45 protein-coding genes (2 of these 45 cut by a window edge) are annotated in these 57,671 nt (G+C 72.1%); 14 read left to right on the top strand and 31 right to left on the bottom strand.

Translation table 11 applies throughout. The annotated features are described in order from the left end of the window. Both ACFYM6_RS23190 and ACFYM6_RS23185 read right to left on the bottom strand, forming a co-directional pair. A protein-coding gene (locus ACFYM6_RS23190) for a bifunctional 3-(3-hydroxy-phenyl)propionate/3-hydroxycinnamic acid hydroxylase (protein WP_387278585.1) crosses the window boundary here: on the bottom strand, positions 1-801 show its 5' end (the start). The gene continues 855 nt to the left of window position 1, outside the view; 801 of the gene's 1,656 nt are visible here — the first part of the coding sequence; the start codon lies at positions 799-801; the stop codon falls past the left edge of the window. Positions 802-962: 161 nt separating this feature from the next. Further along, a complete protein-coding gene (locus ACFYM6_RS23185) occupies positions 963-4,106 on the bottom strand; it encodes a BTAD domain-containing putative transcriptional regulator (RefSeq protein ID WP_387278583.1) in 3,144 nt (1,047 codons plus the stop codon). A gap of 56 nt (positions 4,107-4,162) precedes the next feature. On the opposite strand from ACFYM6_RS23185, the gene ACFYM6_RS23180 reads away from it, so the two are divergent. Both ACFYM6_RS23180 and ACFYM6_RS23175 read left to right on the top strand, forming a co-directional pair. Beyond that, positions 4,163-4,501 carry a hypothetical protein gene (locus ACFYM6_RS23180; RefSeq protein ID WP_387278581.1) on the top strand — a complete coding sequence of 113 codons (339 nt, stop codon included), beginning with the start codon at positions 4,163-4,165 and terminating at the stop codon, positions 4,499-4,501. Between the two features lie 141 nt (positions 4,502-4,642). Then, complete coding sequence (locus tag ACFYM6_RS23175; RefSeq protein ID WP_387278579.1) at positions 4,643-7,729, top strand: alpha-mannosidase; 3,087 nt, start codon at positions 4,643-4,645, stop codon at positions 7,727-7,729. Between the two features lie 216 nt (positions 7,730-7,945). Here the strand turns inward: ACFYM6_RS23175 and ACFYM6_RS23170 are convergent, their stop codons facing one another. The 4 genes from ACFYM6_RS23170 to ACFYM6_RS23155 form a co-directional block, all read right to left on the bottom strand. Further along, on the bottom strand, positions 7,946-13,972 hold the full coding sequence (locus ACFYM6_RS23170; protein ID WP_387278577.1) for a DNRLRE domain-containing protein: 6,027 nt from the start codon (positions 13,970-13,972) through the stop codon (positions 7,946-7,948). A 232-nt stretch (positions 13,973-14,204) separates the two neighbouring features. Next, a complete protein-coding gene (locus ACFYM6_RS23165) occupies positions 14,205-17,426 on the bottom strand; it encodes a BTAD domain-containing putative transcriptional regulator (protein ID WP_387278575.1) in 3,222 nt (1,073 codons plus the stop codon). Positions 17,427-17,625: 199 nt separating this feature from the next. Continuing rightward, complete coding sequence (locus tag ACFYM6_RS23160) at positions 17,626-18,333, bottom strand: helix-turn-helix transcriptional regulator (RefSeq protein WP_387278573.1); 708 nt, start codon at positions 18,331-18,333, stop codon at positions 17,626-17,628. A 306-nt stretch (positions 18,334-18,639) separates the two neighbouring features. Beyond that, the gene (locus ACFYM6_RS23155; RefSeq protein WP_387278571.1) at positions 18,640-19,026 is read right to left on the bottom strand and encodes a phospholipase D-like domain-containing protein; all 387 of its coding nucleotides are present in this window, start codon (positions 19,024-19,026) and stop codon (positions 18,640-18,642) included. A gap of 29 nt (positions 19,027-19,055) precedes the next feature. On the opposite strand from ACFYM6_RS23155, the gene ACFYM6_RS23150 reads away from it, so the two are divergent. Together ACFYM6_RS23150 and ACFYM6_RS23145 are read left to right on the top strand one after the other, a co-directional pair. Continuing rightward, positions 19,056-19,205 carry a hypothetical protein gene (locus tag ACFYM6_RS23150; RefSeq protein WP_387278569.1) on the top strand — a complete coding sequence of 50 codons (150 nt, stop codon included), beginning with the start codon at positions 19,056-19,058 and terminating at the stop codon, positions 19,203-19,205. Positions 19,206-19,277: 72 nt separating this feature from the next. Continuing rightward, positions 19,278-19,430 carry a hypothetical protein gene (locus ACFYM6_RS23145; RefSeq protein ID WP_387278568.1) on the top strand — a complete coding sequence of 51 codons (153 nt, stop codon included), beginning with the start codon at positions 19,278-19,280 and terminating at the stop codon, positions 19,428-19,430. A gap of 20 nt (positions 19,431-19,450) precedes the next feature. Here ACFYM6_RS23145 and ACFYM6_RS23140 read toward each other — a convergent pair whose 3' ends face one another. From ACFYM6_RS23140 to ACFYM6_RS23130, 3 genes are all read right to left on the bottom strand, one after another. Next, positions 19,451-19,831 (bottom strand): hypothetical protein, encoded by a 381-nt coding sequence (locus tag ACFYM6_RS23140; protein ID WP_387278566.1) that lies wholly within the window; start codon positions 19,829-19,831, stop codon positions 19,451-19,453. 222 nt (positions 19,832-20,053) lie between these two features. Then, positions 20,054-21,337, bottom strand: coding sequence for a hypothetical protein (locus tag ACFYM6_RS23135; protein WP_387278564.1), 1,284 nt, complete (start codon positions 21,335-21,337; stop codon positions 20,054-20,056). 248 nt (positions 21,338-21,585) lie between these two features. Continuing rightward, positions 21,586-22,263: a Crp/Fnr family transcriptional regulator gene (locus ACFYM6_RS23130; protein WP_387278562.1), complete on the bottom strand. Its 678-nt coding sequence runs from the start codon at positions 22,261-22,263 to the stop codon at positions 21,586-21,588. Between the two features lie 225 nt (positions 22,264-22,488). On the opposite strand from ACFYM6_RS23130, the gene ACFYM6_RS23125 reads away from it, so the two are divergent. Next, on the top strand, positions 22,489-23,556 hold the full coding sequence (locus ACFYM6_RS23125) for an LLM class F420-dependent oxidoreductase (RefSeq protein WP_387278561.1): 1,068 nt from the start codon (positions 22,489-22,491) through the stop codon (positions 23,554-23,556). Between the two features lie 176 nt (positions 23,557-23,732). Here ACFYM6_RS23125 and ACFYM6_RS23120 read toward each other — a convergent pair whose 3' ends face one another. The 19 genes from ACFYM6_RS23120 to ACFYM6_RS23030 all read right to left on the bottom strand — a co-directional run bounded on the left by ACFYM6_RS23120 (position 23,733) and on the right by ACFYM6_RS23030 (position 41,041). Then, a complete protein-coding gene (locus ACFYM6_RS23120) occupies positions 23,733-25,061 on the bottom strand; it encodes an LLM class flavin-dependent oxidoreductase (protein WP_387278559.1) in 1,329 nt (442 codons plus the stop codon). A gap of 66 nt (positions 25,062-25,127) precedes the next feature. Next, a complete protein-coding gene (locus ACFYM6_RS23115; protein ID WP_387278557.1) occupies positions 25,128-25,808 on the bottom strand; it encodes a peroxiredoxin-like family protein in 681 nt (226 codons plus the stop codon). 34 nt (positions 25,809-25,842) lie between these two features. Continuing rightward, positions 25,843-27,123: a cytochrome P450 gene (locus ACFYM6_RS23110; RefSeq protein ID WP_387278555.1), complete on the bottom strand. Its 1,281-nt coding sequence runs from the start codon at positions 27,121-27,123 to the stop codon at positions 25,843-25,845. Next, positions 27,111-28,673 carry an AMP-binding protein gene (locus tag ACFYM6_RS23105; protein WP_387278553.1) on the bottom strand — a complete coding sequence of 521 codons (1,563 nt, stop codon included), beginning with the start codon at positions 28,671-28,673 and terminating at the stop codon, positions 27,111-27,113. The genes ACFYM6_RS23110 and ACFYM6_RS23105 overlap by 13 nt, the downstream gene beginning before the upstream one ends. 2 nt (positions 28,674-28,675) lie before the next feature. Next, complete coding sequence (locus ACFYM6_RS23100) at positions 28,676-29,410, bottom strand: class II aldolase/adducin family protein (protein ID WP_387278551.1); 735 nt, start codon at positions 29,408-29,410, stop codon at positions 28,676-28,678. Next, positions 29,410-30,147, bottom strand: a complete 738-nt coding sequence (locus tag ACFYM6_RS23095) for a DsbA family protein (RefSeq protein WP_357441739.1) — start codon at positions 30,145-30,147, stop codon at positions 29,410-29,412. Before ACFYM6_RS23095 ends, ACFYM6_RS23100 begins: the two co-directional genes overlap by 1 nt. Further along, entirely contained in the window at positions 30,144-31,082 is a 939-nt protein-coding gene (locus ACFYM6_RS23090; RefSeq protein ID WP_387278549.1) for a thioesterase family protein, read from the bottom strand. The genes ACFYM6_RS23095 and ACFYM6_RS23090 overlap by 4 nt, the downstream gene beginning before the upstream one ends. Next, entirely contained in the window at positions 31,079-31,876 is a 798-nt protein-coding gene (locus ACFYM6_RS23085; protein ID WP_387278547.1) for an alpha/beta fold hydrolase, read from the bottom strand. The genes ACFYM6_RS23090 and ACFYM6_RS23085 overlap by 4 nt, the downstream gene beginning before the upstream one ends. Beyond that, positions 31,873-32,928, bottom strand: coding sequence for a beta-ketoacyl synthase N-terminal-like domain-containing protein (locus tag ACFYM6_RS23080; RefSeq protein ID WP_387278545.1), 1,056 nt, complete (start codon positions 32,926-32,928; stop codon positions 31,873-31,875). Before ACFYM6_RS23080 ends, ACFYM6_RS23085 begins: the two co-directional genes overlap by 4 nt. Then, positions 32,925-34,043, bottom strand: coding sequence for a beta-ketoacyl synthase N-terminal-like domain-containing protein (locus ACFYM6_RS23075; RefSeq protein WP_387278544.1), 1,119 nt, complete (start codon positions 34,041-34,043; stop codon positions 32,925-32,927). Before ACFYM6_RS23075 ends, ACFYM6_RS23080 begins: the two co-directional genes overlap by 4 nt. Before the next feature lie 3 nt (positions 34,044-34,046). Beyond that, complete coding sequence (locus ACFYM6_RS23070; protein WP_387278542.1) at positions 34,047-35,120, bottom strand: beta-ketoacyl synthase N-terminal-like domain-containing protein; 1,074 nt, start codon at positions 35,118-35,120, stop codon at positions 34,047-34,049. Then, positions 35,117-36,322, bottom strand: coding sequence for a beta-ketoacyl-[acyl-carrier-protein] synthase family protein (locus tag ACFYM6_RS23065; RefSeq protein WP_387278540.1), 1,206 nt, complete (start codon positions 36,320-36,322; stop codon positions 35,117-35,119). Before ACFYM6_RS23065 ends, ACFYM6_RS23070 begins: the two co-directional genes overlap by 4 nt. A gap of 3 nt (positions 36,323-36,325) precedes the next feature. Continuing rightward, positions 36,326-36,580: an acyl carrier protein gene (locus ACFYM6_RS23060; RefSeq protein WP_073834329.1), complete on the bottom strand. Its 255-nt coding sequence runs from the start codon at positions 36,578-36,580 to the stop codon at positions 36,326-36,328. Then, a complete protein-coding gene (locus tag ACFYM6_RS23055) occupies positions 36,570-37,121 on the bottom strand; it encodes a 3-hydroxyacyl-ACP dehydratase FabZ family protein (RefSeq protein ID WP_387278538.1) in 552 nt (183 codons plus the stop codon). The genes ACFYM6_RS23060 and ACFYM6_RS23055 overlap by 11 nt, the downstream gene beginning before the upstream one ends. Then, positions 37,118-37,579, bottom strand: coding sequence for a hypothetical protein (locus ACFYM6_RS23050; RefSeq protein ID WP_387278536.1), 462 nt, complete (start codon positions 37,577-37,579; stop codon positions 37,118-37,120). The genes ACFYM6_RS23055 and ACFYM6_RS23050 overlap by 4 nt, the downstream gene beginning before the upstream one ends. Continuing rightward, positions 37,576-38,316 (bottom strand): 3-oxoacyl-ACP reductase FabG, encoded by a 741-nt coding sequence (fabG, locus tag ACFYM6_RS23045; protein WP_387278534.1) that lies wholly within the window; start codon positions 38,314-38,316, stop codon positions 37,576-37,578. The genes ACFYM6_RS23050 and fabG overlap by 4 nt, the downstream gene beginning before the upstream one ends. Positions 38,317-38,479: 163 nt before the next feature. Continuing rightward, the gene (locus ACFYM6_RS23040) at positions 38,480-39,673 is read right to left on the bottom strand and encodes a CaiB/BaiF CoA transferase family protein (RefSeq protein WP_387278532.1); all 1,194 of its coding nucleotides are present in this window, start codon (positions 39,671-39,673) and stop codon (positions 38,480-38,482) included. A gap of 1 nt (position 39,674) precedes the next feature. After that, positions 39,675-40,850: a steroid 3-ketoacyl-CoA thiolase gene (locus tag ACFYM6_RS23035; protein ID WP_387278530.1), complete on the bottom strand. Its 1,176-nt coding sequence runs from the start codon at positions 40,848-40,850 to the stop codon at positions 39,675-39,677. Beyond that, positions 40,847-41,041, bottom strand: coding sequence for a ferredoxin (locus ACFYM6_RS23030; RefSeq protein ID WP_387278529.1), 195 nt, complete (start codon positions 41,039-41,041; stop codon positions 40,847-40,849). Before ACFYM6_RS23030 ends, ACFYM6_RS23035 begins: the two co-directional genes overlap by 4 nt. A gap of 176 nt (positions 41,042-41,217) precedes the next feature. Here ACFYM6_RS23030 and ACFYM6_RS23025 point away from each other — a divergent pair, with 176 nt between their 5' ends. From ACFYM6_RS23025 to ACFYM6_RS23005, 5 genes are all read left to right on the top strand, one after another. Then, on the top strand, positions 41,218-42,849 hold the full coding sequence (locus ACFYM6_RS23025; RefSeq protein ID WP_387278527.1) for a (2,3-dihydroxybenzoyl)adenylate synthase: 1,632 nt from the start codon (positions 41,218-41,220) through the stop codon (positions 42,847-42,849). 12 nt (positions 42,850-42,861) lie between these two features. Further along, a complete protein-coding gene (locus ACFYM6_RS23020) occupies positions 42,862-44,247 on the top strand; it encodes an NAD(P)/FAD-dependent oxidoreductase (RefSeq protein WP_387278525.1) in 1,386 nt (461 codons plus the stop codon). Positions 44,248-44,270: 23 nt separating this feature from the next. Continuing rightward, the gene (locus tag ACFYM6_RS23015) at positions 44,271-44,762 is read left to right on the top strand and encodes a VOC family protein (protein WP_357441769.1); all 492 of its coding nucleotides are present in this window, start codon (positions 44,271-44,273) and stop codon (positions 44,760-44,762) included. Next, positions 44,759-45,967 (top strand): cytochrome P450, encoded by a 1,209-nt coding sequence (locus tag ACFYM6_RS23010; RefSeq protein ID WP_387278523.1) that lies wholly within the window; start codon positions 44,759-44,761, stop codon positions 45,965-45,967. Before ACFYM6_RS23015 ends, ACFYM6_RS23010 begins: the two co-directional genes overlap by 4 nt. A gap of 65 nt (positions 45,968-46,032) precedes the next feature. Next, on the top strand, positions 46,033-47,442 hold the full coding sequence (locus ACFYM6_RS23005) for an NAD(P)/FAD-dependent oxidoreductase (RefSeq protein ID WP_387278522.1): 1,410 nt from the start codon (positions 46,033-46,035) through the stop codon (positions 47,440-47,442). A gap of 96 nt (positions 47,443-47,538) precedes the next feature. Here the strand turns inward: ACFYM6_RS23005 and ACFYM6_RS23000 are convergent, their stop codons facing one another. Further along, positions 47,539-48,597: an MBL fold metallo-hydrolase gene (locus ACFYM6_RS23000; RefSeq protein WP_387278520.1), complete on the bottom strand. Its 1,059-nt coding sequence runs from the start codon at positions 48,595-48,597 to the stop codon at positions 47,539-47,541. A gap of 150 nt (positions 48,598-48,747) precedes the next feature. Here ACFYM6_RS23000 and ACFYM6_RS22995 point away from each other — a divergent pair, with 150 nt between their 5' ends. The 3 genes from ACFYM6_RS22995 (at position 48,748) to ACFYM6_RS22985 (ending at position 54,722) form a co-directional block, all read left to right on the top strand. Next, positions 48,748-50,274: an aldehyde dehydrogenase family protein gene (locus tag ACFYM6_RS22995; RefSeq protein WP_387278518.1), complete on the top strand. Its 1,527-nt coding sequence runs from the start codon at positions 48,748-48,750 to the stop codon at positions 50,272-50,274. 44 nt (positions 50,275-50,318) lie between these two features. Further along, positions 50,319-50,555 (top strand): acyl carrier protein, encoded by a 237-nt coding sequence (locus tag ACFYM6_RS22990; RefSeq protein ID WP_073834367.1) that lies wholly within the window; start codon positions 50,319-50,321, stop codon positions 50,553-50,555. Positions 50,556-50,804: 249 nt separating this feature from the next. Continuing rightward, positions 50,805-54,722: an amino acid adenylation domain-containing protein gene (locus ACFYM6_RS22985; RefSeq protein ID WP_387278516.1), complete on the top strand. Its 3,918-nt coding sequence runs from the start codon at positions 50,805-50,807 to the stop codon at positions 54,720-54,722. Positions 54,723-54,810: 88 nt separating this feature from the next. On the opposite strand, the gene ACFYM6_RS22980 is transcribed toward ACFYM6_RS22985, so the two are convergent. Next, positions 54,811-55,836 carry an acyl-CoA dehydrogenase family protein gene (locus tag ACFYM6_RS22980; RefSeq protein ID WP_387278514.1) on the bottom strand — a complete coding sequence of 342 codons (1,026 nt, stop codon included), beginning with the start codon at positions 55,834-55,836 and terminating at the stop codon, positions 54,811-54,813. Positions 55,837-56,039: 203 nt separating this feature from the next. On the opposite strand from ACFYM6_RS22980, the gene ACFYM6_RS22975 reads away from it, so the two are divergent. After that, a complete protein-coding gene (locus ACFYM6_RS22975; protein WP_387278512.1) occupies positions 56,040-56,393 on the top strand; it encodes a VOC family protein in 354 nt (117 codons plus the stop codon). An 89-nt stretch (positions 56,394-56,482) separates the two neighbouring features. On the opposite strand, the gene ACFYM6_RS22970 is transcribed toward ACFYM6_RS22975, so the two are convergent. Continuing rightward, positions 56,483-57,671, bottom strand: the 3' portion of a protein-coding gene (locus ACFYM6_RS22970) for a condensation domain-containing protein (RefSeq protein WP_387278510.1). The gene runs 86 nt beyond the window's last position; 1,189 of the gene's 1,275 nt are visible here — the last part of the coding sequence; the start codon falls outside the window, past its right edge — the gene reads right to left on this strand; the stop codon is at positions 56,483-56,485.

Genomic DNA, 57,671 nt, shown 5'->3' with positions numbered 1-57,671 from the left:
CGTGGTGAAGCGTGCCGGGTCGACGTACGGCTCCATCAGTGCGTCCACGTGCTGCGGCTGGCGTACTTCGTCGGCGGTCTCACCGGGGCGCAGCATGAACTCCATGCGATAGCTTCCCTTCGCCCCCGGTGACACGAAGGCTGGGCGCCACCAGTCGCAGACGAAGGTCGTCCGCTCGACGCGGATTCCGCCGGGTGACACTTTCCCCGAAATGGCGAGCCAGGGCTCGGCGTAGCTGGACCCCGTCAAGGCGATGCCGGCGGCGGCCCGGGTGGTGCTGCGGGCGCCGTCGCAGCCGAGCACGTAGCGGGCTCGCACCGTCCAGGTGTGGCGGGTGGCCACGTCCCGCAGGGTCAGCGTCACGTCCTCGGTGTCCTGCCTCAACGCCACCAGCTCGGTGCCGAGGCCGAGGTCGACGTGATCGAAGCGGTCCAGGCCGGCGCGCAGCGTCTGTTCCAGCGACGGCTGGTCGAAGAAGCTCAACGGCGGGTGGCCGAGGCCGAAGTCCACCTCCGACAGCGCGATGCTCGCGAAGGTCTTTCCCTTGCGGTTGACGTACTCGGCGTCCGGTACCGGGTACATGTCGCGGCCCACCTGCTCGAGGAGGCCGGCCTGCTGGTAGATGCGCAATGCCTCGTCGTCGCACGAGAACGCGCGCGGTTGGCCGTGCGGCAGCCGGCTCCGCTCGACGACCAGGGTGCGGACCCCGTGGATGCCGAGCAGGTTGGCGGTCAGCGCACCGACGGGTCCGCAGCCGATCACCGCCACGTCGACGGTGTGGACCGCATCAGTCGGGGACATGGGGTGGTCCTTCCGGGAGAGCTCCGCGACGACTGTCGTCGCTCCTGCCCGTAGACGACACCAGGCGGGTGCGGAGGTCGTGTGGAGGCCATGTGGAGGCCAGGTGGAGGTCGGCGCGCGGTCGGTACCGACCCGCGTGGTCCGTCCCCGTCAGGTGCAGGTCAGCGCGAGTGTGCCGGCAGCATGTCGTCCGGAAAGCGGGTCAGCAGCAGCCGCGCGTCCTGCTCGACGGCGAGCCGGGCCCCGGCACGCAACTCCCCGGCGTCGTGCAGGGCGACGCCGCGGATCCGGCGCAGATCGGCCTCGCAGACCCGCTCTCCCAGCTGCTCCGCCACGGCCAACGCCTGCTCGGCCAGCTCCGCGGCGGTGGTTTGCTCTCCCGCCACCAGATATGCGTCGGCGACGGCACAGAGCGTGATGGTGCGGGTGGAGCGCAGCCCGGGATGGTAGATCGCCTCGCCGGCAGCCCGCGCCGCCGCCAGCCGGCCCCGATCCCCGCCGTAGGCGGCGGCCCACTGCGCGAGGAATTCGCCCGTCGTCACCACGTGCGGCAGCCCGTTCGCCGCTCCGAGTTCCCGGCACCGCTGCGCCGCGAGTCGTACCGCGATGACGTCGCGTTCCTGCAGCGCCCGCCAGCCGTCGAAGAGTGCGGCGTTGGCGCGGCCGTACGGATCGTCGATCTGGTCGGCGAGAACCTCGGCGGCGAGGATGTCCTCCCGAGCCGGTGCGCCCTCGCCGTGCAGCGAGCGGACCAGCGCCCGAAAGTTGTGGACGGCCAGGACCGGCCGACGGCCGACCTGCCGGCCAAGCAGCCGCAGATCGACCTCGCGCAGCCGGTCGACTGCGGCGGTGAGATGCCGCTCCGCGTCCAGCAGTTGCCCGGTGAAGTAGCCGACCACGCCCAACAGATACTCGCCCGCCGCACCGATCAGGCCGGTGCCGTCATCCTCGGCGGTGACCAGCCGCCGGGCGAGGTCACCGCAGACCGCGAAGTCGGCGCGGTTGGCGGCAAGCTCGCCCAGCGCCCACAGCGCCGGCCGCAGGTCCACCTCCGGTCCCACCATCCCCAGCAGCTGCCTCGCCCGGGAACCGACCTCGTCGACCGCGTCGCTGCCGACTCCCACTGTCATCTGGAGCAGGGACGCCCGGTGCAGCTGGACCGCCAGCTCGGTACGCGCCGCGTCCGGCGAGATCCCCGAGTTCAGGGCGAGGCGCCGCGCGACGCGGCCGAGGTGCCCGAGCGCGTCCTCGTACGCCACGCGCCGGGTCGCGTCGTCGGCGGCGACCAGCGACCAGCGCAGATGGTTTTCGCGGTGACCGAGTCCGATCGCCTGGCCGTAGTGGTAGGCCAGCTCGGCGGGAGTGAGGCCGCCGGTCCGCTCGCCCGCGGCGGCGAGCCGGCCGTGCAGCGCGGCCCGGCGGGGAGGGGGCAGCTCGGCGTAGGCGACCTCGGCGAAGAGCGGATGCCGGAACCGCGTCTGGCCCGGCCCCGCCTCGACGACGAGCGCAGCCGCGTACGCGGGAACGAGGCGCTCGCCCACCTCCCCCGCCGGCGCGCCGAGAACCGCCGCCATCACGAGCAGCTCGAGATCGTGCCCGGCGACGCTGAGCAGGTCCAGGCACTCCCGCGCCGGCTGCGGCAGCTCGGCGAGCCGCAGCCGGACGGCGTCCCGAACGGTTGGCGGCAGCTCTCCGGTCACCGGATCGGCTCCCGACCGGAGCAGCTCGGTGATGAAGAACGGGTTCCCGCCGGTCCGGGTCACCAGGCTCGCCACCGCTTCGTTCCGCGGACGCACCCCGGTACCGGACGCCACCAGGCTCGCCACCGACGACGCGTCCAGGCCGGTGAGCTGAAGCCGGATGAAGTTCCGCCCACGGGCCAGTTCGGCAACGGTCGACAGGAGCTCGACACTCCGGTCATACGGCCGCATCGTGACCACGACGAGAGCGCGGGTGGCCGCCAGAAGCGGGGAGAGAAACCGCAGCAGCAGCAACGAATCCGGGTCCGCGGCGTGCAGGTCGTCCAGCACGACGAGCAGCCCCCGCTGCCCGGCCACGGCGCGGATCAGGTCGGCCACCGCCTCATACACCCGGAACCGCGCCATCGGGTCGACGTCGGCGTCGCCCGGCGCGGTGAGCGGCCCGGCGGCGAAACCGTCCAGCGGCAGCGCCGACGCGGCATCACCCGCCTGCGGCATCGCCCGTAGGCTCCGGATCACCTGGGTCCACAGCCAGAACGGAGGCGTCTGCCCCAGATCCGGACACCGCCCCCACACCACTGGAGTTCCGGACGTCGTGGCCTGAGCGCTGAGCGCGGCAGCGAGGCTGGTCTTGCCGATCCCCGCCTCACCCATGACGGTCACCACCCGACCGTCCCCGCCTGTCGCCGCGGCCAGCGCCGCGCCGAGCCGCGCCAGCTCCGTGTCACGCCCCGCGAGAGCTTGCGGCGCCTCGACCGGTGTCGCCCTGCCACCCGCGAGTGCTGGCCCGGTCGCAGCAGCGGGTTCCCGCACGACCGTTGGCGGGTCGGGCACGACCGCCGCCGGTACGGGCACGTTATGTCCCAGGATTAGCCGGTGCGCCTCGCGTAGCTGCTCGCCCGGGTCGAGCCCGTACTCGTGGGCCAGCAGCCGCCGGCCCTCCTCGTAGACGGCGAGTGCGTCGGTCTGCCGCCCGGATCGGTAGAGGGCCAGCATGAGCCGGGCCCGGGCGGCCTCCCGCAGCGGATGGGCACCCACGAATCTGCGCAGCGCGGGCAGGACCGCCTCGTGCCGGTTGGCGGCAAGGCCGGCGGTGAGGCATCCCTCCTCGGCGTCGAGACGCAGCTCGGCCAGCCGCGCCGCCTCCGGGCGTACCGCGTCCAGATCTGCCGCGGCGGCCAACGGCTCGCCTCGCCACAGCGCCAACCCGGCGCGGTAGCACTGCTCGGACGCTGCGGCGTCACCCGCCGCGAGCAGTGCCGCCGCACGCTCCACCAGACGCTCGAACCGGACCGCGTCGACGGCGTCGGGCGCGGCTCGCAGCTCGTACCCCCTGGTGTGGCCGACGACGACCACCCCCTGCCCGCGAGGGGCGCGCTCCGGCTCCAGGGCCCGGCGCAACCCGGCGACGTACGTGCGCAGCGTCATCTGCCCGCTGGCCGGCGGCCGGCCGGCCCACAACGCGTCGACCAGCCAGTCGGAGGCGACGAACCGGTTCAGCCGTAACAGCAGCAGGACCAGCAACGCTTGCTGCTTGGGTCCGCCGGCCGGCACCCGTTGTCCGTTCCGGACTACCTCGAGCTGGCCCAGGACATGAAACTGCACACCAACACCACAACGCCCGCGCACATCCCGGTCAAGACACCGGGTGTGCCGGATTAGTGTCACCGCGTCGGCGACCGGCGTTCGTCACCTACACCGAGGCCGTCTACGCCGCCCGGACGCTCGCGGTGTCGTCAGGGGCCACGACCGTCCGCTCCCGGCACGGGCTGACGTTCGTGCCCCGCGCGACGCTTGCGGACGCACCACAGCTGGACCGGCTGCTGGTGCCCGGCGCGGCGGCCGCCGCCCGGCATGACGCGTCCACGACGCACGACCTCCGGCCGGCGGATCTGCACGCGGCGCCCGGTTTCGCCTTCGACGGGCCGCTACGCGACAGTAGTTCGAACCGTCGGGGATGCGCCGCGGACCGAAGCCTACGCCGACGCGACGGCGGCTGAGATTCGCCCGCTGGGATTCGCCCTATGGGATCGATACCAGAAATAGGGGCCGCAAAGGTCACCGGGATTGGCGAGCGACGCGGCGAGGCACTCACACCAGGGCGCAGCGGCGTGGCCACGAAGCGTGATGTGCGGATACGGTTGCGACCCACCCCAGCGGGCTCCCGCCCCACCCCCACCCCGGAGTTCCGGATGCACCGGTCGCTGTCCAACCTGACGGAGCGGATCGAACGCACTCTCCACGAACGGCTCATCCCGGCGCTATACCGGGACGCCGAACCCGTACACGTCGAGGCGGCACACCTGCCCGGCGAGCCGGTGCCGGCGAGTGAGGGACTGGCGATGGCGTACGCGCCCTTCGCGGTGGGCCAGCCGTGGGGGCGCGCCTGGAGCACCACGTGGTTCCGCTTCACCGGAGAGGTGCCGGCGCGGATGCGCGGCGGCCGGGTCGAACTCCTCGTCGATCTCGGCTTCGAGCGGGCCGGGCCGGGATTCCGGTCCGAGGGCCTCGCGTACACGGCCGACGGAACGCCGATCAAGGGCATCGAGCCACGGACGGCGTATGTACCGATCGCCCGGCCCGCCGCCGGTGGCGAGCGGGTCGAGGTGTACGTCGAGTCGGCTGCCAACCCCCGGTTCGACGGCAGCGTCTCCCCGCTCGGTGACCCGGAGACGGTGCCCGACCGCCCGCTCTATCGGCTGGACCGGGCGGAACTCGCGGTGCTGGACGAGGAGGTGCACGCGCTCGTCCTGGACGTACAGGTGTTGCACCAGTTGGCGCTGCAACTGGCCGAGACGGACCCCCGGCACCACGAGATCCGCCGGGCCCTGGAACTGATGCTCGACGAGCTCGACCTCGCCGATGTCTCCGGCGGGGCCGCCGCCGCCCGCGCCCGCCTGACCGGCGCGCTCGCGTCCCCCGCCGTGCCGAGCGCCCACCGGGTCACCGCCGTCGGGCATGCCCACATCGACTCGGCCTGGCTCTGGCCGGTACGCGAGACCATCCGCAAGTGTTCCCGGACCTTCTCCAACGTCGTGGCGCTCGCCGACGAGTACCCGGAACTGGTCTTCGCCTGCTCCTCCGCGCAGCAGTACGCGTGGCTGCGGGAGCACCACCCGAAGGTGTACCGCCGCGTCGCGGAGAAGGTGGTCACCGGACAATTCCTCCCCGTCGGCGGCATGTGGGTGGAGTCCGACACCAACATGCCGGGCGGCGAGGCGATGGTGCGCCAGTTCACCCAGGGCAAGCGCTTCTTCGCCGCCGAGTTCGGCGTCGAGCCGCGGGAGGTCTGGCTCCCCGACTCGTTCGGCTACTCGGCGGCGCTGCCGCAGCTCGCCCGGCTGGCCGGGTTCCGCTGGTTCCTCAGCCAGAAGATGTCCTGGAACCAGACCAACCGCTTCCCGCACCACACCTTCTGGTGGGAGGGCATAGACGGAAGCCGGGTCTTCACCCACTTCCCGCCCGCCGACACGTACAGCTCGGAGCTGTCCGGAAAGGATCTGGCGTACGGGGTGAGCAACTTCGCCGAACACGGGCGCTCCACCGTGTCGCTGCTGCCGTTCGGCTACGGGGACGGCGGGGGCGGCCCGACCAGGGAGATGCTCGAAACGGCCCGGCGGGTGGCCGACCTGGAAGGCTCGCCCAGGGTCGCCATCCGCACCCCCGCGGAGTTCTTCGCCGAGGCGGAGCGGGGATACCCGGACGCCCCGGTGTGGAGTGGCGAGATGTACCTCGAACACCACCGGGGCACGTACACCAGCCAGTCGGCGATGAAACGCGGCAACCGGCGCACCGAGCACCTGCTACGGGAGGCCGAGTTGTGGTCGGCCGCCGCGGCGCTGCGGACCGGCCGTCCGTACCCGTACGCCGAACTCGACGCCATCTGGCAGGAAACGCTGCTGCTGCAGTTCCACGACATCCTGCCCGGCAGCTCGATCGCCTGGGTGCACCGCGAGGCGCGGCAGACGTACGCGAAGCTGGCGGACCGGCTGGAAGGGATGATCGACGCGGCGCTGACCACCCTGACCGGCCCCGGGTCGGTGCCGTTGATCGCGAACGCCGCGCCACAGGAGCGGGGCGGCGTACCGGCGCTCGGGGTCTCAGCGGGCCGCGACGGCGGCGCCCCGGAGGTGTCGGTGCGGTCCGGACCGGACGGCACGGTGCTGGACAACGGCCTGCTCCGGGTGCGCCTCGACCCCGACGGGACGGTGTCCGCGATCCGCGACCTGGTCGCCGACCGCGACGTGCTTCGGCCCGGCGCCGCAGCCAACGTCCTGCAACTGCACCCGGACACACCCAACAAGTTCGACGCCTGGGACATCGAGGACTTCTATCGCAACCGACGCCGCGACCTGACCGAGGTCACGAAGATCGTGGTCGAGGCGGACGATCCCCGGCAGGCCCGGGTCCGGGTGACCCGCGACGACCGGAACTCCGCGTACGTCCAGACCGTGTCGCTCGGGGCCGGCGAGCGCGTGCTGCGGTTCACCACCGACGTGGACTGGCACGAGCGGGACGCGCTGCTCAAGGTCGCATTCCCGATCGACGTCCAGGCCGCGCAGTCCAGTTCGGAGATCCAGTTCGGCCACGTACAGCGACCAACCCACACCAACACATCGTGGGACGCGGCGAGGTTCGAGATCTGCGCACATCGGTGGCTGCACGTCGGGGAGCCCGGCTACGGCGTGGCGCTGGTCAACGACGGCACGTACGGCCACGACGTGACCCGCCAACCACCCGGTGACGTATTGGGGGCGCAGCCGACCACGGTGCGGCTCTCCCTGCTGCGCGGTCCCCGCTACCCCGACCCGAACACCGACCAGGGCTCGCACCGTTTCGGGTACGCGCTGGTCTGCGGCGCAGAGATCGCCGACGCCGTGCGCGAGGGCTACCGGGCGAACCTGCCGATCCGCCGGCACCTGGGCGCGCGACCGGCCGCTCCGCTGATCGAGGTGACCAACCCCGCTGTCGTGGTGGAGGCCGTGAAGCTGGCCGACGACCGGTCCGGTGACGTGATCATCCGGCTCTACGAGGCGCACGGCGGCCGGGCCCGTACCCGGCTCACCGCATCGTTCGATCTCGCCGAGGTGCGGGTCTGTGACCTGCTCGAACGGGACGACGCCGAGGTCAGCGCGCTCGCCCCGGTCTCGGTCGAGGGCAACGTGGTGGATCTCGCCCTGGGACCGTTCCAGGTCGTCACCCTCCGGCTTCGCCCGGCACCGCATTAGCGCCGGCTGGGCCCGGCCGACGAAGTCCTCACGCACGGACGGACCGGTCAGCGCCCGTAACGCGTCGTTGCGCGCGAGGACCGCCGGGGGCCACTGCACGACCAACCCCAGCTGGTGGGATCGGTGGACGGGCATGCTCGGGACCGGTACGGCGGCGGCCGCCAAGCCTGGTTGGCTTGGCGGCCACCGCTAGGCCGAACTCCGCGACAGCGGAAACTAACGGCGGACTCGGATCGGACGGTAGTAGAGGTAGGTCTGGATCCAGGTCAGGTATCCGCCGAACTTCGGGACCGGTATGGGGATCCAGGGCGTCGTCTTGCAGCGCCACACACAGTGCTTGGTCTTGAAGGAGAACGACCGCTTGGTGAGGATCTGGTAACCGACGATCCAGGTGCGACGCTTGCTGGTGTATATCCAGCGGAACAGGCGCATGTCGCGCTGCCGGAACTTGATATACACGCGGTAGATGCCACGTCTGATCTGTTTCCAGCCGCTCTGCCACACCTTGTTGGGGAGCCACTGCCACTTCCCCGTGGCGTACTGCCCGTTGAGGTCGGTGCAGTTGACCGGGTCGCCGACGCAGTACTCGTAGTTGTTCGCACTGCCACCCGGCACCGGATCGACCTGCAGGAACCGGCCGGTGGTGGGGTTGTAGAGGCGGACACCCATCAGCAGGATCCCGCCCGGCGTGTCGGCGGCGCGCTGCTCGGCGCCGAGCCAGCCGTACCGCTGGTTGCCCACGTTCGTCGAGTCGAGCGGGGTGCCGTACTCGGTGGCCTCGCTGGTCCTGCTCAGGCCGGCGTCGTTGCCGCTGATAGTGGCGACGATGTCACCGTGCAGGTTGGCGATCTGCCAGTCGACCACGCCGGTGCCGCTGTTCCAGGTCCCGGCCACGCCGGCCAGCCCGCTGACCGCGCGGGTGTAGGTGCTCGACGTCTCCTGCGTCCAGACCGGGCTGTCCTCGTCGTCCGCGTAGTGGTGGATTGAGGTGGCGGCCGCACCCGAGACGTTGTCGGTCCACGACCGGACCCGCTCGCCCTCGACGTCGATCAGGTAGTCGGTCGTGCGTCCGCCCTGGGTGATGGTGTCGACCAGGTTGGTGGCGTGGTAGGTGACGGTCACGTTGCCGCCGGCCGGGTTCGCGGAGTCGGCCGCCGGGACGGTGGTGGTGCGGGCGAGCGTGTCGTAGGTGTACCCGGCGGTGTTGACCCGGTCCGCGGTGTCGTAGGTCCAGGTCCGGGTGGCCGCCGCCGTCGTGCTCTGGCATGACCCGTCCGAGGCCGGGGCGTACTCCGTCGACGACTTGCGGTTGGTGGCCGCGTCGAAGGCGTACGCCCGGGTGGTGCAGCGGTCTCCCAGGATGTTGCGGACCTGAGTCAGCCGACCGGCCGGGTCGTAGGCGTACTCCTGGTTGGAGAGGGTGGAGCTGTGCACCCGTACCTGGTTGTGGGTCGAGGTCTGGACGGACTCGCGGTAGAGGGTGCAGTCCGCCACGCCGCAGCCGGTCCTGATGTACGACCGTCCGACCTCGGCGCCGGTCGCGTCGATGTCACGGCTGACCACGACGCCGTTGGGCCAGCTCTCCGACTTCAGTCGGCCGTCCCCGTCGTAGCTGCCGGCGAACACGCCGGCTTGGCTGTCGTTGACGGAGGTGAGCAGGCCGCGTCGTTCGCTGCCGCCGTCGTAGGTGTAGGTGCGGGTGGCCTTGCCGTCGGTGCTGGTGGCGACCCGGCCGAGCAGGTCGTACGTGGTGGTCGACACGTTCCCGTCGGCGTCGGTGTACGACGTCAGCCGGCCCAGGCTGTCGTAGCCGCGGATGATCTGGGCGGTTACCGTGCCACCGCTGATCGACTGGGTACGCAAGAGCTGGCCGCTGGCCTGGTCGTAGATCCTACGCACGACCGGCACGACCGTGCCGGGGCCGGTGACCGCGGTCTCGTAGGCCCGCCCCGCGCCGTCGTACGTCGTGGTGGTGGTGCGCAGCGTGGCGGCACTGGTCTTCTCGGTGACCACTCGGGGCTGGTTGAACATGTCGTAGGTGGTCACGGTGGCGGGCAGCTCCGGTCCGCTGGCCGCCTGGCCGCCCGGCTGCACCCGGCAGGGCAGGTTCGCCCATTCGGGCCGGAGGTCGCACTCGCTGTAGCCGGAGCCGGAGGTGGCCCGGTAGTTGATCGCGCGGGTGGTGGCCGGGGTGTTCGTGCTGGTGCCGCCCGCCGGGGTGGTGTTCAGCACCTCCAGCCCGGTCCCCGGGTCGTAGGTGCTGCGGGTCGTCTGGCCAAGGCCGCCGGGGTCCACGATGGTCACCGTCGGCTCGCGCAGGGACCAGTCGTACTTCGTCGTGGTGGTACGCAGCTCGGCGTCGGTCTCGGTGCCGGTCGGTCCCCAGTAACGCACCAGCTCTTCCTGCTTGGTGACCAGGTTGTACGGCCCACCCGTGAGCGGCGCACCCTCGTCGTAGGTGCTCCGGGTCATCGGTCGGCCGCGTACCGTGCTGCCGTCGGCCAGCATCACGTCCCGCTCGGGATTGAGGGTGTAAAGCAGCCGCTGCCCGTCGCCGCTGAAGACATTGCGGGTGGAGTAGCTCTGCGCCAGCATCGTCTCCCGTGCCGCATCGTCGGTGGACGAGTCGGCCAGTGCCCGGGCCCGGTTGGCCGCCGTCAACGAACGCACGGTGTTGCCGAACTCGTCGTACCAGGTGGCGGCGAGGTACCCGCCCGGCGCGGCGGCGTTGACCTCGCGGGCGTTGGCGTCCAGGTACGTCACCGATGCGCGCTCCCAGGACGAGGGCATGGTGCCGGTGGCCGGGTTGCCGTTCGGTATCTGGTTGGCCGGGAAGATGGCCGTCGCGTCGGTCGGCGCTTCCGGCTGACCCCACCGGGCGGTCTGCCCGGGCGACAGGTCGTACGGCGCACCGGCGCCCGAAAGCGGCACCTGGTAGACCATGGTGCTCGTCGCAGTACCTGCGGCGAGCGCCGTGCGGGTCACCTTGTGCAGCCGTCCCGCGCCCGGGTCTCCCGGGACCGTGGTGTAGCTGAACTGCCACGACTCCTCGCCCACCGGCTTGGTCGCGGTGAGCCCACCGGTGGCGTCGTAGTCGTACGTCTTCCACAGGTGCCGCGTCGTGCCGGCGTCGGTCCAGTCCAGCCGCGGATCCCAGGCGGCACGGAGCCGGCCGGTGTTGTCGTACGTGTACCGGGCCAGTGGCACGGTACGCATGGCCGGGGTGGGCAGATCCGGGTCCCAGGCGGTGAAGGAGATCTCCTTGACCCGGCCCGGGTGGTCACCCCAGGTGGCCTCGGTGGTGCCGGTCGCGGTGGCGGTGGTGGCGTAGGTGAAGGTCAGCGCCCGGCAGCCCCGGGTCAGGGTGGCGCAGTTGACCCCGTCCGGCACCGGTGCCAGCATCCGGGTCGGCCGGACCACTTCCGCCCCGGCAACGGTCACCCGCTCCCAGCTGTACGTGGTGGTCTGGTTGCTGGCTGACTCGGCCACCAGGGTCGGGAAGTACTTGCCGGTCGCGGTGCCCGCGACGCGGGTGAACGTCACGGTGTCGCCGTCCTCGTCGGTCAGGGCGTAGGAGTCGGTCGCGCTGTCGTACGTCAGCGTCATCGACTCCAGCCCGATCTCCGGGTCGAAGGCGGTGCTGGTGCGTTTGGTGAAGCCGATGGTGTCGCCGTCCGGCAGACCCACCTGCACCAGCGACCCGAACACGGTCAGCGACGTGTAGTTGGCCTCAGCCCCGTCCACCGTCGCACCGGACACCCAACCCGGGCCAAACATGTTCGCCGAGTCGGTCTCCGTCGCCCGCCGGCTGTGGTACGAACGCTCCACGGTCAGTTCGGTGCCGTACGAGGCCACCGACACATCGCTGTCCGACAAGGTGTAGTCGCCGGTGATCAGGTTCACCTCACCCGGACCGATCTTCTCGGCCGCCGCCGACGCCTGGTTCCGGTCAAAGGTGATCTTCACTGCGCCCGAGGACGCGGCCGTACCGCCGGTGAAGCTACCCCGTACCTGCAGGGGGCCGTCCCGGGGCACCTGCTGGGCGTCCACCGCGGCGAGGGTGGCCTCGACGTCCCAGTTCAGCTTCGGGAACTGGCCCCCGCCGCTGGTCGGCAGCGGCCAGATCACCGCCCCGCCCCCGGCCGCGACCGTCACGTGCCCGGCCGGGATGTTGGTCCACGTGTCGCTGTCGCCGCGCCGCCACTGGTAGGTCACCCCGGTCGCGTCCGGCCGTCCCACCCCGCTGATCGCGGTCTTCGCCGCAGTGATGTCACCGGTCTTCGGTGCGGTCACCGCGCCGCCGCCAACCGAGAACGCGTAGGAGCGGATCGGCGACAGGTTGCCCGCCCGGTCGCGGGTGCGTACGTACAGCGTGTGTGGGCCGTCCGAGGTCGGCGTGATCGAAATGGTGGTGGCGGCACCGAGGCTGGGCGCGTTCACGGTCTGGTTCGGCGGGTTGACGTCCACGCCGTACTCATAGGCCGACACGTCGGCGATGCCGCCGGCGCCGAACGTGAAACCACCGGCAGTGCCCGCCGCGCCGGACCACACACCCGAGGGGTAAGCCGTCGATGACACCGACGGCGCCACCCCGGGCGCCTCCGTGTCCACGGTGAACTCACACCACTGCGACCACGAACCCGCTTTCGTGCCGTCACTGCCCTGTACCCGCCACGCGTACGAGCCGTCCTCCACGAACGCGCCAGGCGGCACATTCGTCGCCAACCACGACCCGGACGCGCCCGGCCCCTCCGTGGCCGAGCCGATCAGCGACCCGCCCGCGACGGACCACTCGAACGTGGCGTAGACCGACGCCGCCGCGGAATCGGTGATCTGCGCCCGCAACTGCGGAGTCAAACTCGCAATGTACGGCCGCTGCGCCCCGGTGGCGCACACCGTCGTCGGCGCGGTCGCCATCGCGGTCACCTGCGCCCCCGACTGGTAGGTGATGGTCACCGACGGCGGATAGGTGCCCTCCTTGGAGTTGAACCGCTTCCAGGTGTAGCTGTCGGTCTCACTCGTCGCCCGGATACCGATGGTCGTCTTGGCCAGATGCCCGGTCGCGGTGCTCTGGAACGCGCCGGTGACCGGGATCGTCACCCAGCCGCCACCGCAGGCGCTGCTGTAGCCCTTCGTCTGCGTCGACGTACCCACCTGCTGCAACCAGGCCGGCTGCGCCGTCCACCGCACCGTGCTGGTGACATCACCGACCCGCCACGCCTGCCACTCCCGCGCCGTACACGAGTACGAGTGGTGGTTCCACAGGCTCAGCGTCGCCGACTGCACCTGCTTGTCCCACAGCCAGCTCATGTTGTCGAACCGCAGGAACGACCGTGCCTTGTCCGTTCCACCGTTGTAGGTACCCAGCTTCAGCTCGGTCGCCGTCGACTGATCCGACGTGTACGTGTTCTGCACGAACGCGTCGAAGTTCGGCCCGATCGACTGCGACGGGTCGATCGTCACCGGATACACCGTCGACTCGTCGGCCAGGAACCTCGCGTCCGGCGTCAACACCAGCCCGGTCCGCTCGCCCAGACCGTCCAGTCGCGTGCCCACCGGCGCCCGCCGCACGTGCTCACCCGAGGCCGGGTCCACCCGCGCGTCCCACATCAGCGCCGGCAACTCACCGACCCGCGCCGCGGTCGCCTTCCCGCCCGACGGGCGCCACGGCATCCGGAACTGCCGCACGTGCGCGGCAGCCTTGCGGTCCTTCACCACCAGCAACTGCTCAAACCCGGTACGCGTCGCCGACACGACCAGGTCGACACCTGGACGCACCTCCGGGTACGTCGCCTTCGCGCCCTCCAGCACCGGCGCCGGCAACGCGCCCGTCCAACCCAACGTCGAACGCCGCCCTGCCGTACCCAGCGACACCAGGTCGTGCTCGCCGGGGCCGGCCGGCCCGGACAGCGTCAACCCGGCCGGGTGTGCCTTCGGCACCACCGAGCCGTCCGCCTTCCGCTGCAGGGTCAGGTCGACGTCCACCCAGCCGCCCTGGTCACCGCGCATCCGCACCGGCCCGGCGCTGACCTTCGCCTCCACCGACCCCGACGGCAACGCCCAGAACTCCGTGGTCTCCGTCGTCAGCCCGCTGATCAGCACCCGTTTGCCGGTCATCCGCGCCGTCACCACGGCCGCCGCCTCGTCGGGGCGCTCCAACGGCCCAGCCGGTTGCTGCGCCTGGGTCACCGGCGGCTTTGCCTGCGCCGGGCGCGAGACCACGCCGGCCAGCAGTGCGGCCACCAGCGTCGTGGACAGGCCGACAGCTAGCCCGTAGCCGACCTTCCCCGTGGGTAACTGATCGAGCCGAACGCCTGATCTCCGTCCGCGTGCGCGACCTCTCATCACGACCTCCCTCGGGCGCAGCCGACGGCAAATCACTGCCATCAATGGGATTCTCGCCCACGCGGACCGTAGGGCACGTGCCGGCAGGACGTCGTGTCCCCGATTTACGGGACACGGGACGCGATCAACGTCAGGGACGCCGCGCGGCGCCCTCCCCTCGTCGCAATCGACGGGCCTGCCCGAGTATCGCCAGGGTCCGGATCTTCGCCCGCCGTTGGCCCGACCTCCGCTGCGTCTGCAGGGCCTCCTGGCAGTGGCTGATGCATTGATCCGGGTCACCCAGGCCGAGGTAGGCCGCGGCTAGGGCGGTGTGTGCGGCGGCTACCTCGACCATCGCCCCTGATTCCGAGGCCAGGCTCAAGGCCCGGGACGCGTAGCGGTGCGCGGATCGGTACTCGACGAGCGCGCAGTGCGCCTCGGCGAGCGTGAGCAGGACCTTGACGTGACCGCCGCTGTGGCCGGTACGCGCCGCTACCTCCAGTGCGGTGTCGAGCCGTGCCACCGCGGTCGAGACCCGGCCGGCCCGGATCTCGATGCTGGCCAGTCCATTGAGGGCAAGCATCTGGAGTCGCGGGTTACCGGTTTGCTGCGCGATGTCCAGCGCCTCGTCCAGCGCCTGCTGAGCCTCTCGGTGCCTGCCGGCATCGCGATGGACCTCTGCCGCAGTAATCAACGCCTCCGCCGCCTCGTGGCGCAGCCCGACTTCCCGGCAGATCGCCAGCGACTCACGGACGGCGGCCAGGGCCTCGTCGAGGCGGCCCTGTTCGCGCCGGAGTTCCCCCAGATTGATGAGGGCTATCGCTTCGCCGGGCCGGCGACCGACCCGACGCAGCAGCGGGATCGCCACGCTGAGATACCGTGCGGAGAGTTCCAGGTCACCGAGATCCTTGTAGGTTCCGGCGATGTTCTGGAGGCTGGCCGCCTCGCCAGGTTCGTTGCCGATCTCGCGGTCGAGCGCCAGCGCCTGCGTGAACCGGTCCAGAGCCGGCCGCAGCTGCCCCATGTGTGCCAGCGACACGCCCATGCTGCGCAGCGTCGTGGACTCGCCCGGCTTCCACCCCGCCTGCCGGTAGAGCTCCACGGCCCGCTCATGCTCGCGGATCGACTCGGCGAACTCCGCCGCCTGGTAACGCAAGAAGCCGAGGCAGAAGCGCATGGCCGCCTCGCCGACCACATCGCCCTCCGCTGTCGCGGCAGCCAAGCCCGTCTCGGCGATGGCCAGCCACTGGGGCCGCGACGCCGTCAGATACAGGTGACTGCGCAACGCGTCCGCGAGACGCCAGGCCAGCTGGCGCAGTCCCCGCGCCGCCGCGTGGCGCAGCCCGGCGACCACGTTGTCCCACTCTGCGATCATCCACTCCCTGGCGCCGGCCACGTCGGGGAACGCCAACGGCACTACGCCGGGTGGCAAAGGCGGACGGGGCAGTCGGGAGACGGCCGGGACGGTGGCGGCGGCAGCCTGATCGGTGGTGTGCAGGTAGAAGGCGAGCAGGCGGTCCACGGCAGTGTCCCGCTGTGCGGGCGGATCGCCGGCGGCCAGTTCCGTGGCGTACTCCAGCAGCAGGTCGTGGCAGACGTACCGACCGGCCGCGGTGGCCGTGATCAGGTGTAGCCGGGCCAGGGTGTCGAGCAGTTGGCCGGCGTCGTCCACCGCCAGCCCGGCGAGCGCGGCGCCCGCTTCGGCCGACCACCCGGCTGGCGCCGGCACGAGGCCCAGCAGCCGGAAGAGCCGCTGCGCCGGGCGCGGAAGCGCCCGGTAGGAGAGGTCGAAGGCACCTCTGACCGACGCCCGTCCATCACCAGAGACCCGCAGACCGGCCATCCGCCCGCGCCGGGTCAGCTCGTCCACCTGCCGGCGGATCGAACGGTGCGGCTGGTCAGCGAGCCGGCCGGCGGCGATGCGCAACGCCAGCGGAAGGTGGCCGCACAGTCTCGCCAGCTTGGCCGCGGCGTCCGGATCCGCCTCAATCAGCTCGCCGCCGGCCGTGTGAGCCAGCACCTCGATCGCGTCCAGCGGCGGCAGCACGTCGACCGTCATGCGGCACGCACCGTTCAACGCCACCAGGCCACCAAGCCGATCCCGACTGGTGACCAGGGCGAGACAGCCAGGGCCGCCGGGCAGCAGTGGTCGCACCTGGTCCGGCTCGGCCACGTTGTCGAGGATGACCAGCAGCCGCCGTCCGGCGAGGGCCGAGCGGTACTGGGCGATCTGCGCATCGCCCCCGACCGGAATCTCCCCAGTCGCCACCCCGAGCGCATGCAGCAACTGCGGCAGTGCGTCCATGGGCGAGATACGGGCACCGGGATCGAAGCCACGCATGTCCACGAAGAGTTGGCCATCCGGGAATCGATCCATCGCGGTGTGGGCCCAGTGCACGGCCAGGGTGGTCTTGCCGGCGCCGGCTGGACCCACCACCAGTACCGGGCCGTCACCCCGCGCGGCGAGCGCGTCGAGCTGCTCCAGCTCCCGCACGCGGCCGACGAGCCGTCCAGGGGCCGGCGGCAGCTGGCGCGCCGGCATCCTGGCCGGCGGCGACGACTGGCGGACGGTCGACGCGGCCGACCGCACCGCGGGGACCGGCGGGTTCAGCGCTGGGTCGCCGGCGAGAATCTGTTGCTGCAGACGCTGCAGCTGTGGCGTCGGTTCGAGCCCCAGCTCTTCGACCAGGCGCTCCCGCAGCCGGGCGTAGAGTTCGAGCGCATCACCGCGCCGGCCCGACCGGTACAAGGCCATCATCAGCTGGGCATGGGGCCTCTCCCGCAGCGAATGCTCAGCGACCAGATGCCGCAGCTCGGAGACGAGTTCGGCGTGGCGCCCCGCCGCCATCATGACCTCGGTACGGTCTTCTGCGACCCGCTCCCGCAGCTCGGTCAGACGCGCCGCCTCGGTCTCGACGAACGCACCGCTCACGCCGCCCAGCGCCACGCCACGCCACACCGCGAGCGCCCGGTCGTACTGCTCGACCGCGATCTCCGGCCGGCCCTGGGCCGCCGCCTCCTGGGCCTGGTCGACCGCGTGCCGGAACCTGTCCACGTCGATCTGGCCGGGGCGCGCGCGCACCAGGTATCCGGGCTGCCGGGTCAGAATGAGCCCTTGGCCGTCACTGGCGAACGCTCTGCGCAGCTCGGATATCAGCAGCCGCACCCGCGCCTCGGGTGACGCCGGCAGCCGCTGACCCCAGACCGCTTCCGCGAGCTGCCTGGTGGCGACTACCCGATTGGCATTGAGCAGCAGGACTGCCAGCAGCGAGCGCTGCTTTCCGCTGAGCGGGAGCTGAATGCCTCCCCGGTACGCCTCAACCGGGCCGAGGAGGCGGAACTCGCACTCACCGTCGCCGCCCACGATGGTCACATTGTTTGATCCTGCCCCACCCGATCCCGGACAACAAGATCATAGATTTGTGACCGCACGTCGGTCGATTGTTCGCCCCGTTTCTCCGGCTGGCCAGCGAACGGCCCGAATCTGGCAGACGTCGCTTTGTGCATTCAGTCGGCACGGCCCGGTCCGGTTATACCCGGGGCACCGAGGCGGAGGTCGGTAGCACGACCGGTCAGGAGGCGTCGGCGGCCGCTTCGGGGAACGCACCGACCAGCGCCGCCCGCGTCAGCTGGGCCTTGTTGCCGAGGTCGAGCTTGGACCTGATGCGCTTGACGTAGGTGTCCACGGTGTGTCGGCTGATACCCAGCACCCGGGCGATCTGAGTGTGCGTCAGCCCTCGCGCGATCTGCCGGAGCACCTGTCGTTCACGCATCGAGAGCGGGACGGATTCGGTGCCAGACGGATTCGGCTGGCCCGCCGGCTCCGCCCTGCCGAAGAACCGTCCACCGTCGACCACCGCCCGGACCGCGCGCACCACGACGTCGGCGGGCGCGTAGCGATCCACGTAGCTCACCATGCCCGAGCCGGGGCAGCGCTCGCCGGGCGTCCGGTGGCCACCAAAGGGAGCGAGCACCAACACGGGTGCCACCAACGACACCTCCGCGAGGAAGGCGCAGAGGGTGCCAACCCGGACCGCTGCCGGGTCCACGAGAAAGATGTCTGCCGGCCGGCAGTAGTCCCCCTCCGTGCTGGATCTGACCTCAATTACCTCGAAACCCTCCACTGCTAGCAACCCGGCGAGCCCACGGGCGAAGACCGGACTCGTATCGAAGATGCTGACTCTGTCCATCCCGTCTCCTCCTGATCTTCCGCACCGCAATCCGGTCCGCCGCGGCCGGATCATCGGTTCGCCCGCCATGAAGCGGTGCACGGTGGACATCCGGGCATTCCGATGAATCGTTACGGCGAGTCTCGCCAGCGCCTGCATAAAGGACGCATGCTCGTCGCATACCAGGCGCTTTGCGCCACCTTGAGGGCGACCTGCCCGTACTCGCTGGTTTCGCCTGGCGAGTTTTGGGTCACCCGGTTTGGGTGGACAGTGGCTCCAGCTCCAACCGGGAGGTGAGGAGGTCCCCGGCGACGAGTTGGCCTCCTCCCAGGTGATCCCCGTGATCAGGTACGGCGCTCCGGGCGTCCCGGCGCGCGTGATCGACCCGGATCACGGGGATCGCGACGGTGCACCGGCTCAGCGGATCGCCCCGCCGTTGGCCCGGCAGGTGTCCCGGACGTGCCAGAAGTCGTTGAGGTAGTCGTCGTGGATGCCCCGGCCCATGACGCGCAGCATCGCCTCGTCGGCCTGGCGCAGCGCGGAGACGTTGTAGTTGTGGCTGCCGGTGAAGACCCGGGGCACGATGTCGTCGTCGTACGCGCCGTCGATCAGCATGTACTTGTTGTGCGTGCGGATGTCCCGGCCCGGCCCGACGTTGTAGTTGCACTTGGTGAGCTGGACGGTGCTGCCCAGCGCGTTCAGCACCTGCGCGTTCGCCTCGCTGTAGACGACGTCGACCCAGCAGCCGGCGTTGCGCAGCGCGGTGAGCCGCTTGGCCACCTCGGGGCGGTTGAACGAGAACATGTTGAACCCGTACGTCGGTCTGCCGGCGGGTGCCGTTGTCGTCGTACCAGCAGGAGGCGACCGAGTTGAGCGCGCTGACGATGGTGTCGGTGGCCGGGTCGCTGACCGGCTGCCCGGAGCGCTCCCGCCGGGGGAAGAAGTACGCCCGGTACGTCGTACCTGTCGGGGTGCCCCAGTAGTAGTCGTTGTTCCCGGCCGAGCTGTAGCGGTACGACCGCAGGTCCGCGAAGTACTGCCGGTACGCCTGGTAGGTGGTGGCGTCGCTGAACGTCAGCCCGTTGTTGTACGCCTCGTTCGCGTCCCACCAGCCCAGGTTCGCCGAGCCCTGGAAGACCACGTTGGACACGGTCGAGCCGTTGTTGAGCACGATGCTGGACGCGATCAGGAACTTGTTGTGGTTGTAGGCCGTCACCGACGAGTCGGTCTAGTCGATCCGGCGGGTGCCGATGCAGCCCCGGTCGGCGCCGGGAAACTTGTCGGCGCAGTGCACGATGTACGACCCGGCGGTGTCGTTGCTGCCGAGCACCGGCAGCAGCCGTTGGTACGGTCGCTGGCTGACCTGCCCCTGATCCAGGATGATCTTGACACGCACCCCCCGCCGGTGCGCGTTCAGCAGCCGTCCGGGCAGGTCGGGGGTGGTTGCCGAGTCGATGACATCGGTGACGTCGAACCCGAACCAGGACATCTGGATCTCGCCACCGGCCGGCACCCGGTCGATGATCCGCGCGAGCTGGATGAAGATCGCGTTCTGCTGGGCGGCCGTCCCGGTCGGCCGGCTGAAGACGAGCGCCAATCGTGCGGCCAACCGTGGAGGAGATTTACGTATTCGCATGACTAGATGGTCCCATCGAACCCTGACCCGCGGAACGTTTCCGGTACGGATCGGCCACGCGGCACGGTCTACTCGGGTCCGCAGGAAGCACAGGCCGCTTGTCCCCGTAGTCGCTTCCAGGATGACCGGTGCAAATTTAGGAGCCCAGGAACGCCGGGACGCCGGGCCCGCATGGGCCCGGCGTCGTCGGGCGGGTCAGCCGGCTGCGGTCTGCCGAGCGAGCATCTTGACGTCCTCGGCGCGCCGGCGGCGCCAGCCGCGCCACAGGTTGCGGCCCCACATCGCCAGGCCGCCGCCGTTGAGCAGCCCAGCCAGCACCGCCACTGTTGCGAAGTCAGCCGACGAGAACCGCGTCGGCTCTCCCATCGCCAGCAGCACGAACTGTTCGAGATAGACCCACAGCACCGGCAGGATCGTGAACACCAGGGCGAACAGTGAGAAGATCCGGCCGAACACCCAGATCGCTCCGTATACCCGCACCTTGCGCATTTCGTTGCGCGGGATACCCGCCTGCGAGACCACCTTGTCTCGGCGGAAGGTCAACCGCTTGATCCCGTTGGACAGGAACCGCTCGGTGTCCGACATCAGATTGCGGCAGTTCAGGGCAGTCGCGATCACGTAATAGATATCGGTCCGCAGGTAGAAGAAGAACTGGAATCCGATGCGCACCAGAAAGGTGAGCAGAGCCGCACTGGCCAGCAGGACCGACCAATTGGGCGCATCGAGGACGCCGTGCCGGGCGGCGAACAGGAACGCGACCAGCAGGGAACTGAAGAACGCGTCCACGAAGAACCCGGCGAGGAATGCCTTGTACCGCGCGCGCTTCGATGCCATCCAGATGCCGCTGATGTCCGTCTGAGCGACCAGGATGTACATCAGGTTGCTGATGCCGAGGGTCGCCGACACACCCACGGAACGAGCCGCCAGCGCGTGCGCGAATTCGTGCAGCGACAGCCCGATCATCGCCAGCGTGACGCTGACCACGGTGAGCACCGCGAAGTTTCCGCCTGTGAACAGCAGCGCCCGCGCGCCGGGCAGCAGGCCCGGATCGCTGGCCGCCATCACCACGCCGGCCAGGATGACCGCGAGGCCCGGCACGATCACGGCAGGACCGGTGAGTCGGCGCGCGGTGGCGGGCGAGATCCAGTCGAAGCTCCACCGCTTGATCGCCTGATGCCCGTGCTCGTGGGCGGGTTCGGTGGCGGGGGCGGGCTCACCGCCGCGGGTGACGAAACCCTCGTCGGCCAGCACGGCGACGAAATCCTCGATGTCCGCGCTCTCGCCGTGCTTACGCTCGTAGATCCGGGCGGTCTCGGCGATGGTCCGGCCCTCGGCGAGCGCATGCAGAATGTCCAGCCCCTCGGCCGGAATGGCGAGATAGACCTTGCGGTCGGTGTCGCCGATGATGACCTCCGCGCCGTCAGTGGTCGAGACGAACGGGCGGACGGTGACGACGGAGTCAGCCGTGTTGACGGCCATGGGGTGATCCCTTCACTTCTGCGGTGCAGACGGCGCTCGGCGGGAACCGGGCGATCGCTCGCGCCGGTTCCCGCCGATCATCGGGCCTTGTCAGGCGGCGGACGGAACGCAGTCCGCGGCGGCGCTGGTCTTGATGGGCTCCAGCTTGCGAACAACAAGCTTCTTCATGGCTAACCTCCCTTACGAGTGAGCTGTTGCAAGGCATCTTCTACCGTTGCCCGCCCGGCAGTCTGCTCACTAATGAGCAGTCAATGCGCTGCGGTCGCAATCCACTCGGAAAGGCGCTCCTCGTGCACCGTCAAATGTGACCGAGGGGTGAAATCCACCATTTCCAGTTCGCGGAATCGCTTGAGGAACTGGCCGACTCGGGTCCGCGTGGTACCGACCATCTCGGACAGGTCCTCCTGGGTGAGGGCGATGTCCACCCGGGTGCCAAACGGCCCGCGCCGGCCGAAGCGCTCGGCCAGATCCTGCAGGCGCACCGCGAGGCGCAGCTCGCTCGGCATCGTCACCATGTCCGCCACCACCTTCTGCTGGTGCTGCAGACGGATGCTGAGGTGACGCGCGAGCACGCCGGCGGAGCCTTCGGCGGCCAGCACAGCGGCGGCGCGCGCTGCCGGGATCCGCCGCAGCACGGTACGGGTCAACGCGATCGCGGACTCCAGCCGCTCCAGTCCGAGCAGGGCGGTCTCGCCGAACAGGTCACCCGCCACGTGCACCGAGAGCAGGCAGCGTTTGCCGCTCGCGGCTACCATCTGGGTCTTCACCTGGCCACGCTCGACGACGTAGACGTGGGCATCGGGTGATCCGGCACGGTAGATATGATCGTTGCGGGAGAGCTCGATCAGCGAGGTCCCGGGCACTCGCCCGGTCAGCGCCCGGAGATCCGAGATGTTGAGTCTCGGCAGGGGCTCGGCTTGTGTCACGTCGGCTCACCTTCCGCCCGGCACAGCACACGTAGAGGAAACCACATCCTCGCTCATGGATACTAGCTAAGCCTGCTAAACACTAGAGAACACGAGGAGACGGCCCGCCTGATCGTCGTCCGGTTCTGTCTGCTCGGACACCGGCCCCGGAACTTGTGGAAACCCTTCGGGATGGCGTAGGAAGGCTTGCACATACTCCTACATACGACCTCGGGAGCGTCGTCGATGCGGCTGGGCATGCCTCTCAACTATCGCGCCGGCATCACCGACATCGCCGACGAGCTGGTCGACTTCGAGCAGGCGGGCCTGGACCTGGTGCTGGTGGCCGAGCTGTACACGTTCGACGCCGTCAGCCAGCTGGGGTTCATCGCCGGACGGACCCGGCGGCTGGGGATCGCCTCCGGGGTGATGCAGCTGTACACGCGTACCCCGACGCTGATCGCCACCACGGCCGCCGGGCTCGACCACGTCTCATCGGGCCGGTTCACCCTCGGCCTGGGCACCTCCGGCCCGCAGGTCATCGAGGGGTTCCACGGCGTGCCGTTCGACGCGCCCGTCGCCCGTACGCGCGAGGTGATCGACGTCTGCCGACGGGTCTGGCGCCGGGAGCGGCTGGTCCACCAGGGCACCCACTACCGCATCCCGCTCCCCGCCGACCAGGGCACCGGCCTGGGCCGACCGCTCAAGCTGATCAACAAGCCGGTCCGGGAACGGATCCCGATCACCCTCGCCGCCATCGGACCGCGCAACGTCGCGCTGGCCGCGGAGTTGGCGGAGGGCTGGCAGCCGGCCTTCTTCTACCCCGAGCGGTCCGCCGCGGTGTGGGGCGAGAGCCTCGCCCGCGGCGCCGGGCGGCGCGACCCGTCGCTCGGGCCGCTCGACGTGAACGTCAACGCCCTGCTGGCGATCGGCGACGACGTCACCCACCTGCGCCGGCTGGCCCGGCAGGAGCTGGCGCTCTATCTCGGGGGCATGGGCGCGGTGGGCGCGAACTTCTACAACACCCTCGCGGCGCGGTACGGGTTTGGCGCGGCGGCCCGCACCGTGCAGGAGTTGTACCTGGCCGGGCGCCGAGACGCGGCGGCCGAGGCGGTGCCGGAGGAGTTGGTGGAGGGCACCTGCCTGATCGGGCCCGCCTCCTGGGTGGCCGAGCGGCTGGCCGCGTACCGAGAGGCGGGGGTGAGCACCCTCAACGTGACCCCGCTGGCCCGCACGCACCGGGACAGGCTGCGCCTCGTCGAGCGGCTGCGCGACCTGCTCGCCGAGCCGTCTGCGACTGGCGACCCCCGTTGACCACGAACGGCTGGCTACCCGCGCCCTCGAGGACCAGGTCGAGCGGACGCGGTGGTCCTTGTCCGCCGAGTGCGTCCTGCAACGCCTTCGAGTGCGCCAGCATGCCGGTGGCCCGCGCCTCCAAACAAGACCCTTCAAATACGTGAAAGCGCCCACGCGCCGTCCGCGCTCGGTCGTCAGGCGTCCGGGCCGAAGTAGCGCTGCCGCAGCGTCTCGCCCTCCCGGTAGGCGGTGCGGAACATGCCGCGCCGTTGCAGCTCCGGGACGAGCAGGTCGCAGATGTCGCCAAGGCCGTCCGAGGGGCTGCAGGGGATCAGGTTGAAACCGTCGACGTCGGCGACCGCCAGCCACTGCTCCATCCGGTCGGCGATCTCCTCGGCCGTGCCGAACAGGGTCATCGGCGCGTCCCGGCGGGCCCGCCGGGGGCGGGACACCAGGTACCGTACGTCGCCGATGGTCCACGACCGCTCGGGGCTCAGCCCGCGCAGGAAGCCCAGGAACGACTGGCTGCCCTGGTTCTTCACCTCGTCGACCGGGGTTTCATCCGGATACGCGGCCAGGTCGATGTCCATCCAGCCGCACCACTTCGCCAGTTGCCCCTCCGGGCTCCACAGGTCGTGGTACTGCGCCGCCTTGCGCTTCGCGTCCGCCCGGTCGGCGCCGACCATCACCATGGTGCCCTGTAGGGCGCGCACGCCGCGCGGGTCGCGTCCCGCGTCGGCCACCCGCTGGCGCAGCCGCCTGACCGTCTCGGCCCCGCTCTGGGGATCGGCCATGGTCAGGAAGATCACCTCCGCGTGCCGGGCGGCGAACGCCATCCCCCGGCCCGACGCGCCCGCCTGGTACAGCACGGGTGTGCGCTGCGGGGACGGCTCGCACTGGTGCGGCCCGCGCACGGTGAACCAGTCGCCCCGGTGGTCGATCGCGTGCACCCGCGACGGGTCGGTGAAGACGTCGGCGTCGGTGTCGCGGACTACCGCGCCGTCGTCCCAGCTACGCTCCCAGAGCGCGCGGACCACCTCGAGGTACTCGTCGGCCCGGTCGTAGCGCAGGTCGTGGTCCAGATATTCGCCGAGCCCGTTGTCGGTGGCCGAGCGCAGATACGAGGTGACGATGTTCCAGCCGATCCGGCCTCGGGTGAGGTGGTCGAGCGTGGAGAACAGCCGGGCGCACTCGTACGGCTGGTGGTAGGTGGTGGAGTACGTGACCGCGAAGCCCAGCTCGGTGGTCGCCAGCGCCGCCGCCGCGACGACTGGCACCGGGTCGATCGAGGGGATCTGCACGGCGTGCCGGACCGCGGTCGCCCACGACCCCTGGTAGACGTCGTAGGTGCCGTGGATGTCGGCGAAGAACAGCGCGTCGACGCAGGCGGCCTCCAGCCGCCGGGCGACCGCCGCCCAGTAGTCCAGCGACCGGTAGCCGGCGCCGGTGGCGTCGCCGGGCGCGCGCCACATGCCGACGAACTGGGGCGACGGCGAGCATTCGGTGAACACGTTGAGATGCATGTTTCCCCCTTCGCGAGGGTCGCGCCGCCACCCGGCGCAAGGTGGCGACGCGACCGGTGACGCTGGTCAGGACCGGACCGAGCGATCCGGGCTCAGGCGTTCGATGGCCGCGAGCAGGTCGGCCGGCTCCGTTCGCTCCCAGTGGCGCGCGTACGCCGTTGCGAAGCGCAGCACGCCGTCGGTGTCGGCGAGGAACACCCCGGGCATCGTCATGCTGTTGCTGTCGTCGCCGTTGATCTTCGAGAAGTCCATCCCGAAGCTGCCCCACACGTCGAGCAGGTCCTGGTTCATCGTGTAGGTCAGGTTGAACCGCGCGGCGTAGACGTTGCCCCGGTCGCTGAGGATTCGGTACGAGAGATTGTTGCGGCGGATGGCCGCGCGCAGCAGGGGCATCGTGACGGGCGAGATGGCCACCAGGTCGGCGCCGAGTTCCTTGATCCGCGGGTAGACCTCCTCCAACGCCTCCAGCTCGAAGTTGCAGTAGTCGCACCAGACGCCCCGGTAGAAGACCACCGCGAGCGGCCCCCGGGACAACAGGTCGGCGGAGGAGATGAGCTCGCCGTTTTCGTCGGGCAGCTCGAAGGACGGGAACGGCGCGCCCACTTTCAGCACCCGGTCCTCGGCCCCCGAGGCGGCCAGTGCGTGCGCCTCCCGGTAGATCACTTCGAGGTGGGCCGGCGTAATCGGTGGCACCTCGCCCGCCTCCTGGCGGGACTTGTACTCTCGCAGCCGTTCGTTGAGGGACATCGAGCTCTCCTCTCCGCTGGTCCGGCCCTGGATCTCAGGTCCAGCCCACAGGCATCGACTTGATGCCGTTGACAAAGTTGGACTCCAGTCGGACGACCGGGCCCGTGGTGGCAAGTCGGGGAAGGTGCGGGACGACGGCGTCGAGCAGCGCGGCCATCTCCATCCGCGCCAGGTGGGCGCCCAGGCAGAAGTGCGGGCCCATGCCGAAGCTGAGGTGCGGGTTGGGTGCCCGCTCCAGGTCCACCCGGTGCGGGTCGGCGAAGACCGCGGCGTCGCGGTTGGCGGAGACGTAGAACATGACGACCTTGTCGCCCTCGGCGATCTTGGTGCCGGCCAGGGTGGCGTCCCGGGTGGCGGTCCGGCGGAACTGCATGATCGGGGTCACCACCCGGAGGAACTCGTCGACGGCGGTGGCGGTGGACAGCGGCGCGCCGAGCCAGCGCCGGCGTAGCGCTTCGTCGTGCAGCAGCAGGTGCAGGGCGCCGGAGATCAGGTGGCGGGTCGTCTCGTTGCCGGCGACCACCAGCAGCAGCCAGAACTGGCAGAACTCCCGGTCGGTCAGCCGCCGCCCGTCGACCTCGGCGGCGGCGAGCAGACTGATCAGGTCGTCGCGGGGCGCGGCCCGCCGCCGTACGGCTACGGCCAGCGCGTACTGGAACGCCTCCGCGAACGTTTGCCGGTAGACCTCGACGTCGCCGCCGCCGTACTCCGGGTCGTCGAAGCCGACCAGGTTGTTGCTCCAGCGGTACAGCAGATGCCGGTCGCCGCGGGGCAGGCCCAGCAGGTCGGCGAGCACGAGCAGGGGCAGTTCCGCCGCCAGGTCGGTGACCGCGTCGAACGTGTCCCGCCGGCGCACGGCCTCGACGAGGTCCCGGGCGTGCCGGGTGACGGTGTCGGCGAGCGAGCGCACGGCGCGCGGGGTGAACACCGAGGTCACCAGGCGGCGGATCCGCACGTGCTGCGGGGCGTCCATGTTCACCAGCAGTTGCCGCATGAATTCCAGGTCCGCCGGGGTGCGCGGGTCGTGCAGGAACGCCCCGCGCAGCGCGGAGGAGAACACCTCGGGCTGCCGGGACACCTCCACGACCGCCTCGTGGGTCGTCGCCGCCCAGAACCCGGCGCCCCGCTGCTGGATGCGGCCGGCCGAGCTGTGCCGCCACAGCGCCGGCTCCGGCACCCACCCGACCGGCTCCTCGCGGCGGCGCCGGTCGAACTCCTCGTGCGGCACCCCGCCGGCGTAGGTCGCGGGGTGGGCGATGTCGACCGGGACCGCCGGGGCCGACTGCATGGCTGGCATGTCCTTCAGAGCTCCCATCGGTCGTCCCCGCAGAGCGTGCGCAACTGGTCGAGGCGGACCTTGCCGGTCGGCTCGCGCGGGACGGCGTCGACCGACCGCCAGCAGCGGGGCACCTTGAACCCGGCCAGGTGGCGCCGGCAGTGGGCGTCGAGCGCCGACCAGGACCGTTGCCCGCCGCCCGGTTTCCACTCGACGACGGCGGCCACCCGCTCGCCGTACTCGTCGTCGGGGACGCCGAGCACGACGGCGTCGTGAACCTCCGGGTGCCGCAGCAGTACCTGCTCGACCTCGGCCGGGTAGACGTTCACGCCCCCCGAAACGATCATGTTCTGGGCGCGGCCGGTGAGGTACAGGTAGCCGTCGTCGTCGAGGTGCCCCACCTCGCCGTACGTGAACACCCCCGGCGCGAGGTGTGCGGCGCGCGTCTTCTCCGCGGCGTTGTGGTAGCGGAAGCCGCGGCCGGGCCGACGGATGAAGATCCGGCCCCGCTGGTGCGGGTCGAGCTCGCGGCCGTCGTCGTCGACGACGAGGATCTGGTTCGGCGGCACGGCCCGCCCGACGCTGCCGGGGTGGGCGAGCCAGTCGGCCGAGTCGATGAGGGTGACCACTCCCCCCTCGGTGGCCGCGTAATATTCGACCAGCACCGGGCCCCACCAGTCGATCATGCGGCGCTTGACGTCGGGCGGGCAGGCGCCCCCGCCGTGCCAGATCCGGCGCAGGCTGGCCCCCGAGAAGCCGGCCCGACTGGCCTCGTCGAGGCGCAGCATCCGCACGAACTGGGTCGGCACGAGATGACACTCGGTGATCCGCTCGGCGTCGATGGCGGCCAGCGTCGCGACGGGGTCGAACCGTTCCCGCAGCACCAGTGCGGCCCCGTTGAGCAGAGGCAGCAGCGCGAAGAACAGCTGGGCGGAGTGGTACCAGGGCCCGACCAGCAGGACCCGGCCATCGGTGGGCACGCCGAGCGTGCCGGTGGCGTAGTCGAGCAGGCGGGTGACCCGATCGAACGGCGCCCCGGTGACGAACAGCCCGTTCAGCACGCCCTTGGGTCGTCCGGTCGTGCCCGACGTGTAGATCATCAGCTGCCCGCACTTCTGCGCCACCGGCGGGGCGTGCGGGTCGAGCGCCGCGAGCGCCGGCTCCGCCGCGGCAAGGCCGTACGCGTCGCGGTCGCCGGTGACCAGAGCTCGCACGGTGCCCGCCTCGGCCGCCGCCTTGGCGCCCACCTCTGCCCGGGGCGGGTCGACCAGGAGCAGCCGGGCGCCGGAGTCCTCCAGCAGGTACGTCACCTCCGGCGCGGTGAGGTGCCAGTTCACCGGCACCGCGGTAACGCCCGCGTGCAGGCAGGCCAGCAGCGCCTCCACGGCCTCCCGGCGGTTGCCGAGCATCAGCGCGACCGCGTCGCCGGCGGCGACCCCTACCCCGGCGAGCAGGCCCGTCCACCGGTTGACCCGGCGGGCCAGCCCGGCCCAGCTGAGGGCGCCGGCCTCGTCGGCGAGCGCCGGCGCGTCGGGGGCGGCGGCGACGCGGGCGGCGAGCAGGGCGGGCGGTAGCTCCACGCGCGGCATCCTCAGTCCAGCAGGTCCGGGTGGCGGCGCAGGACACCCTCGTACAGCGGCTTGAAGTTGTACCGGCCGATGCCGGGCGAGCCGATCACCTCGCGGGTCCGCTCGGCCTCCTCGTGGTCGATGAGCACCGGCTTGCCGGCGGCCTCGGCGGTGAGCTGCACCTGGCAGGACCGTTCCATGGCGACGAACCACCAGGCGGCCTCCTCCACGGTCCCACCCACGGTCAGCAGGCCGTGGTTGCGCAGGATCGCGGCCTTGGCCGAGCCCAGCGCGTCGGCGAGGCGCTTGCCCTCGCGCTCGTCGAGCACCACCCCGCTGTAGTCGTCGAAGAGGGCGTGGTCGCCGTAGAACGCGCAGGCGTCCTGCGTGATCGGGTCGAGCAGGCGGCCCAGGGTGGCGAACGCCCGGCCGTACACCGAGTGGGTGTGCACGGCGCAGATGACGTCGGGCCGCGCGGCGTGCACCGCCGAGTGGATGACGAACCCGGCGGGATTGATCCGCCCATTGCCCGCGAGCACCTGCCCGTCACTGTCGACGAGCAGCAGGTCCTTGACTTTGACGTGGCCGAAGTACATGCCGAACGGATTGATCCAGAAGCAGTCGGGCCGCTCGGGGTCGCGGGCGGTGATGTGCCCGCCGGCGCCCTCGTCGTAGCCGAGTTCGGCGAACAACCGCAGCGTCGCGGCCAGCCGTTGCATGCGCTGCTGCCGGATGGCCTGTGTGTCGAGGGGGAACATCATCCACACCCGCCCGTCGTGTCGGTGTCGTAGCCGCCGGAGGTCACGATGGCCTCCGCCCGGTCGGGAAGCCCCGCGTCGTCCGTTCCGGCGTCGGCGGGAACGGGAAAGGGGGGCGCGTCGGGCCGCCACAGCCGCAGGAACCCGTCGAGGCGGTCCAGTCCCCAGAACCGGTGTCGCCCCCACTTCAGGTACGGGATCCCGAAGACGTCGTCGAGGTAGGCGCGTTCGAGGCAGGCCGCGCCCTCCGCCCGCAGCTGTGGGTCGTCGACCGCGCCCGTCACGAGCTCCGGGTCCAGGCCGCTGCGCTCGGCGCACCCGGCCACCACCTTCGGCTCGCAGATGTTCTCGCCGCGTTCCCAGCGGGCGGCGACCACCTCGTCGTAGAAGGCCTCCGCGCGGCCCGCGCGGCGGGCCGCCAGCCAGCCCAGGTGCGGCACCTCCCAGTGCGGGTCGACGTCGATCGGCCACGCCATCGGCACACCTTCGCGCTGCACCAGCCGTTTCGTGTCCATCAGCAGATAGAGGTGCTTGGCCCGGCTCATCTGCACGTAGTGGAACTCCGCGCCGCGCTCGTCGAGGGCGGCACAGGTGCGCGCGTCGGGGTCCCAGTAAGGGAACCAGTCCAGCTCCGTGAACGCCTGGGGCACCGCTGCGCGCAGCCGGCGGATGGTGAGCCAGCTGTACGGGCTGCGGAAGGAAAAGAAGAGCCGGGGGCGGGCGGGCGCGCGGGTCACGGATGCCCCCCGGTGAGGATCCCGCACACCTCGGGGTCGAGCCGGGCGAGCTGACCGGCGTTGGGTCCCCGGCTGATCGCGTACCCGTGCAGGATGCTTGCCGTGGCCACCAGCACCAGCCGGTCGTCGCGCTGGACGTAGCAGTCCATCCGGCCGCTGAACATCATCGACCGCAGCACGTCGTCGACCTGGAAGACGGTGTGCACCGTCTCCTCCATGTGGGCCGGCTCGGCCAGGCGTACCCGGGCCCGCGACACCACCGGGATCCACGCGCGTTCCCGCAGCATGCGCCCCACGGAGATGCCCCGGTCGGCGAGGAACCGCTCGACGACCTCCTCCAAGGCGCGCACGAAGCCGGAGTGCTGCACCCGGTCGGAGAAGTGACAGTAGAAGTACGGCGCCCGCCAGGACCACAGGAAGGCCGCCGAGCCGGCCGGGGTCAACACGGAGACGGGGTCGGCGCCGGCCGGCAGTGGGAGCTCCGCGCGCAGGCCGGTCGCCGCGCCGAGTCCCGTGGCCTCCCAGGTCGCGACGGCGGCCGGGGCGGGCCGGTGCACCGACGCGTCGGTCTCGGGCACCAGGGCGACCGTGACGTGTCCCCGCAGCACCACGACGTCCTGCCCGTCACGGCTCACCGACAGCTGCACCCGCAGCCGGTTCCCGGTGCCGGCGACCACCTCCGCGCGGACCTCGTCGTCCACCTCCAGCACGGCGGGCAACTGCACCGAGCAGTCGATGATCTCGGTGCCGAGGCCGTGCTCGTGGAAGAGCGCGCGGGCGCCGTGGCCCTGGTCGAGCAGCCACTGCAGGACCGCCTCCTCTACCAGGTACATGAAGTGCTTGAAACCGATCCAGGTGCGGATGTTGGCGCCTTCGTAGCGCGGCCGGCCGGACAGGACGCTCGGGGTGGGCGGGTGCGGGGCGAGGGTTGTCACGTGGCTGCTCCTTTGGGATGACCGGTGACGACGGGGATCGCGTCGACGAAGGCCCGCAGGCGGGACGCGACATCCTCGGGCTGGCGGGCGTAGCAGAAGTGGTCGTAGCCGTCGCCGACCGACAGCGACGCGTGCGGCATGCCGTCGGCGAGGGTCCGCGCGGCCTCCGGGGACAGGGTCGGGTCCGACCCACCGGCGAGCACCAGCACCCGGGCCGTCACCCGGTCCAGCCGCAGTGACGCGCTGGCGCAGAACTGGTCGAACACGGTCAGGAAGCCGGCCGGGCCGACCCGGTCGACCGCCTTGGCGATCATCAGGTCCACCACCTCGGCCTCCATGGCTCGCAGCCGCTTGCCGAGTCGGCTGCGCAGCGAGTCGTGGATGTGCCGTTCGAAGGCCCGCCGGGCGCGTTCGAACACCCGCCAGGTCACGGCGACGTCCGGCGGCCGGTACAGCGGGCAGATCAGCATGACGGTGTCGGGCACCCGTTGGTCGCGGACGCAGAGCAGTTCGAGCAGGGCGTTGGCGCCGAAGGAATGGGCCACGAGGAGGTCCGGGCGCCGGCCCAGCCGGTCGAGGCCGTCGGCCAGCCACTGGGCGGAGGGGCGGCGCCGCCACTGGTAGTCGTTGCCGGGCCGCCACGGCAGGTCGAGGGCGACCGGGGACCACGCGGGCGGCAGTGCGTGGCTCAACGGCAGCCAGCTCTCCCAGGAGTCCTCCAGCCCGTGGACGAAGGCCACGAGCGGGCCGCCCGACGTGGGCCGGCGCAACTCCCGTACGGCCGGCGTCGTCACGGCTGCCTCCCGGTTGGGGTGGCACGGGTGAGCAGGGCGGTACGCCAGCCATCGTCGTCGCCGCCGCAGAGCACCGCGACGCCGTCCGCGCCCTCGGCGACAAGCCGCGCGGCCAGCGCCGCCTGGAGCACTCCCTGCGCGCCGTAGCAGTCGCCCCAGGCGGCCGCGGGGTCGAGGTGGCCGGGGCCGACCACGACCCGGGGCCCGGCCGGCCACGGGGGTACGTCCGCGCGGCGGCGGACGGCCGGCCCGACCGTCAGGGTGGCCAGCGGGGCGGCGGCCCGCGCGGCGGGTTCGAGGACCACGCAGGCGGCCCCGGCTCGCAGCGGCGGCGCGGCGGCGCCGGCGGCGGCGGGGCCCCGGCGCACCGCGACGGCGGTCTCGTCGTCGGGTTCCGCGCCGACGACCAGCACCCGGTCGGCCCGGCCGGCCCGCAGGAGCAGGGCGCCCAGGGCGAGCGCGTCCAGGCCGGCGGTCTCGCCGGAGCAGACCATCAGGTTCGGCCCGCCGAGCCGGAACCACAGCGCAACACTGCTGGCGATGACGTTGCTGGACGCGTTGGGCGCCGCCATCGGGCTGACCCCCCGGCTGCCCTCCCGGGCGACGGCGCGGGTCACGTCGATGACCGTGCCGACGTTGCCGAGGTTGCTGGCGGCCACGACAGCGGTGCCGGGATCGAGGGCGGCATCGGGGCGGACGCCGTCGGGCAGGCCCAGGGCACGGTGCACGGCGCACAGCGCGAGCCGGGTGGCCGGCTCCTTGTACAGCAACCCCTTGCGGCCGAGCAGGGTGTGTGCGCGATCGGGCGGGCAGGCGGGGTCCACCGGCGGCAGGCCGGCGACGGCCGCGCCGGGTGCCGAGGTCGCGCTGACGCGCCCGCCGGGTGAGGTCGGCGCCGCAGAGCACGGCGTAGTCGTGGACGCCGGCGGGGGCAGGTGAATGCTCCAGGAGGTGACCGCGACGGCGGTGGCCGGCGTGGATCCCGGTGCGGCGCCGACGGCGAGCGAGGCCGGCGCCGCACCGGCGGCCAGCGGGGACGGCGTGCCGGTCACGGCGCCTCCACCAGGGTCACCGCGTTCACGCCGCCGAAGCCGAAGGCGTTGACCTGGGCCAGGGTGACGCCGCGGCGGGCGCGGACGTCCCGGACGAAGGTGAGCCCGTCGCCCTCGGGCAGGAGGTCCACCAGCCCGACGACCGGCGGCACCATGCCGCTCGCCAGGCACCGCAGTGCCACGTCGAGGTTGGCCAGGGCAGCGGCGCCCGACAGGTGGCCGACGGCCCCCTTCACGGCGGTGATCAGGGGCGCTCCGGGCCGGGGCAGGCACCGCAGCAACGCGGCGCACTCCGTGGGGTCGTTCAGGGCCGTGCCGGTGCCGTGGGCCACCACCAGGTCCACCTCTTCCGGGCCACGGCCGCTCCGCGCCCAGGCATCGCGCATCGCCCGGCAGATGCCGTCCAGATCGGGGGCTGTCTCATGCACGGCGTCGCAAGACAGCCCGGTGGCGAGCAGCCGGCCGACGGCCGGCCCGGTCCAGTCCTCGGGGACCACGACGAGCGCGGCGGCGCCCTCTCCGAGCAGCACGCCGGTGCGGTCGCGGTCGAACGGGCGGACCTGGGCGGTGGGCGTCGGGGCGACCTTGCCGATCATCGCAAGCATGGAGGCGGTCATCGTGTCGGCGGCGCCGACGACGACCGCGTCGGCCTCGCCGGCGTCGACCAGGTCCTGGGCGAGCGCGAGGGCGTGCCCGCCCGCGCTGCACGCGTTGGCGATGGTCACCACCTCGGCCAGGCCGGGCGCGGCGTCCCGGACAGCGGGCCCGAAGTGCAGGCGGGACGGGGCCGTGGCGGCGCCGGTGAGCGCCAACTCCTCGACCGCGGCGAGTTCCCGCAGCCCGGTGCCGACGAGCGCCACCACCCGGGCCCGCCGAGGGTCGACGGCTGCCCGCGCCAGCGCCTCGGCGACGCACTCCCGCAGCCAGGCGCCGGCCCGCAGCGCGGCCCCGGGAGCGGGCTCGTCGATCTGGTAGCCGGCCGTCACGTTGAGCCGGCCGGCCAGCGGGTGTCGCAGTTCGCGCACCCCCGTACGGCCGTTCAGCAGCGCTGCGAAGGTGCGCGCGCCGTCGCCGAGACAGGTGCGCAGGCTGCTCGCCGCGATCAGCGCCGGCACGGGCTACCGCCGGACCAGGGCGGCGCCGACGCCGCCGTCGGTGCCCTGGGCCGTGAGCAGGACCAGGCCGGACGGGGGCCAGTCGCCGTGGCCGGGCAGGCGCAGCGCGACGGCCAGGGCGAGGGCGGGGGTGGCGGCCCCGCAGTCCCCCGCCGCCCGGCTGACGACGAGGTCGGCGGGCCGGTGCCCGCCGAGCGCCCGCAGCGCGGCGGCGCGCTGCGGGCGGCGGCCGGAAATGGTGGTCTCGCTGGTAACCAGGAGAGTGACGTCGGTCGGGGCAGCTCCCGCGACGTGCAGGGCACGGGCGACACAGTCGGTAAGCGCCTGCTCCGCCGTGCCGTCGGGGCCGTACCCGGTCGCCACGGCGCAAACCGCGGCGCGCCCGGCGGAGCCGGCGTCGCTGCCGATCACGAACACGGCGGCGCCCTCGCCCGCGGCGACCTCGCCGCCCGCCGGGCTCAGCGCGGATGCCCAGGCCCGGTGCGCCGAGAACTCCTCCACCGCGCCGACGAGCATGGTGTCGACGTAGCCGCGGCGGATGGCGTTGCCGGCGTATCGCAGGGCGTTGAAGAAGGCCAGCGGCCCGCCGGTGACCGTGGCGTTGATCCCCTTGAGCCCGTGTCGGATGGCCGCCTGGCCGGCGGCGCAGTTCATCACGGTGTTGGGGAACAGCATCGGGTTGACCAGGTACGGCTTGTCCTGGACAAGGGTCTCGCGGGTGTAGTCGCTGGTGGACTTCAGGCTGCCGACGGTCGTGCCCAGCACCACGCCGACGCGGGCCCGGTTGGTGTCGTCCACCGTCAGCCCGCTGTCGGCGAGGGCGTCGCCGCAGGCCACCACGGCCAGGGCGGTGGCCCGGTCGTAGAAGCTCGTGCCGCGCCGGCCGAGCCGTGCCCGCACGTCGAAGTCGGTGAGGGCGTGGCCCTCGGCGCGCGGCAGCGGTTCGGTGACGATCCCGCCGACGGGAACGCCCGGATGGCGTTCCCCGGCGAGGGCGGCGACCCGTCGGGCGAGCGCCTCCGGCCGGTCACCGGCGGCGCTCAGCGCCGCGAGGCCGTTGATGGTCAGCGGGGTCATCGGGCAGCTCCGAGCAGCACGATCGCGTTGTTCCCGCCGAAGGCGAACCCGTTGTTCTGCACGAGCCGGACGGTGGCCGGCCTGGCCACGTTCGGCACGGGATCGATGTCGGCCAGCTGCGGGTCCGGGTGCGACCAGTTGATCGTGGGGGGCAGGAAGCCCTGGTCGATCGCCAGGGCGGAGGCGATCGCGCCGAACCCGCTGGCGGCACCCATGGTGTGCCCGATCATCGACTTGATCGAGCTCATGGGCGGCGGTTTCGGCCCGAACACCTCCAGCACGGCCTGCGCCTCGACCAGGTCGTTGGCCGGGGTGCCGGTGCCGTGGGCGCAGATGTAGTCGACCTGGTCCGGGGTGACGCCGGCGTTGCGGTGGGCGATGCGGATGCACTCGGCGATGCTGTCCCGGTCCGGGGCCACCGGATGGTTGGCGTCGCAGTTGAGGCCGTAGCCGAGCACCTCCGCATAGATGTGCGCGCCCCGCGCCTCGGCGTGCTCCCGCGTCTCCAACGCCAGCACCGCGCCGCCCTCGCCGGTGAGGATGCCGGAGCGGTCCCGGTCGAACGGCGAGCAGGCGCTCTCGGTGAGGGCGCCGAGCCGGTAGAACCCGGCGTGCGCCCAGCGGCAGACCGAGTCGGCGCCGCCGGCGAACACCACGTCCGCCTCGCCGGTGACGAGCAGGTCGTAGGCGTACCCGATGGCGTAGTTGCTGGCGGAGCAGGCGGTGGCGAGGGTCAGCGACTCGCCGCGCAGGCCCAGCTCCTCACTGACCGCGTGCGCCAGCCGGCCGGCGGGCAGTTGCTCGACCAGCTGCGCCGGCACCGCGTCGAAGCCCGCCTCGACGAGCCGCGCGGTGAACGCCTCGACGACGACGGACTCCCCGCTGGTGGTGCCGATCACGGCGTGCGCCCGGCCCCGGTCCACCGTGTCCAGGTCCAGTTTGGCGTCGTCCGCCGCAAGCCGTGCGGCGGCCGCCGCGAACTGGCTGGACCGGCCCCACCGTTCGGGCGGCAGCCGGTGCAGCCAGGCGGCGGGGTCGAAGTCGCGGACCTCACCGCCGTTGCGGTGCGGGAACCCGGACGGGTCGAAGCTGCTGATCCGGGAGATGCCGGACCGGCCCGCCCGCAGGGCCGCGCCGAACGCGGTCACTCCCGTTCCGATGCTCGACACCGGGCCGAGGCCCGTCACGACCACGCGCCGCACCGTTCAGTCCTGCCAGCCGGCGTGCCGAGCGACGGCGTCGTAGGTGGCCTTGAGGTTGCGCAGCTCCGGAAGCTCCGACTGCGGGATCTCCACCTTGAACTCCTTGTCGATGCGGGCCAGGATCTCGATGGCGCGCAGCGAGTCCGCCTGGTATTCCTCGGCGAAGTCCCCGGTGTCGGTCAGCTCGTCGGTCTCGATCTCCAACACCTCGGCGATGATCTCCCGGAGCTGCTCGTACCGCTCATTGTCACCGGACATGTCGGCCTCCTTGGGCACTGGTGTTAGCGGGGATGGTGCGGTCGACGCCCGTGCCGGTGCGACCGGGTGCGGGTTCGGCGACCGCGGCGCGGGGACGGCGGGCGGCGATGAGCGAGCCGACGGTGGCGATGCGCCGCTCGCCGGCCCAGCTCTCGCCCGTGGCGAAGGCGGTGTCGGCGACAACGCGTTCCAGGCGTACGACGTGCCGGACGACGTCGCCCGGGTACGCCCGGCCCTCGACGGTGTACTCGCGGGCACCCACGAAGAGCAGCACGGCGTCGTCGGTGAGCCGGTGCGACGGGGCGGAGCCGTCCAGCCACAGCAGCGCGGCGCTCTGCCCGAACGATTCGATGAGCAGCGATGCCGGGTAGGCGTAGTCCTCGGCGCTGGCGTCGTCGCCGAGGTGGGCGTAGCAGGGCTCGGTCGCGGTGATCGCCTTGACCGTTTCGATGGCGACCCCGGGCTCGAGACTGGTCACCCGGTCCACCAGCAGCAGCGGGTGGCGCTGTGGCAGGGCGGCCCGGATCTCGGCGGCGTTCACGCGCCCGCTCCGGCGTCGAAGACGGCGCGCAGCTGGGCGGTGACCGTGCCGTCGTGCCGCCGGCCGGTGCCGCGTACCGTCCAGCCGGGCTCCGAGGGGGAAGCGGCGCCCGTGGCGGGGGCCGCCGGATCCACGTCGAGGGTGAGCTCCATCTCGTCACCGCCGAGCAGCGCCGCGAGAAACCGGATCGAGGTGACCGCGCGCAGCCGGGGGGCGCCGGGCACGGCCTGGGCCATCGCCTGGCACAGGGTCTCGACCACGAACACGCCCGGGTAGATCGGCTGGCCGGGGAAGTGCCCGGCGAGGTTCGGGTCGCCGGGGTCGACGGCGACCCGGGCGGTGACCGTCCATCCGCCAGCGCGGGGAGCGACCCGGAGCCGGTCGACGGCCGGCAACGGGGCGGCGCAGGGGACGGGGGCAGCGGGCCGCCAGGCCGGCGCCGCGGTCGCGGCGGTCACAGGGTCATCCCCCCGTCCACCTGGAACACCTGGCCGGTGACGTAGCCGGCCTGGTCGGCGAGGAGGAAGTCCACCATCGCCGCGACGTCCTCGGGGCGGCCGAACCGACGCAGGCCGATCATGCCCCGTGCCCGGTCCCGGGCCTTGGCGTCCAGCGCATCGGTCATGTCGGTCTCGATGAACCCGGGCGCGACCACGTTGACCCGTACGCCGTAGGGGGCGAGCTCCTTGGCCAGCGACCGGCTCAGCCCGATGATGCCCGCCTTGCTGGCCGCGTACGCGGTCTGGCCGGCGTTGCCGTGGATGCCGGCGATCGAGGAGAGGTTGACGATGGCCCCGGCGCGGCGCTTCATGAACCGGAAGGCCATGGCACGGCAGAAGTTCCAGGTGCCGCCGAGGTTGGTGTCGATGACCGCCTCCCAGTCGGGGCGGCGGGCCAGCACCAGCGGGCTGTCCCGGGTGATGCCGGCGTTGTTGACCAGCCGGCTGATCGGGCCCAGCCGCCGCTCGGCCGCGGCGATGAACGCGTCCACGGCCGCGTCGTCGGCGACGTCGCAGGGAGCGAAGTAGCTGGGCACCCCGGTCGCGGCGACCTGCGCCTCGGTCTTCTCGGCGGCCTCACTCGGGTTGCTGTAGCAGCAGGCGAGGCCGTAGCCCTGCTCGGCGAGCCGGACGGCCACCGCGCGGCCGATACCCCGTGAGGCGCCGGTCACCAGTGCCAGCGGTTGCTCGCTCACACACGCCTCCTTCGCCCGCCGCGCCCACGCCGGGTGCCCCCGATCGGCGACGGGAACTCGTATCCCGTGCTCCTATGTTGAAGCATCTTCGCCTCGACATCAATAGATGCAGCAGGAGACACGGAAGACACTCGTAGACACTATGTAGACAGCAGCGAAAAGCCTATGGCCCGTCGGGGCGCGGAGCGGCCTCCCCCAGCACGTCGCGGCTGTCCGCGCCGGCGGCCGGCGCGCCCCGGCGGATCCGGGTCGGCGTGCGGGAGAACTTCACCGCCGGGCCGGTCAGCGGCGCGGCGGCACCGTTGTGCAGCACCGTCGGCTGGAGCATGTCCCGCTCCCGCACGTGCGGATCGGCCGCGACCTCGGCCAGCGTGCGCACCCGCTCGGCCACCAGGCCCGCGGCGCGGAAGGCCGCCATCACCTCGCCGACCGGGCGGGGCCGGCACCAGGCGGCCACGAGATCGTCGACCACGCCCCGGTTCTGCCGGCGCTGCGCGCCCCGCCCGTAGCCCGGCGCGCGGGCCAGCTCCGGCCGGCCGATCGTCTCCGCCAGCGCCCGCCAGTGCTTGTCGAGGGCGACGGATAGGTAGATGTCGCCGTCGAGACAGCGGTAGACGTTCGACGGGACCGCGAAGTCGGTCTGGTTGCCCCAACGCGCCGGCGGCGCGCCGGTCGCGGCCAGCGTCAACAGGCCGCAGCTGCTGGCGAGCAGGCTGTCGAGCATGGCCACGTCGACGTGCTGCCCCTCGCCGGTGCGGTCGCGGTGCGCCAGGGCGGCCAGGGCGCCGACGGCCGCGTGCAGGCCGGCCAGCTCGTCGGCGAGGAACGTCGGCGCCCGGACCGGGCGGCCCGCCGGGTCACCGTTGAGCGACATCCAGCCGCTCGCGGCCTGCACCACCGGGTCGTATGCCGGCCGGTCGACGTCCGGGCCGTATTGTCCCCAGCCGGTGATGGAGACAACCACGATGTCCGGCCGGACGCGGCGGCAGTCGGCGTAGCCGACGCCCCAGCCGTCCAGCGTGCCGGGCTTGTAGTTCTCCACCACGAGGTCCGCATCGCGCACCAACTCCAGGAACGCGTCCCGGCCGGCGGGCTGCCGCAGGTCCAGCCCCACGCTGCGCTTGTTCCGGTTCACCGTCTCACGGAACCAGGACAGCCCCGTGCCGGGGATCTCCGGCGGCACCTCGCCGTCGCGGCCGTGCGGCAGCTCGACCCGGACCACGTTCGCGCCCATGTCGGCGAGCAGGCTCGTGGCCAACGGGCCGGACCACACCTTGGTCACGTCCAGGACGGACAGGCCGTGCAGGGGGCCGTCCCGGTCGTCGCGGGCCTCCCGGTAGAACTCCTCCCGCCGCACGTCACACCCGGGCCAGGATCGTCGCGGTGCCCAGCGATCCCCCGCAGCACATCGTGACCAGCGCCGTCTGCGAGTCGCGGCGCTCCAGCTCGTGCAGCGCGGTGACGAGCAGCCGGGTGCCGCTGGAGCCGAGCGGATGGCCCAACGCGATCGCCCCGCCGTTGACGTTGACCCGCTCCAGGTCGGTGTCGTGCTGCTGCGCCCAGTTGAGCACCACGCCCGCAAACGCCTCGTTGACCTCGACCAGGTCGAGGTCGGCCAGGGTCATGCCGGCGCGCTCCAGCGCCCGGCCGGTCGCCGCCACCGGCCCGTCGAGCAGGTAGTACGGATCTGCCCCCGTGACCACCTGGGCGACCAGCCTCGCCCGGGGCCGCAGCCCCAGCGCCCGGGCCCGGCCGCGGGACATCCACAGGATCGCCGCCGCCCCGTCCGACACCTGCGAGGTGGTGCCGGCGGTGTGCACGCCCTCGGGCACGTTCGGCGCGAGCTTGGCCAGGCCCTCCATCGTGGTCTCGCGCAGCCCCTCGTCCCGGTCGACCCGGCGGCGCCCGGCGGAGCTGACCTCGCCCGGCGCCGGCACGTCGAGACCGACCACCTCCCGGTCGAAGCGCCCGGCCGCCCAGGCCGCCGCGGCGCGCGCCTGGGAGAGCACCCCGTACGCGTCGGCGTCGGCGCGGGTGATGCCCTGCCGGGCGGCGATCCGCTCGGCGCCGCCGAACTGCGCGCGCGGCGGGTCGTCCCACGGGTAGTCGGCGGTCTTGTAGTGGCCCGGTCCGTTGTAGAGGTTGACGCCGATCGGGACCCGGCTCATGGACTCCACCCCGCAGGCGATGCCCACGCTGATCGCGCCGCTGCCGATCAGCGCGGCGACGAGGTGGTTGGCCTGCTGGGCGGAGCCGCACGAGACGTCCACCGTCGTGCAGCCGACCGCCGGATCCCACCCGGTGCTCAGCCACGCGTTGCGGGTGACGTTCAAACTCTGCTCGCCCGCCTGGGTGACACACCCGCCCACCACCTGCTCCACGGCGTCGGGCGCGACGCCCGCGGCGTCGACGACGGCACGCAGCACATGCCGGAGCAGCTCGACGCCCTTCAGCCCGGCCAGCGCCCCGCCGCGCTTGCCGATGGGGGTGCGGGCCGCCGCGACGACGACCGGCTCGCGGTCCTCCGAGGTCACCGGTCCTCCAGCGTGATGGCAAGCTTCGGACAGGCGTTGGCGGCCTGCGTCACCTCGTTCCACAGCTCCTGCGGCGGGTTCTCCTGCAGCACGTGGAGAAAGTCGTCGTCGCGCACCTCGAAGACCGCCGGCGCGGCGAGCTCGCAGAGGCCGTTGCTGTCGCACCTGTCGAAGTCCACCTGTACCCGCATCGCCGCCATCCCCTCTCGGTCACGGTGCTCGTGTTCCACCGTAGTGGAGTACTCGTATCTGGGAAATACGAGCATCGTCTTTGTGAAGGCTCTTGTGTGTCTTCGGGACCGTCGATACCGTGCGTACGGATACCAGCTGGCCGGCTCCAGCCGGTGATCGGCGTACGGGAGGCTCCGTGGCTGCTCGTAAAGGCTTCACCCCTTGGCCGGCGGAGTTCGCCGACCGCTACCGCAAGGCCGGTTACTGGCGCGGCGAGGTGCTCGGCGACCTGCTCCGCCCCTGGGCCGACTGGGACGCCGACGCCCGCGATCCCGGGCGCACCGCCGTCGTCACCCGACATGGTCGGCACACGTACGGCGAACTCGACGCACGAGCCGACGAGTTGGCCGCGGGCCTGATCGAGCTGGGCGTGCGACCCGGCGACGCCGTGGTCGTCCAGTTGCCCAACACCGTCGAGTTCGTGGTGACCTGCGTGGCGCTGTTCCGCGCGGGCGCCCTGCCGGTGCTGGCCCTGCCGGCCCACCGGCGGGCCGAGCTGACCTACCTGGCGCAGTACGTCGGGGCCGTCGCCCTCGTTACCTCCGACCGGGTGCCTGGGGTGGACCACCGCGCGGTGGCGCAGGAGGTACGCGCCGCCTGCCCCACCCTGCGACACGTGCTCGTGGTCGGGGAACCCGGGCCGTTCCTGGCCTGGTCGGACGTGCGCGCCCCGGCCCGGGAACTGGCCCGGCCCGACCCGCAGGACGTGGCCTTCTTTCTGCTTTCCGGCGGGACGACCGGGCTGCCCAAGCTGATCCCCCGCACCCACGACGACTACGCCTTCCAGCTGCGCGCCACCGCCGAGGCGATGTCGTTCGACCACCGGCACGCCTACCTCGCCGCGGTGCCGGTGGCGCACAACGCCGCCCTGGGCTGCCCGGGCGTGCTCGGCGCGCTACGGGTGGGCGGCCGAGCGGTACTGTCGTCCAGCCCCAGCCCGGACGAGGCGTTCCCGCTCATGGCCCAGGAGGGGGTCACCCTCACCACCGTCATGCCGGCCGTGCTGTCGCTGTGGGTGGAGACCGCCGGCCTGTTCGACGTTGACCTGTCCGAGCTGGTCATCGAGGTCGGTGGGGCCGTGCTGCACCCCGACCTCGCCCGCGCCGTGCGCCCGGCCCTGGGTGCCACGCTCACCCACTGGTTCGGCATGGCCGAGGGTATGCTCTGCTTCACCCGCCCCGGCGACGGCGACGAAGCCGCGGCGACCACCCAGGGCACCCCGATGTGCGCCGACGACGAACTTCTCGTGGTCGATGCCGATGGCACCCCCGTCCCGCCCGGCGAGGTCGGCGAGCTGCTGGTACGCGGGCCGTGCGCGCTGCGCGGCTACTACGCCGTACCCGAGCACAACCGGACGGTCTTCACCCCCGACGGCTTCCTCCGCACAGGCGACCTGGCGCGGATCGACGCTGAGGGCCGCCTGGTCATCTCGGGCCGGATCAAGGACGTCATCAACCGGGGCGGGGAGAAGGTGATGGCCGACGAGGTCGAGGGGCACCTGCTGACCCACGACCGGGTCCGGGCGGCGGCCGTCGTCGGAATCCCCGATCAGCGGCTGGGCGAGAAGACCTGCGCGGTCGTCGTCGCCGACGACCCGGCGCCCAGCCTGATGGAGCTGCGCAAGCTGCTGTGGGATCGGGGACTGGCCGACTACAAGCTGCCGGACCGGCTCGAGATCGTCGAGGCGCTGCCGCTGACCACCGTCGGCAAGGTCGACAAGCGGGCACTGGCCGCCGCGGTCCTCGGCGACCTGAGCGTCACCCGGTAGCGGCGGCGCGGCATGACGGCTTCCCCCGACCGGCGTCGGCGGCCGGTGAGCCTGTGGCTGGACACGCTGCCCGCGCCGCTGCGCGAGCGGCGGCCGGCCCTGTCCGGCGACGTGCGGGCGGATGTGGTCGTCGTCGGCGCCGGATTCACCGGCCTGTGGACCGCCTATTACCTGACGGAACTGGCGCCGCAGGCCTCCGTGCTGGTCATCGACGCCGAGCGGGTGGCCTACGGGGCCAGCGGGCGCAACGGCGGCTGGTGCACCACCGAGATGCCCGCCCTGCTGGCCAACCTGGTGCAGCGCTACGGCCCGATGGACGCCATGCGCTTCTACCGTGCGGGCCGACGCACCCTCGACGAGATCGAGCGGGTCCTCGCCGCCGAGGACATCGACTGCGGGTGGCGGCGCGACGGCTCGCTCTACGTCGCCCGCACCCAACCCCAGGTGGCGCGGCTGCGAAACTGGCAGGACATGCGGCTCAAGCTCGGCATCACCGACATGACGCTGCTGTCGCCCGCCGAGACCGCCGACCGGGTCGGCGTCGCCGGGGCGCTGCTGTCCGGCTTCACGCCGCACTGCGCGGCCGTGCAACCCGCGGTCATCGCCGCCGGGCTGGCGCGGGCCGTCGAGCGGCGCGGGGTGACCATCGTCGAGGGCACCCGCGCGGTCGGGCTGCGACCCGGCGTCGTGGTCACTGACCGGGGCACGATCCGCGCCCGCAGTGTGCTGTGCACCACGGAGGCGTACACAAGGGAACTTCCCGGGCACGCCCGCCGGGTGCTGCCGGTGATCTCCCGCGTACTGGCCACCGAGCCGCTGCCGGAATGGCGGTGGCGCGAGGCCGGCTGGCGGGACCGGGTCACCGTCGCCGACTCCCGCTACCAGTTCGCCTACTTCCAGCGCACCGCAGACGGCCGCTTGCTGGTGGGCGGCCGGGGGGCCGGCTACCGCGCCGGCTCCCGGCCGGACGCGACCGCCCGCTCCGGCGCCCGGGTCTTCGCCCGGCTGCGCGAGTCCCTGGCGGAGAGCTTCCCCGCCCTGGCCGACGCGCGCGTGAGCCACCAGTGGAGCGGCGCGTACGGGATGCACCGCGACGGCGAGCCCGCCGTGGTGTACGACCGCGACAGCGGCCTCGGCCACGCCGGCGGCTACGGCGGCGAGGGCATCGCACTGAGCAACCTCGCCGGCCGCACGCTGGCTGCCCTGGTGGCCGGGGTGAACCGGCCCGAGACGCGGCTGTTCTGGACCGGGCACCGGCCACGCCGCTGGGAGCCGGAACCGTTGCGGGCCGTCGGCGTCCGCACGGTCAGCGCGCTGGCCACCGCCGCGGACCGGTACGAGGACCGGCTCCGGCGTACGGCGCCCCTGGCGGCAGCCGTCATGCGAACCGTCCTGTGATCGTCTTCTGCGAGAGGAACCCCGTGGTCAACGACTCCGTACCCCCGCTCAACGGCGGTACCCACATCAACCTGACGGTCCGGGACCTCGACCGCAGCACCGAGTGGTACTGCCGGGCGCTGGGCTTCACCGTCGTCCGCGACGCCCGACCGGCCGAGTCGGGGTTCACGTTCCGGACGCTGCTGCACTCCCGCGCCCTGACCTCCATCGTCCTCGGACAGGCCGAACGGCCGGTCGAGGAGCCGTTCGACGAGCACCGGGTGGGGCTGCACCACCTGGCGTTCCACGTTCCCGAGCGGGAAGACCTGCACACCTGGGTGGCGCACTTGGACTCCGTGGGCGTCAGCCACGGCGGGGTGCAGGAGCTGTTCCTGGAGGCCGGGCACGGCGTGTGGCTGCGCGATCCGGACAACATCTGGCTGGAGCTGTACTGGCTCAACGCCGACTACTTCATGCGGCAGATGCGCAAGCACCACCGGGCCCGGCGGGCCGAGCGCGTCGGCGGGCAGCCGTGACGCTCCCCGACGCCGTTGCACGGCCCCGGATCGCCGCGGTCGACCTGGCCTGCGCCGACGATCCCTATCCGGAGTACGAGCGGCTGCGTGCGCAGGGCCCGGTCGTGCGGGGCGAGTTCGGACAGTGGCTGGTGGTCGACCACGCCGCGGTCAGCGCCCTGCTGCGTGACGGCCGGCTGGCCAGCCACTTCCCCCGGGAGTTCATCCGGCTGACCCTGGGCGACGGGCCCGCGGCCGAGTTTCCCTCCCGCATCGTCCTCACCCAGGACCCGCCGGAGCACACCCGCGCCCGCCGGTTTCTCGGGCAGGCATTCGGCCTGCCCCGGGTGCGGGCGATGACCCCGGCGGTGACCGCGCTCGTCGCGGACCTGCTCGCCCCGGCCCGCGACGCCGGCCGCCTCGACCTCGTCGCGGAGCTGGCCGTGCCGCTGCCGGTCACGGTGATCTGCCGGCTGATCGGCATCCCTGACGCCGACCGGGCGGAGGTGCTGCCCCGGGTGATCGACCTGGCCCGGGTGTTCGACGCGGCGAACCTCCAGCCCGACGAACGCGGCGGCGTCGACGCCGCCGTCGCCTGGCTGCGCGAGTACGTCACCGACCTGCTGCGGGACGCCCCTGCCGGCGACGCCACCCTGGCCGGCATGCTCGCGGCGGCTCCGGCCGAGGAACGCGGGGACGTCGCCGGGATCGTCGACAACCTGCTGTTCCTGTTCCACGCCGGGTTCGAGACGACCATGGGGCTGGTCTCCAACGGATGCATGGCGCTGCTGGAGCATCCCGACCAACTGGACCGGCTGCGCCGGGACCCCACGCTGGTCCGGTCGGCCGTCGACGAGTTCCTCCGGTTCGACTCGCCGATCCAGAACGCGATCCGGGTGGCCCGGGAGGCCGTCGAGATCGGCGGGCACAAGATCAGGGCGGGCCGGTCGGTGATGCTGCTGCTCGGCGCGGCCAACCGCGACCCTTCGGTCTTCGACCGGCCGGCCGAGCTGGACCTGTCCCGGGCCCCGAACCCGCACCTGGGCTTCGGCGGCGGCCTGCACCACTGCCTGGGCACCGCGCTGGCCCGGCTGATGGGCGAGCTGACGTTCACCGCGCTCGCGACGCGGTTCCGCGACATCGCCGCCGACGGCGACGCCCGCCGCCGCCACCACGGGAGCCTGCGCTCCTTCGAGCGCCTTCCGCTGGCCGTCCGCCCCGCGTGACGCCGCCACCCGCCCACCCCGCGACAGCCGTTCCTGCCCGCGACAGCCGTTAAGGAGAAACCCGTATGGCGCAGTTGTCCACAGAGATGTACTGGCACTCCACGCAACCGACCGACGTCGGCCCGCCACTGGACGGGGATGCCTCCTGCGACGTGTGCATCGTCGGCGGGGGCTACACCGGCCTGTGGGCGGCCCACTTCCTCAAGCAGGCCGACCCGGGCATCTCGGTGCGGGTGGTGGAGGCGGATTTCGCCGGTAGCGGCGCGTCCGGGATGAACGCCGGGTTCGTGCAGATGACCGCCGGCAAGGTGCTGCGCCGGATGCTCTGGTACTACGGGGCGGAGAAGGCAGGTGGGGTCTACCGGGCGGTCGCCCGATCGATCCTGGAGATCGGCCGGTTCTGCCGGCAGAACGGCATCGACGCCCAGTACGAGAACAGCGGCATCCTCCAGGTCGCCACGGACACCAAGCAGCTCGCGCGACTGGAGCTGCAGATCAAGCGGGCTCAGCGGGCCGGGGTGACATCGTTCCGCCTGCTCGACCGGGCGCAGGCGCAGGAGCGGATCGGCTCGCCGACCGTCGTCGGGGCGCTGAAGGTCAGCGGCGCGCTGCTCAACCCGTACCGGCTGGTGCGCGGGCTCGCCCGGGTGGTGCAGGAACAGGGTGTGGTGCTGCACGAGCAGACCCCGGCGCGGACGATCCGGAAGGTCGACGGAAAGTGGCAGATCAGCACCCCGCACGGCACGATCACCGCGGACGAGGTGGTCGTGGCGACAGAGGCCATGCAGGGTGCGTTCCCCGAGCTGTACCCGCGCCAGATGCCGGTGTGGAACTACCTGCTGGTCACCGAGCCGCTGACGGAGGAGCAGTTGGGCCGGGTGGCCTGGCCGGGGCGCGAGGGGGTGGCGAACTCGCTGTCGTTCTCCACGGCGGCGCGACTGACGGCCGACAACCGGGTGCTCTGGGCGGGCGGCCTGTGGTACATGTTCGGCAAACGGGACACCGATCCCCGCCACCGCCGCAACGACGAGGCGTTCGACAAGCTGGGCGAGTCGTTCCGCGAGTTCTTCCCACAGTGGCAAGACGTCCAGTTCAGCCACGGCAACGGCGGGCTCATCAGCTGGAGCCACAGTTTCATCCCGCAGTTCGGCCGAACCGACTCGGGCATGGTCTACGGCCACGGGTACACCGGCAGCGGGATCGCTGCGAGCCACACCGGCGGCAAGATCCTGCGCGACCTCGTGCTGGGCCGCAGGACCGAGTTCACCGAGCTGGCGTTCGTGACGGTCAACCAGCCCAAGTTCCTGCCCGCCCCGTTCGGCGACAAGGGCGGCGAGTTCTTCATCTGGCGGCAACGGGTCGGCGACCAGCTGCCGCTGCTGCTGCCGTACCGGGCGGCGCTGGCACCCAACCGGTTCTTTGCCCGCCGTACGACGGGCCCCGGCCGGACCGTCGCGGAACGCGGCAGCGACTGACCCGCGACCGACGACTGGGGCCCGCCCGGCGGCGGCGCCCGCGTGCGGTGGGGACGCACCCGGGCGCCATCGCGAGCCGTCCGGGGCCGGCGCCGGTCAGCCGGCGGCCGGCGTGGTCACGGCGCGGTGCAGGGTACGGCTCTCCCCCACCGCCAGGTCCCACAGGTCCTCGGCGGCCCGCCCGCTGGCCTGCCACGCCTGCCTGGCCTGCTCCAGCGGCGCCAGCGGCGCCTCGGCGGAGAGCGCGAAAGTCCCCCAGTGCATGGTGGCCATCCGTCGGGCGCCCAGGTCGCCACAGGCGCGCACGGCCTCGGGTGGGCTCATGTGCAGCGGCTTCATGAACCAGCGGGGCAGGTAGGCGCCGACCGGCATCAGGGCGAGGTCGACCGGGCCGTGGCGCCGCCCGATCTCGGCGAAGTACGGCCCGTAGGCGGAGTCCCCGGCGAAGAAGACGCGCCGGGGTCCGACCTCGGCGGTGGGGCCGGCACCGGCGCCGGCGGCCGGGTCTACCGGGCCGGCGTCGGCCCGGGCGGCGGGGCTGGCGTCGGCCGCCAGCATCCAGCCGCCCCACAGGCTCTGGCAGCCGTCGAAGAGCGTCCGGCGGCTCCAGTGGTGCACCGGGACGAACTGGAACTCCACCGCGCCGAGGCGGGCGCTCTCCCACCAGTCCAGCTCCACCACGGCGGTGAACCCCAGCCGGCGGAACCACCAGCCGAGGCCGCCGGGCACGAGCATCAGCACGCGGCGCGGCAGCCGGCGGATGGTGGGCGCGTCGAGATGGTCGAAGTGGTTGTGACTGATGACGACGGCGTCCACCGGGGGCAGGGCCTCCCAGCGCAGGCCGGGCGGGGTGAACCGGGGCCGCACCCCGGGGATGCGACGCGACCACACCGGGTCGGTGAGCACCACGAGCCCGCCGATCTGGAGCACGAATGAGGCATGGCCGACCCAGGTCGCCACCACCTCGCCCGCGTCGGCGGGCGGCAGTCGGTCGGCGGCGGGATGGACGGGAATCCGGTCGACCTGGCTGAGGTCGGGCCGCATCCCTCCCTCGGTGATCAGCTTGCGGACCGCCCGGGAGTCAGGCACCGGATGGGTCAGCCGGTCGGCGAAGCTGGTCGGCCAGCTGCGCCCACCACGCTTCTTGGCAAGCATCCTGTCAAAGACGCGATAAACACTCCGCGGATACCTCATGCCCTACCCCGATGTTTTCGTCGGAAAGATTGAGTCTGGCGGCCTGTTACGCACATAGCTACGTCCGATCGACCGTATGCCGAGCGTGGTATTTGCGCTAGCGTGTCGTGCATGTCGGCGACCACAGACACCGACAGGCCACGTATGTCCTGTCTGGACGAATTACCTCGAGAGTTGTTCATCGGAGGCAAGTGGTCGCCCGCGAACGACGGCCGTCTGCTGACGTCCGTATGTCCGTCCACGGGAGAGACACTTGCGACGGTCGCCCACGCCCATGCCACGGACGTGGCCCGGGCCGTCGCCGCGGCGCGCGCCGCCGGCCAGCCCGGATCCCGGTGGCACCGGATGTCCCCCGCCGCCCGGGCCCGGCTGCTGCACCGGGTCGGCGACCTGATCCTCGCGCACGCCGACCGGCTGGCTCTGCTGGACTGCCTCGACAACGGCAAGCCGCTGCGGGTGGCCCGGGCGGGCGACGTCCCCGCCGCCGCCGCGGTGTTCCACTACATGGCCGGCTGGCCCGGCCGGCTGAACGGCGAGAACGCTTCGCTCTACACCGCCAGCCCGGAGCGACATGTCGCCCTGACCGTGCCCGAGCCGGTGGGTGTGGTGGCGGCCATCATCCCGTGGAATTTCCCGCTCTACATGGCCGCGGCGAAGGTGGCGCCCGCCCTGGCAGCGGGCTGCACCGTGGTGCTGAAGCCAGCCGAGCAGACGCCGCTGTCCGCGCTGCTGCTCGGACAGCTGGTGCGCGAGGCCGGCGTGCCGGCGGGCGTGCTGAACGTCGTCACCGGCGACGGTGACACCGGCGCGGCGCTCGCCGCGCACCCGGGCGTCGACAAGGTCACGTTCACCGGGTCGACGGAGGTCGGGCGCAGCATCGTCCAGGCCGCGGCCGCCGACTTCCGCCGGGTGACCCTGGAGCTGGGCGGCAAGTCACCGAGCATCGTGTTCGCCGACGTCGACCTGGCTCGGGCGATGGACGGCGCGGCCCATGCGATCTTCTACAACCAGGGCGAGACCTGCGTGGCGGGGTCCCGGCTGTACGTGCAGCGGCCGGTCTTCGACGAGGTCGTCGCGGGGATCCGGGAGCGGGCCGCGGCGATCAGGCTCGGCGACGGCCTGGACCAGGACACGGACATGGGGCCGTTGATATCCGCGGAGCACCGGGCGAGGGTGCTGTCCTACCTGCGCTCGGCCCGCGACGGCGGCGCGCGGGTCACCGGCGGCCAGGCGCCGGACTCGCCGGGCTTCTTCTGCACCCCGGCCGTTGTGACCGGGGCCGACCCGCAGGCGCCGGTGGCCCGCGAGGAGGTCTTCGGCCCGGTGCTGGTGGCGGAGGCCTTCGACACTGTGGAGGAGGCAGTGGCGCTGGCCAACGGCAGCCCGTACGGGCTCGCCGCCGGCGTCTTCACCCGCGACCTGGGGCTGGCGCACCAGGTCGGCCGCCGGCTGCGGGCCGGCACCGTGTGGGTCAACAGTTGGCACGTTCTCGATCCGGCGCTGCCCTTCGGCGGAATGCGGGAATCGGGCTGGGGACGTGAAATGGGCAGGGCGGGCGTTGACGCCTTTCTAGAGACAAAGACACTGATCAATGACCTGGGCACCCGCCCATGGGGGGCGGTACCTGCTCCGAGGTGAGCACCGGCCGCGTTCGGCGGCCGGGCACGTCATGGGGAGGCATCGTGACAAACGAACAGCAGATGGTCGACATCTGGGAGAACATCTTCGGCCGCCAGGTGCGGCCGGATACCGACTTCTTCGACGACCTCGAAGGCGACTCGATGGCTGCGGCGGCCATCGTGCACTGGGTGAACATCGTCTTCGGCGTACAACTGCCGATGATCGAGGTTTTCGACCGGCCCACCCCGGCGGAACTGACCGAGGCGGTGCACCAGCTGCGGGCCGCCGCCGCGCGATAGCCCCGCTCCTCGCCTCCCTGCGCCATCTTGCCCGGTCGCCGGGCATCGCCGGTCGACCACATTCCACGGGACCGTCCGGAGCACATCTCCGGTCAGACTATTTGTACCACCTTGGCCACAATCGACCATCCTGGGGGGAACATAATGGACATCACGGGACCGGAGCACCGCACATCGTCAGCCGTCGTCCCACCGGCCCCGCCGTCGGCAGCGTCCCGCGCGGACGCACCGGGCACCCGCTCGGCGCCCATGAGCGACCTGCAGTACGCGTACCTGCTCGGCGAGCTGGGCGACTTCCAGCTCGGCGGCCCCGCCCTGTTCTACGAGGAGTACGCCTGCCAGGAGCTGGATGTCCGCGCGTTCAGCGCGGCCCTGCACCAGCTCATGCGCCGGCACGAGATGCTCCGGGCGTCCTTCGACGAGACAGGCCTGCTGCACGTCCAGGACGAGCTTCCCGTACCGCTGGTCTACCGATCGCTACGGGGCCAGCCGGAGCATGTGTGGCGACGGATCCTCACCCGTAATCGGGAGCGCTGTTACGACGAGGGGCCACCGCGCGACGGGCACGCCCCGTTCGAGGTCTTCGTCTTCGCCCTGGACACCCACGTTGTGGTGCAGGTGTGCGCGCGGCTGCTGGCCATCGACGGGTTCTCGGGTGAGATTTTCGCCCAGGAGCTGCGGGCGCTGCTGAACGGCGAGTCGCTGCCTCCGCTGCGGTACACCTTCCGGGAGTACCGCAGCGAGTTCGAGGGGCGCAAGGACAGCGACGAGCACGAGCGGGCCCGCCGCTACTGGCTCAACCGGCTGGACAGCCTGCCCGCGGCGCCGGAGCTGCCCCGCCGCCGGATGACCGGCGACCCCAGCCCCCGCCTCGTGCGCCGGGTCTTCAAGCTCACCCCCGAACAGTGGACCAGCCTGGCCGCGCGCATCAGAAAGAGTCGACTCACGGGCACCATGGTGCTCGGCGCGGCGTTCTGCGAGGTCTTGCGGCACTGGTCGAAAAACCCCGACTTCACCATCAACATCATGTACGGCGACCGGCTGCCGTTTCACCCGGACGCTGACAAGATCATCGGCAACTTCAGCAGCACCCTGCTGATGGAGTGCCGCCAGGGCGGCGCGGGCGACACCTTCCTCGACCGGGCCCGCGCCTGGCGCCGGCAACTGCTCCAGGACATGGAACACTCCTCCTTCAGCGGGGTCTCCGTCATCCGGCAGCTCAACCAGCGCCAGGGCAACGCCCGCAACGCGCTGATGCCGGTGGTGTTCACCAGCATGCTCGGGGTCGGGGAGGCCGACACCGGGGTCTTCCTGGAACACCTCGGCTGGCAGCGGCTGGAGGGCAAGGTCCGCACGCCGCAGGTCGCGTTGGACCACCAGGTGTTCGTGGCCGGCAACGCTCTGGTCACCACCTGGGACAGCGCGGACGACATCTACCCGGCGGGCATGATCGACGACATGTTCGCCGCGTACCGGTCTCTGCTGATCCGGTTGGCCACCGAGGACGAGGCGTGGGGGACGGAATCGTTCGATCTCACCCCGGCGGCCCAGCTCAAGATCCGCGAGCAGGTCAACGACACCGCGGCGCCGGCCCGGGTGGTCACCATGCACGAGCTCTTCGAGGAGCAGGCCGAGCGGCAGCCGGACCGGCTCGCGGTGATCGCCGGCGGCCGGGAGATCACCTACGCGCAGCTGCGCGACCAGGCCAGCGCCGTCGCGGCGGAACTCGTCGCCGCCGGGGTACGGCCCGGCGAGGTCGTCGGCGTGCAGGCGCTGCGCGGGGCACACCAGATCATCGCGTTGATCGGGGTTCTGATGGCCGGGGCCGCGTACGTGCCGGTCTCGCCGCGGTGGCCGCGCCGCCGTCGGGAGCAGGTGGCCGAGATCTGCGGACTACGGGTGCTGCTGGCCGACCGCAGCGTCCAGGGCGAGGAGCCGTACCCGGGCGCGCGGACCGTCGACATCGCCACCGCCATCGCCTGCCAGGACGGCGCGGCGCGGCCGGCGGTGGACGTCGACCCGGAGTCGCTGGCGTACGTGATCTTCACTTCCGGCACCTCCGGCACGCCGAAGGGGGTGATGATCTCGCACGGCAGCGTCGTCAACACGCTGGTCGACATCAACGAGCGGTTCGGCCTCGGCCCCCGCGACCGGGTGCTCGCCGTCTCCGACTACACATTCGACCTGTCGGTGTGGGACGTGTTCGGGATGCTGGCCGCGGGCGGGGCGGTGGTCGTGCCGACACCCGGGCAGGAGCGGGAGGTCACCCACCTCTACGAGCTGTGCCTGGCCGCCGGGGTCACGGTGTGGAACAGCGTTCCGGCCTACCTGGCGATGTTCGTGGAGTTCGTACGCACGAGCGGCCGGCACCCGCTCACCGAGCTGCGGCTGGCCATGGTCAGCGGCGACTGGGTGCCGATCAACCTCGGCGCGGAGCTGGCGGAGATCGCGCCGCACGCCGCGTGCGTGAGCCTCGGGGGCGCGACGGAGGCGTCGATCTGGTCCAACTACCACCCGGTGCCGGTGCGGGTGCCCCCGCACTGGATTTCGATCCCGTACGGCCATCCGCTGCGCAACCAGCGCTTCCAGGTGCTCGACGCCCGTCTGATGGACCGCCCCGACTGGGTGCCGGGCGAGCTGTTCATCGGCGGGCGTGGCCTCGCCCTGGGCTACCTCGGCGACGGGGACCTGACCGCCGCGTCGTTCCTCGTGCACCCGCGGCGGCAGGAACGGATCTACCGCACGGGCGACTGGGCCCGCTACTGGCCTGACGGCACGCTGGAGTTCCTGGGCCGGGAGGACCCACAGGTCAAGGTCAACGGCTTCCGGGTGGAACTCGGCGAGATCGAGGCGGCGCTGCTGGCTCACCCGGCGGTCGCTGACGCCGCCGTGGTCACCCGCACCGACGGACGGGCCGTGTCGCTGGTCGCCTTCGTGGCCTCGCAGACCCCGGCCGAGCAGCTGGTCGCGCAGCTGAAGACCCACCTCGGGGCCCGGTTGCCGGACTACATGGTGCCGCGCAGCATCGATGTGCGGCTTCGGCTGCCGCTGACCGCCAACGGCAAGGTCGACCGGCGGCAGCTGGCCGAGCGGGCCGCCGCCGTGGGGGCCGCCCGGCAGGTCGGCGACGACGCGCCCCGCACCGCCACCGAGCGGGCCCTGGCCGCGCTGTGGCAGGAGCTGTTGGACGTGCCGGAGGTCGGCCGCGCCGTCGACTTCTTCGCCTACGGCGGCAGTTCGCTGCTCGCGGCGCGCCTGATGAACCGCATCGAGCAGCAGTTGGGGCGGCGGCTGCCGCTGGCCACGCTGTACACCTCGGGCACCGTCGGGGAGCTCGCCGCCCTGCTCGACGCCGCAGGCGGCACCGGGCCGGCGCGCAGCCTGGTCACGCTGGCCGACAACGGGCACCGCCCGCTGGTCCTGGTGCACCCGGTCGGCGGCGACCTGCTGTGTTACCGCCCGCTGGTGGCCGAGCTGGCCGAGCGGCACCGGGTTCTCGGCCTGTCCGCGCCGTCCCCGGCGCAGCCGGGCGTGACCATCGAGGAGTTGGCCACCCGTTACCTGGCGGAACTCGCGCCGGTCATCGCGAACGAGCCACCGGAGCGGACGGTCCGGCTGGCCGGCTGGTCGCTGGGCGGCGTGGTGGCGTACGAGATGGCCCGGCGGCTGCGGTGGCAAGGCCGGAAGTGTGCGGTGGTGCTCATCGACCCCTGGGTCGGCTGCGGCACCGGCCGCCCGGTCGACGACGCCACCCTCGTGCAGGCGTTCCTGCACAACCTCGCCGGCGCGCCGGTGGCGGTGCCGAGCGACCCGTGCGCCACGGACACTGTCCAGGAGACGCTACGCCGGACGTGGGCGGCGCCGCCGCCGCAGCTCAAGGAGCTGAAGTCGGTGACGTACGCCGAACTGCACGCGATGTACCGGGTTTTCGAGGCCAACACCCGGGCGCTGCTGCGGTACTCGTTCGTCGCCGAGCCGGGTCTGGAGCTGGACGTGGTGGAGGCGTCGCGGGGCCTGACCGGGCCGGCGGCGGGCTACCTGTCGCCGCTGCGGCACGCCGCCGCGGCGCTGCAGGCCCGCTTCCACGTGCTGGAGGGCGACCACTTCACGGTGGTGAACCGCGATCAGGCGCAGGCCGTGGCCCAGCTGGTCGACCGGATGCCGTAGGCCGGACGCGCGCAGGCCCGCGACGCCGGTCGTGCGCGTCGCGAGCCCTGTGCACCGGGGCGGCGCCCGGCGACGCCGCCCCGGGGTGTCAGGCGACGCCGCCGGATGCGACGAACGCGGTGTGCAGGGCGTCGCGGATGCCCGGGCGGGAGCCGAAGACCAGCAGGAAGGTCGCCTCCCGCACCAGGCGCTGGGCGTGCTGATCGAGCAGAACGGCGCGGCTGCCGGCGGCCACGGCGAGGTTCGCGCTGGCCCGCAGCGCCAACTCCGAGGCGGCAGCCCGGGCCGCGGGCATGGCGTCCGGGTCGGCGGCGTCGAGGCGGTCCCGGACGGCGTCGAGCTGCTGGCGCAGCCGCGGCTCATCGGCCAGCTCGATCGCCCGGTCAGCCACCCCGAGCGCGAGGGAACCGTTGAACCGCAGCGTCGCCGGGTCGCGCTGCCGCCACGCCTCGAGCGGCATCTGGTTGGCGACGCGGTCGGCGGGCACGAAGTGGTTGTCGAAAGTGACCGTCACCGTGCTGCTGGCGTTCACCGCCGACATCCGCAACGGCTCGACGGCCAGCGTGCCACTCGTCGCGGCGTCGACCAGGGCGAACACCAGCGTGTCGTCGGGCAGCCGGGCGGCCACGTAGATCGTGTCGATCAGGCCCCAGCCGCTCACCCACGGCGCGGCGCCGGAGAACAGGAACCCGCCGTCGGCCGGCGTCGCCGCCAGCGCTGACGGACCGGGCCGCACCGCGGCGCCGATCGCCAGTCCCGCCCGGCGCCGCCCCGTGGCCAGCGGCTCCAGCCAGGCCGCACGCAGTTGGGCGTTGCCGGTGTTGGCCGCCGCCATCACCGCGTTGTGGTGCTGGGCCCAGACGAATGTGGTGGTGACGCAGCCGCTGGCGAGCGTCTCGATGACGCGGCACACCGCTGGGAAGCTCGGCAGGTCGAGGCGGTTGAACTCCGGGGGCGCGGCCAGTCCGTAAAAGCCCTGCTCGGCGAGCAGGTCCAGGTGGGAGATCGGGACGCGGTCGGCGCCGTCGACCGCAAGCGCGGCGGGGAAGAACGCCTCGTCGGCGATCTCGCGCGCCTGCCGCAGGCTCGTGGACTCCTCGATGGAGACAGTCACAGCAGTGCCCTCCGTTCACGGGGCCCTGGTGGGCCGGTGGTGCGGGCCCACGGGCCCGGCGGCGCGTCGGCCGCCGCGGTGGCTGACCCGCCAGCCACCGGAACTCGCCTTCACTAGCATCCTCGTGCGTCTGCGGAAGACGAGCCAATACCCGTTATGATGCTAGGACATCTCCCCTGACAGATCACGCACCGGAGGGCGCCGTGGCAGGAGAACCTTCGTTCATCGAGTTCGCAGTTCCGGTCCCCGAACGCACCCGGGAATTCTACGAGGCGCTGTTCGGCTGGAAGTTCACGATGCTCACCCACGGGTCGTACATCGAGATGCCGGGCGCGGCCCCGGGCCTGGAGGCCGGCTCCCACCCGGACACCGACCCCCCGCACATCATCGTCTACTTCGGGGTGGACGACCTGGCCAAGGCCGTCGAGCGGGTCAAGGAGCTGGGCGGCGAGGTGGGCCCGCTGCGGCCGCCGAGCCCGCAGTACGGCGCGTTCGCCGAGTGCCGCGACAACCAGGGCGTGGCCTTCGGCCTGCGGGAGCTGCCCAAAACCGGGTGACCGGCCGTCCGGATGCGACGGGGGTGGTCGGCGGCGCGCCGGCCGCCCCGCCGGCCCCGATGCACCGCCGTGCGGCACGCATCGGCGCCTCAGGAAGGCGTGCCCGGCAGGCGGCCCGGGTCCGTCACCACCGCCGCGGCCAACTCCACGTAGTCCTTGACGAGCTGCCGCGCCCAGTCCGGAGTGAACCGGTCGCGGTCGCACATGACGACGGCGGTGAGCGCGTCGCCCTGGGGTACGACGACGAACTCCAGCGCGAACCGGCTGCGCTCCAGCTGCGCCTCGAGGTCGTCCAGCTCGTCGCCGCTCATGTCGGCCCTCGGCACGAACGACCCGAGCAGCTGGAACATGACGTCGTCGGTGCGGCCCTCCCCCGTGACCGTCCCGGGCGGCAGCAGCTGCGCCGGCAGTTCCTGGTGGCGCAGGCCCTCCATCACCACGTTGCGCACCTGCCGCAGCAGGTCGGTGAACGGCTCGGCGGCGACCACCCGGCCCCGCAGCAGCACCATGGACACGAAGAAGCCGACCGTGTCGCGGACCTCCGGCCGGCTTCGGTTGGCGAACAGCGACGCCACCGTCAGGTCCGACTGGCCGGTGGCCCGGTGCAGCACCAGGTAGAACAGGGAGAGCATCACCGGGAAGAGGGTGGTGCGTTGCTTGCGGGCGAGCTGGTGCAGCCCTTGCGCCACGTGCGGGTCGACGGTCAACTCCACCGACACCCAGGCCGGCTCGCCGGGGCCCCGCGGGACCTCGGCGCGCTCCGGCAGGCGCACCAGCCGCGCCCCGTCGAGCTGCCCGCGCCAGTGGTCGAACAGCGCCCCCGAATCCGGCCCGGAGATCAGCTCCCGCTGCCATGCCGCCCACTTGGCGTACTGCCATCCGACCTCCGGCAGCTCCTCGCCGTGGTAGAGCGCACGGACGTCGCGCGACAGCAGCGCGTTGGACCAGTCGTCGCTGACGTAGTGGTGCATGGTCAGCACGAAGATGTGGTGCTCGGGGCCGACGGTGATCAGCGTGGGCCGGGTGGGCCACACGCCGATGTCCACGGCGGTGGTCAGCTCGGCGGCGATGTACTCGCGGGCGGCCCGCCGGGGATCAGCGTGCCCGGACACGTCCACGCGAAGCAGCTCGACCGGGCGCGGCGGATTGATCACCTGGACGAGCTGGCGCCGCCGAGCGACGAACGTCGTCCGCAGCGACTCGTGCCGCTCGTGCAGCCGGTCCACGACGCGGCGCAGGGCGGCGATGTCGCAGTCCCCGCGCAGGTGCCACACCACC

Origin of the sequence: Micromonospora sp. NPDC006431, assembly GCF_042870725.1 — a bacterium.
In the GTDB taxonomy this organism is placed as follows: domain Bacteria; phylum Actinomycetota; class Actinomycetes; order Mycobacteriales; family Micromonosporaceae; genus Micromonospora.
Note: the sequence above shows the minus strand (reverse complement) of the source record. Positions and strands in the feature narration are given on the sequence as shown.

Excerpts from the sequence above, each read along its gene's own strand:
- ACFYM6_RS23160 (WP_387278573.1), bottom strand. The coding sequence starts at position 18,333 with ATGTCCACCGTGCACCGCTTCATGGCGGGCGAACCGATGATCCGGCCG.
- ACFYM6_RS23155 (WP_387278571.1), bottom strand. The coding sequence starts at position 19,026 with ATGTTCTCGTTCAACCGCCCCGAGGTGGCCAAGCGGCTCACCGCGCTG.
- ACFYM6_RS23135 (WP_387278564.1), bottom strand. The coding sequence starts at position 21,337 with ATGGCCGTCAACACGGCTGACTCCGTCGTCACCGTCCGCCCGTTCGTC.
- ACFYM6_RS23125 (WP_387278561.1), top strand. The coding sequence starts at position 22,489 with ATGCGGCTGGGCATGCCTCTCAACTATCGCGCCGGCATCACCGACATC.
- ACFYM6_RS23120 (WP_387278559.1), bottom strand. The coding sequence starts at position 25,061 with ATGCATCTCAACGTGTTCACCGAATGCTCGCCGTCGCCCCAGTTCGTC.
- ACFYM6_RS23115 (WP_387278557.1), bottom strand. The coding sequence starts at position 25,808 with ATGTCCCTCAACGAACGGCTGCGAGAGTACAAGTCCCGCCAGGAGGCG.
- ACFYM6_RS23110 (WP_387278555.1), bottom strand. The coding sequence starts at position 27,123 with ATGGGAGCTCTGAAGGACATGCCAGCCATGCAGTCGGCCCCGGCGGTC.
- ACFYM6_RS23105 (WP_387278553.1), bottom strand. The coding sequence starts at position 28,673 with ATGCCGCGCGTGGAGCTACCGCCCGCCCTGCTCGCCGCCCGCGTCGCC.
- ACFYM6_RS23100 (WP_387278551.1), bottom strand. The coding sequence starts at position 29,410 with ATGTTCCCCCTCGACACACAGGCCATCCGGCAGCAGCGCATGCAACGG.
- ACFYM6_RS23070 (WP_387278542.1), bottom strand. The coding sequence starts at position 35,120 with ATGACCCCGCTGACCATCAACGGCCTCGCGGCGCTGAGCGCCGCCGGT.
- ACFYM6_RS23060 (WP_073834329.1), bottom strand. The coding sequence starts at position 36,580 with ATGTCCGGTGACAATGAGCGGTACGAGCAGCTCCGGGAGATCATCGCC.
- ACFYM6_RS23030 (WP_387278529.1), bottom strand. The coding sequence starts at position 41,041 with ATGCGGGTACAGGTGGACTTCGACAGGTGCGACAGCAACGGCCTCTGC.
- ACFYM6_RS23020 (WP_387278525.1), top strand. The coding sequence starts at position 42,862 with ATGACGGCTTCCCCCGACCGGCGTCGGCGGCCGGTGAGCCTGTGGCTG.
- ACFYM6_RS23005 (WP_387278522.1), top strand. The coding sequence starts at position 46,033 with ATGGCGCAGTTGTCCACAGAGATGTACTGGCACTCCACGCAACCGACC.
- ACFYM6_RS23000 (WP_387278520.1), bottom strand. The coding sequence starts at position 48,597 with ATGCTTGCCAAGAAGCGTGGTGGGCGCAGCTGGCCGACCAGCTTCGCC.
- ACFYM6_RS22995 (WP_387278518.1), top strand. The coding sequence starts at position 48,748 with ATGTCGGCGACCACAGACACCGACAGGCCACGTATGTCCTGTCTGGAC.
- ACFYM6_RS22985 (WP_387278516.1), top strand. The coding sequence starts at position 50,805 with ATGAGCGACCTGCAGTACGCGTACCTGCTCGGCGAGCTGGGCGACTTC.